This is a genomic window from Paenibacillus sp. Y859, from assembly GCF_056786405.1.
This window is the reverse complement of the sequence record NZ_JBXCIZ010000017.1, coordinates 1-57,671: the sequence shown is the minus strand read 5'-3', so window position 1 is coordinate 57,671 and position 57,671 is coordinate 1. Positions and strand designations below refer to the sequence as shown.

General features: G+C 42.7%; 58 protein-coding genes and 1 riboswitch (1 of these 59 running past the window's edge). Of the genes, 57 read left to right on the top strand and 1 reads right to left on the bottom strand.

Translation table 11 applies throughout. The features are described from left to right. The 8 genes from tmk to rsmI form a co-directional block, all read left to right on the top strand. Window positions 1-218 carry the final stretch of a dTMP kinase gene (gene tmk / locus AC1TO8_RS21870; protein WP_482057722.1) on the top strand. Its footprint begins 451 nt before the window's first position, so only the last 218 of its 669 coding nucleotides appear in the window; its start codon lies beyond the left edge, outside the window; it ends in the stop codon at window positions 216-218. A gap of 76 nt (window positions 219-294) precedes the next feature. Next, window positions 295-624 (top strand): cyclic-di-AMP receptor, encoded by a 330-nt coding sequence (locus AC1TO8_RS21865; RefSeq protein WP_438348331.1) that lies wholly within the window; start codon window positions 295-297, stop codon window positions 622-624. A gap of 78 nt (window positions 625-702) precedes the next feature. Beyond that, window positions 703-1,146 (top strand): YaaR family protein, encoded by a 444-nt coding sequence (locus tag AC1TO8_RS21860; protein ID WP_482057721.1) that lies wholly within the window; start codon window positions 703-705, stop codon window positions 1,144-1,146. A 57-nt stretch (window positions 1,147-1,203) separates the two neighbouring features. Continuing rightward, on the top strand, window positions 1,204-2,175 hold the full coding sequence (gene holB, locus AC1TO8_RS21855; RefSeq protein ID WP_482057720.1) for a DNA polymerase III subunit delta': 972 nt from the start codon (window positions 1,204-1,206) through the stop codon (window positions 2,173-2,175). Window positions 2,176-2,225: 50 nt separating this feature from the next. Beyond that, window positions 2,226-3,026 carry a PSP1 domain-containing protein gene (locus tag AC1TO8_RS21850; protein ID WP_482057719.1) on the top strand — a complete coding sequence of 267 codons (801 nt, stop codon included), beginning with the start codon at window positions 2,226-2,228 and terminating at the stop codon, window positions 3,024-3,026. Between the two features lie 31 nt (window positions 3,027-3,057). After that, window positions 3,058-3,414: a DNA replication initiation control protein YabA gene (gene yabA, locus AC1TO8_RS21845; protein WP_482057718.1), complete on the top strand. Its 357-nt coding sequence runs from the start codon at window positions 3,058-3,060 to the stop codon at window positions 3,412-3,414. Window positions 3,415-3,580: 166 nt separating this feature from the next. Continuing rightward, window positions 3,581-4,342 (top strand): tRNA1(Val) (adenine(37)-N6)-methyltransferase, encoded by a 762-nt coding sequence (locus AC1TO8_RS21840; RefSeq protein WP_482057717.1) that lies wholly within the window; start codon window positions 3,581-3,583, stop codon window positions 4,340-4,342. Beyond that, complete coding sequence (gene rsmI / locus AC1TO8_RS21835; protein ID WP_482057716.1) at window positions 4,339-5,223, top strand: 16S rRNA (cytidine(1402)-2'-O)-methyltransferase; 885 nt, start codon at window positions 4,339-4,341, stop codon at window positions 5,221-5,223. Before AC1TO8_RS21840 ends, rsmI begins: the two co-directional genes overlap by 4 nt. A gap of 280 nt (window positions 5,224-5,503) precedes the next feature. Here the strand turns inward: rsmI and AC1TO8_RS21830 are convergent, their stop codons facing one another. Further along, window positions 5,504-5,758, bottom strand: coding sequence for an AbrB/MazE/SpoVT family DNA-binding domain-containing protein (locus AC1TO8_RS21830; protein ID WP_438348324.1), 255 nt, complete (start codon window positions 5,756-5,758; stop codon window positions 5,504-5,506). Between the two features lie 288 nt (window positions 5,759-6,046). Between AC1TO8_RS21830 and AC1TO8_RS21825 the strand changes: the two genes are divergently transcribed. The 49 genes from AC1TO8_RS21825 to lysS all read left to right on the top strand — a co-directional run bounded on the left by AC1TO8_RS21825 (window position 6,047) and on the right by lysS (window position 57,399). Then, complete coding sequence (locus AC1TO8_RS21825; RefSeq protein ID WP_482057715.1) at window positions 6,047-7,333, top strand: HD domain-containing protein; 1,287 nt, start codon at window positions 6,047-6,049, stop codon at window positions 7,331-7,333. Between the two features lie 168 nt (window positions 7,334-7,501). Next, complete coding sequence (locus tag AC1TO8_RS21820; RefSeq protein ID WP_482057714.1) at window positions 7,502-8,272, top strand: TatD family hydrolase; 771 nt, start codon at window positions 7,502-7,504, stop codon at window positions 8,270-8,272. Between the two features lie 201 nt (window positions 8,273-8,473). Further along, window positions 8,474-8,686: riboswitch (cyclic di-AMP (ydaO/yuaA leader) on the top strand. Between the two features lie 269 nt (window positions 8,687-8,955). After that, window positions 8,956-10,113 (top strand): ubiquitin-like domain-containing protein, encoded by a 1,158-nt coding sequence (locus AC1TO8_RS21815; RefSeq protein ID WP_482057713.1) that lies wholly within the window; start codon window positions 8,956-8,958, stop codon window positions 10,111-10,113. A gap of 122 nt (window positions 10,114-10,235) precedes the next feature. Next, window positions 10,236-10,793 (top strand): ribonuclease M5, encoded by a 558-nt coding sequence (gene rnmV, locus AC1TO8_RS21810; protein ID WP_482057712.1) that lies wholly within the window; start codon window positions 10,236-10,238, stop codon window positions 10,791-10,793. Then, on the top strand, window positions 10,786-11,670 hold the full coding sequence (gene rsmA, locus AC1TO8_RS21805) for a 16S rRNA (adenine(1518)-N(6)/adenine(1519)-N(6))-dimethyltransferase RsmA (protein ID WP_482057711.1): 885 nt from the start codon (window positions 10,786-10,788) through the stop codon (window positions 11,668-11,670). The genes rnmV and rsmA overlap by 8 nt, the downstream gene beginning before the upstream one ends. 101 nt (window positions 11,671-11,771) lie before the next feature. Then, complete coding sequence (yabG, locus tag AC1TO8_RS21800; RefSeq protein ID WP_482057710.1) at window positions 11,772-12,668, top strand: sporulation peptidase YabG; 897 nt, start codon at window positions 11,772-11,774, stop codon at window positions 12,666-12,668. Window positions 12,669-12,857: 189 nt separating this feature from the next. Further along, window positions 12,858-13,133, top strand: coding sequence for a biofilm formation stimulator Veg (gene veg / locus AC1TO8_RS21795; protein WP_438348317.1), 276 nt, complete (start codon window positions 12,858-12,860; stop codon window positions 13,131-13,133). Between the two features lie 189 nt (window positions 13,134-13,322). Continuing rightward, the gene (locus AC1TO8_RS21790; RefSeq protein WP_482057709.1) at window positions 13,323-13,505 is read left to right on the top strand and encodes a protein sspF; all 183 of its coding nucleotides are present in this window, start codon (window positions 13,323-13,325) and stop codon (window positions 13,503-13,505) included. Between the two features lie 361 nt (window positions 13,506-13,866). Next, on the top strand, window positions 13,867-14,721 hold the full coding sequence (ispE, locus tag AC1TO8_RS21785) for a 4-(cytidine 5'-diphospho)-2-C-methyl-D-erythritol kinase (RefSeq protein ID WP_482057735.1): 855 nt from the start codon (window positions 13,867-13,869) through the stop codon (window positions 14,719-14,721). Window positions 14,722-14,799: 78 nt separating this feature from the next. After that, a complete protein-coding gene (purR, locus tag AC1TO8_RS21780; protein WP_482057708.1) occupies window positions 14,800-15,627 on the top strand; it encodes a pur operon repressor in 828 nt (275 codons plus the stop codon). 208 nt (window positions 15,628-15,835) lie between these two features. Further along, window positions 15,836-16,129 (top strand): septation regulator SpoVG, encoded by a 294-nt coding sequence (gene spoVG / locus AC1TO8_RS21775; RefSeq protein WP_482057707.1) that lies wholly within the window; start codon window positions 15,836-15,838, stop codon window positions 16,127-16,129. Window positions 16,130-16,240: 111 nt separating this feature from the next. Next, entirely contained in the window at window positions 16,241-17,635 is a 1,395-nt protein-coding gene (gene glmU / locus AC1TO8_RS21770; protein WP_482057706.1) for a bifunctional UDP-N-acetylglucosamine diphosphorylase/glucosamine-1-phosphate N-acetyltransferase GlmU, read from the top strand. Between the two features lie 42 nt (window positions 17,636-17,677). Beyond that, on the top strand, window positions 17,678-18,631 hold the full coding sequence (locus tag AC1TO8_RS21765) for a ribose-phosphate diphosphokinase (RefSeq protein WP_482057705.1): 954 nt from the start codon (window positions 17,678-17,680) through the stop codon (window positions 18,629-18,631). A 108-nt stretch (window positions 18,632-18,739) separates the two neighbouring features. Then, complete coding sequence (pth, locus tag AC1TO8_RS21760; RefSeq protein WP_482057704.1) at window positions 18,740-19,300, top strand: aminoacyl-tRNA hydrolase; 561 nt, start codon at window positions 18,740-18,742, stop codon at window positions 19,298-19,300. 78 nt (window positions 19,301-19,378) lie between these two features. Then, window positions 19,379-19,609, top strand: a complete 231-nt coding sequence (locus AC1TO8_RS21755) for an anti-sigma-F factor Fin (protein ID WP_482057703.1) — start codon at window positions 19,379-19,381, stop codon at window positions 19,607-19,609. A gap of 180 nt (window positions 19,610-19,789) precedes the next feature. Next, entirely contained in the window at window positions 19,790-23,314 is a 3,525-nt protein-coding gene (gene mfd, locus AC1TO8_RS21750) for a transcription-repair coupling factor (RefSeq protein WP_482057702.1), read from the top strand. Continuing rightward, window positions 23,301-24,377 (top strand): peptidylprolyl isomerase, encoded by a 1,077-nt coding sequence (locus AC1TO8_RS21745; RefSeq protein ID WP_482057701.1) that lies wholly within the window; start codon window positions 23,301-23,303, stop codon window positions 24,375-24,377. Before mfd ends, AC1TO8_RS21745 begins: the two co-directional genes overlap by 14 nt. Before the next feature lie 177 nt (window positions 24,378-24,554). After that, a complete protein-coding gene (spoVT, locus tag AC1TO8_RS21740; protein WP_482057700.1) occupies window positions 24,555-25,097 on the top strand; it encodes a stage V sporulation protein T in 543 nt (180 codons plus the stop codon). Window positions 25,098-25,419: 322 nt separating this feature from the next. Beyond that, entirely contained in the window at window positions 25,420-27,096 is a 1,677-nt protein-coding gene (locus AC1TO8_RS21735; protein WP_482057699.1) for a putative polysaccharide biosynthesis protein, read from the top strand. Window positions 27,097-27,333: 237 nt separating this feature from the next. Next, window positions 27,334-28,848, top strand: coding sequence for a bifunctional methyltransferase/pyrophosphohydrolase YabN (gene yabN / locus AC1TO8_RS21730; RefSeq protein WP_482057698.1), 1,515 nt, complete (start codon window positions 27,334-27,336; stop codon window positions 28,846-28,848). Between the two features lie 100 nt (window positions 28,849-28,948). Beyond that, entirely contained in the window at window positions 28,949-29,221 is a 273-nt protein-coding gene (locus AC1TO8_RS21725) for an HU family DNA-binding protein (protein WP_438348304.1), read from the top strand. A 2-nt stretch (window positions 29,222-29,223) separates the two neighbouring features. After that, entirely contained in the window at window positions 29,224-29,505 is a 282-nt protein-coding gene (locus AC1TO8_RS21720; RefSeq protein ID WP_482057697.1) for an RNA-binding S4 domain-containing protein, read from the top strand. Window positions 29,506-30,419: 914 nt separating this feature from the next. Continuing rightward, window positions 30,420-30,704, top strand: coding sequence for a sporulation protein YabP (gene yabP, locus AC1TO8_RS21715; RefSeq protein WP_482057696.1), 285 nt, complete (start codon window positions 30,420-30,422; stop codon window positions 30,702-30,704). After that, complete coding sequence (gene yabQ / locus AC1TO8_RS21710) at window positions 30,701-31,270, top strand: spore cortex biosynthesis protein YabQ (protein ID WP_482057695.1); 570 nt, start codon at window positions 30,701-30,703, stop codon at window positions 31,268-31,270. Before yabP ends, yabQ begins: the two co-directional genes overlap by 4 nt. Before the next feature lie 13 nt (window positions 31,271-31,283). After that, window positions 31,284-31,619 carry an FtsB family cell division protein gene (locus tag AC1TO8_RS21705; RefSeq protein WP_482057694.1) on the top strand — a complete coding sequence of 112 codons (336 nt, stop codon included), beginning with the start codon at window positions 31,284-31,286 and terminating at the stop codon, window positions 31,617-31,619. 123 nt (window positions 31,620-31,742) lie between these two features. Further along, window positions 31,743-32,279 carry a S1 domain-containing RNA-binding protein gene (locus AC1TO8_RS21700; RefSeq protein WP_482057693.1) on the top strand — a complete coding sequence of 179 codons (537 nt, stop codon included), beginning with the start codon at window positions 31,743-31,745 and terminating at the stop codon, window positions 32,277-32,279. Between the two features lie 419 nt (window positions 32,280-32,698). Next, window positions 32,699-35,128: a stage II sporulation protein E gene (spoIIE, locus tag AC1TO8_RS21695; RefSeq protein ID WP_482057734.1), complete on the top strand. Its 2,430-nt coding sequence runs from the start codon at window positions 32,699-32,701 to the stop codon at window positions 35,126-35,128. A gap of 95 nt (window positions 35,129-35,223) precedes the next feature. Next, window positions 35,224-35,964: a vWA domain-containing protein gene (locus tag AC1TO8_RS21690; protein WP_482057692.1), complete on the top strand. Its 741-nt coding sequence runs from the start codon at window positions 35,224-35,226 to the stop codon at window positions 35,962-35,964. Continuing rightward, window positions 35,948-36,895: a serine/threonine protein kinase gene (locus tag AC1TO8_RS21685; protein ID WP_482057691.1), complete on the top strand. Its 948-nt coding sequence runs from the start codon at window positions 35,948-35,950 to the stop codon at window positions 36,893-36,895. The genes AC1TO8_RS21690 and AC1TO8_RS21685 overlap by 17 nt, the downstream gene beginning before the upstream one ends. A 146-nt stretch (window positions 36,896-37,041) precedes the next feature. After that, window positions 37,042-38,481, top strand: coding sequence for a tRNA lysidine(34) synthetase TilS (gene tilS / locus AC1TO8_RS21680; protein WP_482057690.1), 1,440 nt, complete (start codon window positions 37,042-37,044; stop codon window positions 38,479-38,481). Between the two features lie 44 nt (window positions 38,482-38,525). Continuing rightward, a complete protein-coding gene (gene hpt / locus AC1TO8_RS21675; RefSeq protein WP_482057689.1) occupies window positions 38,526-39,065 on the top strand; it encodes a hypoxanthine phosphoribosyltransferase in 540 nt (179 codons plus the stop codon). 104 nt (window positions 39,066-39,169) lie between these two features. After that, a complete protein-coding gene (ftsH, locus tag AC1TO8_RS21670; protein WP_482057688.1) occupies window positions 39,170-41,239 on the top strand; it encodes an ATP-dependent zinc metalloprotease FtsH in 2,070 nt (689 codons plus the stop codon). A gap of 293 nt (window positions 41,240-41,532) precedes the next feature. Next, window positions 41,533-42,471 carry a quinolinate synthase NadA gene (nadA, locus tag AC1TO8_RS21665; RefSeq protein ID WP_482057733.1) on the top strand — a complete coding sequence of 313 codons (939 nt, stop codon included), beginning with the start codon at window positions 41,533-41,535 and terminating at the stop codon, window positions 42,469-42,471. A 39-nt stretch (window positions 42,472-42,510) separates the two neighbouring features. Further along, window positions 42,511-44,127: an L-aspartate oxidase gene (nadB, locus tag AC1TO8_RS21660; protein ID WP_482057732.1), complete on the top strand. Its 1,617-nt coding sequence runs from the start codon at window positions 42,511-42,513 to the stop codon at window positions 44,125-44,127. Further along, window positions 44,117-44,992: a carboxylating nicotinate-nucleotide diphosphorylase gene (nadC, locus tag AC1TO8_RS21655; RefSeq protein ID WP_482057687.1), complete on the top strand. Its 876-nt coding sequence runs from the start codon at window positions 44,117-44,119 to the stop codon at window positions 44,990-44,992. The genes nadB and nadC overlap by 11 nt, the downstream gene beginning before the upstream one ends. Further along, window positions 44,989-45,756 carry a type III pantothenate kinase gene (locus AC1TO8_RS21650; protein WP_482057686.1) on the top strand — a complete coding sequence of 256 codons (768 nt, stop codon included), beginning with the start codon at window positions 44,989-44,991 and terminating at the stop codon, window positions 45,754-45,756. Before nadC ends, AC1TO8_RS21650 begins: the two co-directional genes overlap by 4 nt. A 44-nt stretch (window positions 45,757-45,800) precedes the next feature. Then, entirely contained in the window at window positions 45,801-46,685 is an 885-nt protein-coding gene (gene hslO / locus AC1TO8_RS21645; protein WP_482057685.1) for an Hsp33 family molecular chaperone HslO, read from the top strand. Window positions 46,686-46,695: 10 nt separating this feature from the next. Then, on the top strand, window positions 46,696-47,616 hold the full coding sequence (locus tag AC1TO8_RS21640; RefSeq protein WP_482057684.1) for a peptidylprolyl isomerase: 921 nt from the start codon (window positions 46,696-46,698) through the stop codon (window positions 47,614-47,616). A gap of 180 nt (window positions 47,617-47,796) precedes the next feature. After that, a complete protein-coding gene (cysK, locus tag AC1TO8_RS21635) occupies window positions 47,797-48,735 on the top strand; it encodes a cysteine synthase A (RefSeq protein WP_482057683.1) in 939 nt (312 codons plus the stop codon). A 211-nt stretch (window positions 48,736-48,946) separates the two neighbouring features. Further along, entirely contained in the window at window positions 48,947-50,572 is a 1,626-nt protein-coding gene (locus AC1TO8_RS21630) for an anthranilate synthase component I family protein (protein WP_482057731.1), read from the top strand. Then, window positions 50,553-51,134, top strand: coding sequence for an aminodeoxychorismate/anthranilate synthase component II (pabA, locus tag AC1TO8_RS21625; protein ID WP_482057682.1), 582 nt, complete (start codon window positions 50,553-50,555; stop codon window positions 51,132-51,134). The genes AC1TO8_RS21630 and pabA overlap by 20 nt, the downstream gene beginning before the upstream one ends. Next, window positions 51,131-52,018 (top strand): aminotransferase class IV, encoded by an 888-nt coding sequence (locus AC1TO8_RS21620; protein ID WP_482057681.1) that lies wholly within the window; start codon window positions 51,131-51,133, stop codon window positions 52,016-52,018. Before pabA ends, AC1TO8_RS21620 begins: the two co-directional genes overlap by 4 nt. Next, window positions 52,015-52,881, top strand: coding sequence for a dihydropteroate synthase (gene folP, locus AC1TO8_RS21615; protein WP_482057680.1), 867 nt, complete (start codon window positions 52,015-52,017; stop codon window positions 52,879-52,881). Before AC1TO8_RS21620 ends, folP begins: the two co-directional genes overlap by 4 nt. A 19-nt stretch (window positions 52,882-52,900) precedes the next feature. Beyond that, window positions 52,901-53,263 (top strand): dihydroneopterin aldolase, encoded by a 363-nt coding sequence (gene folB / locus AC1TO8_RS21610; RefSeq protein WP_482057679.1) that lies wholly within the window; start codon window positions 52,901-52,903, stop codon window positions 53,261-53,263. A 9-nt stretch (window positions 53,264-53,272) separates the two neighbouring features. Further along, window positions 53,273-53,821, top strand: coding sequence for a 2-amino-4-hydroxy-6-hydroxymethyldihydropteridine diphosphokinase (folK, locus tag AC1TO8_RS21605; RefSeq protein WP_482057678.1), 549 nt, complete (start codon window positions 53,273-53,275; stop codon window positions 53,819-53,821). Beyond that, the gene (locus AC1TO8_RS21600; protein ID WP_482057677.1) at window positions 53,773-53,982 is read left to right on the top strand and encodes a helix-turn-helix domain-containing protein; all 210 of its coding nucleotides are present in this window, start codon (window positions 53,773-53,775) and stop codon (window positions 53,980-53,982) included. Before folK ends, AC1TO8_RS21600 begins: the two co-directional genes overlap by 49 nt. A 49-nt stretch (window positions 53,983-54,031) precedes the next feature. After that, the gene (gene dusB / locus AC1TO8_RS21595; RefSeq protein WP_482057676.1) at window positions 54,032-55,054 is read left to right on the top strand and encodes a tRNA dihydrouridine synthase DusB; all 1,023 of its coding nucleotides are present in this window, start codon (window positions 54,032-54,034) and stop codon (window positions 55,052-55,054) included. 191 nt (window positions 55,055-55,245) lie between these two features. Beyond that, window positions 55,246-55,722, top strand: coding sequence for a transcription elongation factor GreA (gene greA / locus AC1TO8_RS21590; RefSeq protein WP_482057675.1), 477 nt, complete (start codon window positions 55,246-55,248; stop codon window positions 55,720-55,722). A gap of 165 nt (window positions 55,723-55,887) precedes the next feature. Next, window positions 55,888-57,399: a lysine--tRNA ligase gene (gene lysS / locus AC1TO8_RS21585; RefSeq protein ID WP_482057674.1), complete on the top strand. Its 1,512-nt coding sequence runs from the start codon at window positions 55,888-55,890 to the stop codon at window positions 57,397-57,399. Window positions 57,400-57,671 lie beyond the last annotated feature (272 nt).

The following is a 57,671-nucleotide window of genomic DNA, read 5'->3' as shown; positions in this document are numbered from 1 at the left end:
GCAAGGAGCGGGAAGTGAACCGATTGGATCTAGAGAAGATGGAGTTTCATTATAAGGTACGAGAGGGCTATCACATTATTGCTAAGCAGAATCCCCACCGTATCATAACTATTGATGCGAAGCAGACACCAACGCAGGTTGTAAATGAACTGATTTATGAAATGGAAAAGGGTATTTTAAAGGAATTTACGGGTTCTTTGTCAAATAATATAGATTAAGAGATGAAAGAATAGGTTACTCCGCAAATCTTCAGTTTATGAGAAGAACTCTATTTATAATGAGGAGGAAATCAAGATGAAATTAATCATTGCGATCGTACAGGATAAAGACAGCAATAGACTGTCAGGAGAACTAGTTAAGGCTAACTTTCGTGCAACAAAACTAGCGAGTACAGGTGGATTCTTACGTGCAGGAAATACGACATTTATGATTGGAGTCGATGACGGACAAATCGATGCTGTCATGAGTGTCATTAATAAGAGCTGTAAGGTTCGTGAACAACTTGTCACTCCAGTGACTCCAATGAGTGGAACGACAGATTCGTATTTACCTCTTCCAGTAGAAGTTCAAGTGGGCGGGGCGACCGTGTTTGTGATGCCAGTAGACCGTTTTGAACATTTCTAAATAGAGGAAGTTGTGTATTTCACACAGAATACGTACCGTCAAGGGTAACGGGATCTATCATGAAGGCAGGCGATTCCATTGAAAGTAAATCCAGGTTTTAGGCCCTTTAAAAGCGAGGTGCCTATCACAGATGGGAACACAAAGATTGTTCAACAGAAGTCTTTCTCTGATGTTATTCAACAACAGGGCCAACATGCGTCACAGGAGGAACTTAGTCGACGGTTTAGAGAAATTCAGATGCAAGGAGATCGTCTAGCAAGATCGATGACGATCCGCGAGCTGAAGATATATCGATTGATGGTTAAGCGATTTTTAGAAGATACGGTTCGTCGCGGTGTCACCATGAAGGAAACAAGAGGTTGGGATCGACGTGGACGCGGGAAACGTTACAAATTAATAGATGAGTTGGATTCAGCTTTATTAGCGATGGCTGATGAATTGTTAGAGAGTGAAGAGGGTAAAATAGCTCTTCTGCAACAAATGGGAGAAATTCGTGGAATGCTGATCAATTTAAGTCTATGACTAAGGATAAGAGTATAGTGTGAAGACTATACTTCAGGAAAAGAGGATTTATGATTTATGTCTTTTAATGATATTGTAGGACAAGATGCGGCGCTACAAATGCTTCAGAATGGACTGCGTCGAGATGCTGTGAGTCATGCGTACCTGTTTACTGGACCAGCGGGATGTGGTCAGATGACAACGGCACGTGCCTTTGCCCAGACGATATTCTGTACGGAAAGTAAAGATAACGCCTGTGGAATTTGTCTGGAATGTCGTAAAGTTGAACATGGTAATCATCCAGATTTACACCTCATCATTCCTGATGGCGCATCTATCAAAATTGACCAGATCCGTGGATTACAGCGGGTCTTTTCCTATCGTTCGGAATCGAGAAATCCGAAAGTATATATTATTGACCAGGCCGATACGATGACCAATCAGGCGGCCAACAGCTTACTTAAGTTTCTAGAAGAACCACCTATTCCTGCTGTAGCCATTCTGATATCAGAGAATGTACAAGCATTGCTTCCAACCATTCAATCGAGGTCTCAGCGGGTTCCCTTTAGACCTGTAAGCCCGACAATGATGCTTGAGGTGCTTGTTCATGAAGGATATCCTTCATCATTAGTTCGTTGTGCAGTCCATTTATCTTCTGGCTTGGAAGGATGTAGGGAGCTCTTAGAGCAGAATTGGTTTGCAGAAATTAGAAACGTAGTGTTACAATTAGGAAAGGAGTCAATGAGTAGAGGAAGTACGTCTCTTATTACGGCGGGAACGAAACTCTTCAAATCAGGACTCTCAGAACATCTAGATATTCTTTTCAACTTGTTTCATTTGTGGTTCAAAGATATGCTGCATGTGCAATATGATAGGCATGAAAGTATCGTATTTATAGATCAGATAGAATTTTTGTCAACACATGCATCTTCACGAAGTCATGCGCAATGGGTCTCTTATATGGATCTGGCAGCGGAAGGGAAGAAGAAGCTGCGCTATAATGTGAATGGACAACTCTGTCTGGAACAATTCTTGATTGGTCTAGGTTGATGATCGTGGACCTCAGGATTATTATCTAGTAAGGGTAGGGGGGTTAGTCTTTGTACAGCGTAGTGGGTGTCCGGTTTAAAAAGGCCGGCAAAATCTATTATTTCGATCCATTGGACTTTCCTATTACAAAGGACCATCACGTGATCGTTGAGACAGCGCGAGGGATTGAGTACGGAAAGGTTGTTATTGGAAAGAAAGAGGTGGGCGAATCTGATGTGGTACTGCCACTGAAGAAAGTCATTCGTATCGCCAGTGATTCTGATGCAAGTATTGTTGAAGAGAATCAACAGGCAGCAAAGGATGCGTTTGCAACCTGTTTAAATAAAGTTCGGGAACATGAACTCAAGATGAAGCTTGTGGATGTAGAATTTACTTTTGATAGAAACAAAATTATATTTTATTTCACTGCTGAAGGAAGAGTGGATTTCCGGGAACTTGTTAAGGACTTGGCAAGTATCTTCAGAACTAGAATTGAGCTAAGACAAATTGGTGTTCGAGATGAAGCCAAAATGTTAGGGGGAATTGGTCCATGTGGACGAATTCTATGCTGTTCATCTTGGCTCGGTGATTTCGAACCCGTATCTATTAAGATGGCGAAGGATCAGCGATTATCGTTGAACCCAAGCAAAATTTCAGGGTTGTGTGGAAGACTCATGTGTTGCCTTAAGTTTGAGCATGATAACTATGAAAGCGTAAGAGAAGAATTACCTTCCATAGGTAAGATAGTTGTTACCTCATTAGGAGATGGTAAAGTAGTGGGGATTAATGCTGGCAGCCGAAGTGTTCACGTACAATTGTTCGAGATTGGCAAAGTTAAGGAACTTCCAATAGATGACGTTGTCATCAAGTAGACCATAATAGGTTACTGTTCGGGGTGGAAATATGGAGAAAAAGAATGTATTTCAGCGCATACAGGATATGGAAGGACAAGTGGATCATCTGCACAATGACTTAGGTGATTTGAAATCACTTGTTAAAGAGCTATTAGAAGAGAATAATCGACTAGCTTTAGAGAATGAGCGGCTTCGTATTATACTGAAACGAGAAGCTCAACTGAAGGAAGAAGGAGACATGTCTCCTATACCGCATCAGCATGTCGTACCAGAAGATGTGGTGGGAGAGGGATATGATAACCTTGCAAGATTATATCATGAAGGCTTCCATATTTGTAATGTCTATTATGGGCATTTGCGAACGGAAGGTGACTGTCTGTTCTGTCTTTCCTTTTTGAACAAATAACAATGTTGCGCCGTAGGGAATTTGCCTACGGTTTTTTTTGAAATATAGGAAAGTATAAGTTTTCATTGCTTTTATTTCCTATATTTTTGGACAAACGGGCCTTCCTCGCATAAGCGAAGAACGGCGAAGCCGTTTATTTTCAAATAACGATGTAAGGACTGGGTGTATGAGTATAAATAATGTTATCCTGCAAGAATCAGAAAGAGTTGATGATTTATTAACGCATAATTTACAGATTATTCAGAGCGATGAAGTATTCAGTTTCTCTATGGATGCCGTTTTATTAGCTCGATTTGCAAGTGTTCCTCCCAGAGGGCGAATACTAGACTTATGTACAGGAAATGGCGTTATTCCTATACTGTTAACGACTCGAAGCAAGGCTTCAATAGAAGGTATTGAAATACAACCCAGACTTGCCGATATGGCGCGTCGTAGCGTCCAACTGAACGGACTAGAAGACTCCATTGTGATTCGCGAAGGTGATTTACGTGATCTTTATAAAGAGACTGGACATGGTATCTATGATGCGATTACCGTCAATCCGCCTTATATGCCATTGAATGGTAGTGATATTAAGGTTAATTCACATCAAGCCATAGCACGTCACGAGATCCATTGTACATTAGAGGATGTATTGCAGGCATGTTCAAGGCTAGTACGTCCAGGTGGAAAGATTAGCATGGTTCATAAACCTCAACGCTTAGGTGACCTAATGAGCCTTATGCGGCAGTATCGTCTTGAACCGAAGCGAATTCGATTCGTTCATCCCCGTGTTAATGTAGAGGCTAACATGGTATTAATTGAAGCATTACGAGATGGAAAGCCAGAGGTGCGAATTCTACCTCCACTTATCGTGTATAACGAGCAGAATGAATATTGTCCTGAACTATTGGAAATTTACTATGGATCAAAAGAAGGTGAAGTATGAGTATAACGAAACAAAGTAGCTTTCAAGGAGAAACGTCACGTAGTAGCGGAGTGTTGTATCTTGTAGGAACACCCATTGGGAATTTAGAGGACATGACTTTTCGTGCAGTAAGAGTATTAAAGGAATGTGATATTATTGCAGCAGAAGATACACGTCAGACACGTAAATTATTGACTCACTTTGAAATCTTACCTCAGCTTTTATTTAGTTATCACGAACATAATAAGGCCGCAAGTGGGCCAGAATTAATTCGGTATATAATAGAAGGAAAAAATTTAGCATTGGTCAGTGATGCTGGTCTACCAGCCATTTCTGATCCTGGTTCAGAGCTTGTACAGTTAGCTATTGCTGAGGGAATTCCAGTAGTCCCCATTCCAGGTGCGAATGCTGCTTTATCAGCATTAATTGTGTCAGGTCTTCCAACAGAGCGGTTTACCTTTGCTGGGTTTCTACCTCGAGAGCGTAAGGATGTTCAGGTAGTACTATCTTCTGTGCAGTACGCACAAGGAACGTTATTGTTCTACGAGTCACCACATCGGGTTATCAAGACGTTAGGATTCCTGCTAGAATTTCTAGGTGATCGCCGGATTGTGCTTGCACGTGAATTGACGAAAAGATATGAAGAAATGGTACGCGGCAGTATAGAGGAATGTCTAACATGGCTGGGTGAACACCCACCAATTGGAGAATATGTGTTAGTTGTGGAAGGGGCAAGTCAGGAAGAAGAGCAGAAGCGGAAGGATGCTTGGTGGCAGGAGTTGTCTTTGGAAGAGCATGTGACACGCTATGAGCGGGATGGAGAATCCCGGAAAGATGCGATGAAGAGAACTGCTACAGATCGCGGCGTATCGAAACGAGATATTTATAATGCCTTGTTATAATACGAGCTCAAAAAGTAAGCTCTTCAGCACCGAGAAGATTCGATGTCGAATAAGCCTCCTGCTATAACTTCGTGATCAAAAGATGACTTTTTGAACTACCTCTTGTAGAATAACTTGTTCAAGAATATAAGGAAGAACTGTCAGGTCATGAGCGACAGTCCTTCCTTATATAAAAAAGATGCCTCCCACAAGCTTTGAGACAAAGCTTAGGAAGACATTAAGGAGATATAATAAAGGTTTGAATTAACAATTTAATTATTCCTAGTATAACCTATTTTTCTTAGTTTGTCACAGGTGTTGGAATATCTGAGACACATTCATTACAAACTATTTTCCCTTTAAAGTAAATAACGTTGTCGGCGTTGCCACAGAAGATGCATGCCGGCTCATATTTCTTCAGAATAATTCGTTCACCATCAACGTAGATCTCTAGAGCGTCCTTCTCACCAATGCCTAATGTACGGCGTAATTCAATTGGAATGACAACCCGTCCCAGTTCATCGACTTTTCTTACAATTCCAGTAGATTTCATCATATTAAGTCTTGCCCCTCTCGAACGTGTGTTTAACAATGTCATGATTCGACATAGTTCCTACTTTTATGATATTAATAGTACCAAGCATTACCAGTTTAGTCAACATAAGATTAGAACTAAATTTCACAAATGATTAGAGAAATGTTGTCGTGTATGATGTTACATAACTTAATTATAAAAAATGAGTCTTAAATTAAATGGGTAGTTGACGCTAAAACATACGACTTTATTCGACATTAAACGACATTATTTAAGTATAAGTAGTATACCAAAGGAGTGGAAAACGATATGATGCAACCTTTAAATGAAGAAAAGGTATTTAAAGATCCAGTTCACAATTATATACATGTGCAGGATACAACCATTTGGAGATTGATCAATACAGCCGAGTTTCAGCGTTTACGTCGTATACGTCAATTAGGAACATCTTATCTAACGTTTCATGGAGCTGAACATAGCCGCTTCTCACATTCGCTAGGCGTATATGAAATTACAAGACAAATTATTTCATTATTTGAAAGAAATAATTATTCTGATTGGCCGAAGGAAGAGAAATTAGTCACACTTTGTGCTGCGCTACTTCATGATGTTGGGCATGGACCATTCTCCCATTCTATAGAAGAAGCATTTCATATGAATCACGAAGAATGGACAGTTCGGATTATTATGGGAGATACGCATATACATGATATCTTAAGTCAGGTTGAGCATGGATTTGCAGAAAAGGTTGCCTCTGTTATTGCAAAAACCTATCATAAACCTATCGTTGTCAATCTCGTATCCAGTGCACTTGATGCGGATCGCATGGATTATTTGTTACGTGACGCATACTATACTGGGGTAAATTACGGTACAATCGATGTCGATCGAATTATACGAATGTTAAGACCTCATCATGGGCGAATCGTTGTGAAAGAATCAGGAATGCATGCTGTTGAAGATTATCTTATGGCTAGATATCAAATGTATTGGCAAGTGTATTTCCATCCTGTGACACGTAGCTCAGAAATCATTCTGAGACTTATTTTTCTACGTGCTAAGGAGCTATACATTAGTGGATATTATTTTGAATTTATGATGAAGCCATTGGTTAGTTTATTTAAGGATGAAGTGAGTGTTGAGGAGTATTTAAAATTAGATGAGGCTCTTATCCAGACTGCATTTATGCAGTGGACCTCGGAAAAGGATCCCATACTTAGCGAGCTCTGTAGCCGCTTCATGCATCGCAGACTGTATAAATATGTAGAGTTGGAACCACTTGATAGAGATATGATTCATGAGATTCGCCAGCAGTTCTATCAAAGTGGACTGAATCCCCAATATGATCTAATTATTGATTCTCCAAGCGATCTTCCTTATGATGTATTTCACTCGGGTGATGAAGCTAGTCAGAAGCAAATTATATTACTAGATCGACAAGAAAAGCTAATGGAAATATCTGAAGTGTCGGATATTGTACGTTCCATAAGTGGTCTCCAACGCGGTAAGTTCCGCTTATATTACCCTGAACAGAAGATAGAGGCTGCATTATCGTCGTTTTCCCCTTCGGTTGCTCGTATTTTCAAAGATTATTGATGTTTTAAGTCAAAATCAGTACGTGTAGAAATAATTAAAAATGCAGAATATAGCGAAGTGGGACGGAATGGTCCTGTAGAAGCGTAAGCGTTCGCCTGCAAATGATACTTCGCGCCTAGCGAAGCCGCTTCCACTTGGAAATTGCAATTATAAAAGGAGATTATATATATGATGTTGTTCGACACACATACTCATCTAGACGCACCACAATTCGACGAAGATCGTGAAGAGGTTATTGCGCGTGCAGTTGAAGATGGTGTAGGGAAAATGGTTAATATTGGTTTTAATCGAGATACGATCCCTACAACGATGGAATTGGCTGAGAAATATGACTTTATTTATGCGGCAGTAGGTTGGCATCCAGTAGATGCGATCACGATGGAAGAGGGGGATTTGGAATGGATTGCATCCCTTTGTAAACATGAGAAAGTGGTAGCCATCGGTGAGATCGGATTGGACTATCATTGGGATACATCGCCTAAGGATATACAACAGCGGGTACTTCGCCAGCAAATTGGACTAGCCCGTGAATTAAAGATGCCGATTGTCATTCATAATCGCGATGCACATGAAGATATTGTTAGAATTCTACGCGAGGAAAAGGCAAGTGAAGTTGGGGGCATCATGCACTCCTACTCTGGTAGTTGGGAAACAGCTAAAGTATGCCTTGATATGGGATTTCATTTGTCATTTGGTGGTCCGATTACGTTCAAAAATGCCAAACAACCAAAAGAGGTGTTGGCGAAGGTACCAATGGACCGATTATTGATTGAAACAGACTCCCCTTATCTGACTCCACATCCATTTAGAGGGAAGAGGAATGAGTCCGCACATGTGAGACTAGTAGCTGAGGCCGCTGCCCAGATTAAAGGTGTTGAAATCGAGGAAATTGCCCAAATAACCACTAAAAATGCCCTGTATTTATTTGGTATTTCGTGAAAGAGTGAGCAAACTAGCTGAAATAGTGAGATCGGACGACTTAATCATGCCTTATTATCGTGTAAAGAGCGAATATTACAAAAATTTAACCATTTATTCAGAAATTTGTGGTTGATTGATGCTTTACAACATGCATCGAAACGCGATATCATCTTTTCAGTGATGTAAGCTGATCGTAATTGGACAGCTTATTATTTTCTTGAACCAGTCTCGCTAAATCTCCAGATGATCGGAGAACGGGGGAACCAATATGACCAATCCAGATTGTACTTGGTAAAGGTCATATATGACTTCTTTTATTGGGTCTTTGGGGTGAATTCAAGGGCAATCGCCATGAGCGGTTGACCTAAGATCGGGCATCTCTCTTTTGCCCAAACCCGACAGCTAACCCCGTAGGCGCTATGAAGAGAGGCAAACTCGTGCATGGATTTCCGTTATTTAGAAAATATCGGGCCGCCGCGAAGGAGTTCCTCTAACTCTTTCTTTAGGCTTCTTTTTTTTGAATAAAGACAATTTTGTCATCATACTCTTATTTATTAGGGGGTGACAATCATGACGAGCAGACCGGTACATGATGCAGGATAGATATTATTTTAGTATCCTGTACAAATTTTATTATAGTCGCGTCAATTACACATATGGTTTATTTTTCAGACGGCGAGGCTATGAAGGAGGATCGGAAAGTGGGCATTTTTAAAGAACAAACCCATGATTCATCATCATCCAGCATGACTTACGCAACACGTTGGAAGCATGAAAGTTTAAGTAAGATCTCAGTTGCGGCTATTGCTTTAATAGCGATTAGCCTGACCGTTCTATTGTTTGCCAGCATTCAAGAACGTAAACAAGTGTATTTAGTGATTGATGGACATGTAAGTGCTATAGAAACCCATCATGCTATGTTACAAGAAATGCTGAATGAACAAGCCATTATTCTCAGACCGGAAGATCAGGTGTCCGTATCGTTGAACAGCCCGCTTAAAGACGGCGATAAAGTTCATATTCAACGTGCTGTCGAGATTAATGTAACTGCTGATGGTCAGTCGGCTACTCGGTTCACTACACAAGGGACTGTAAAGGATGCTGTTAAGCAACTAGGCATTACTCTAGATGCACACGACAAAGTATTTCCTGATTTGAATACAAAGATCACAGATAAGTTGGACATCAAGGTTGTCCGGATAAACAAACAGATTGTTGAGCGTGTAGAAGAGATCCCTTTTCGAGTCATCAAGACTTCCGATCCAACGATTGTGAAAGGAAACGTCAAGGTGGTACAGAACGGACAGTCTGGGGCAATAGTCCAACAGATCGAGAAAATATATCAAGATGGGCAATTCGTAACGATGAGCCTGGTTGGCAAAGAAGTGAAGAGCCAAGTGCAGGATAAAATTGTTGCTGTAGGTACGAAGGTAGAGCCGCCGAAGCAAATCATTTTAGCATCTACGACAGCTACTAGTAACAAAGCAAAGGCTACGAATGTGAATAAAGAGAATAATCGAGCTAGCAAGGCTGGCGTTGATTTTAGTTATAAAAAGGTGCTTAAGAATGTAACTATGACTGCGTACTCTTCAGAAGAGCCAGGTATAGGAACTCGAACCGCATCAGGCACACGTGTAACGGAAGGTCGTACGATTGCGGTGGATACCAGTGTCATCCCTATGGGATGGTGGGTATATATCGAAGGTATTGGCTTCCGCCGTGCAGAAGATACAGGTGGTGCAATCAAAGGCAACAAGATCGATGTGTATTATGATTCAGTGAAGAATGCTCGTAATTTCGGTCGTAAGAAGGGTGGAACAATATATGTGATCGGGCCCGTTAAGCCTGAACTAAACTAAACTGTTTTACAACAGCTTTCTATTCCTATACTATTAAGGTCATAATGGAAGCCATACTAAAGAAGAGGATGAATCCTCTTCTTTTTGCTGTTGTGATACAGGCTCTGAAGGGAAGAATCGTTATGATCAAAGAAATCATTGTCGTGGAAGGTCGCGATGATACGACAGCAATTAAGAGGGCCGTAGAGGCGGATACGATCGAGACGGGTGGTTCTGCTATTAATGCACGTACGATCCAACGGATCGCATTAGCACAAGAGCGTAGAGGGGTTATTATATTCACTGACCCTGATCATGCAGGCGAAAGGATTCGTAAGATCATTTCTAACAAGGTGCCGGGATGTAAGCATGCGTTCATTCCTGAAGTAGATGCAACACGTAAAGGTGATATCGGGGTGGAGAATGCATCACCTGAAGCGATCCGCCACGCATTAGCTCGAGTACATACCTCTTATGAGGGTTCGCAGAGTATGATTGACATGGAGGATCTTATACAAGCAGGGCTAATGGTTCATCCTGATGCATCTGCCCGCAGAATGGAAATGGGTAATATACTAGGAATTGGGTATTGTAATGGGAAGCAGTTTCTGAAGCGTCTCGCTATATTTCAAATTACGCGTGATGAATTCGTTAGTGCCCTCGCCCAAATTGAAGAGGGAGGTCAAGGATCAAATGAATGACATCGATAGCATTGCAACACCCAAGCGAACGAAGGATATTATAAGACGGCATGGTTTCTCTTTTAAAAAGAGTCTAGGTCAGAACTTTCTAATTGATCAGAATATACTGGATAAAATTGTTGATGCAGCAGAGTTGGATGAAACGAAAGGGGCACTGGAGATTGGCCCAGGGATTGGGGCGCTCACAGAAAGGCTCGCACAGAATGCAGGTACAGTGACTGCGGTGGAAATTGATAAACGTCTTATTCCGATATTGAAAGAAGTGTTGGAGCCCTATCCGCATGTTCATGTTGAACAAGCAGATGTGCTTGATGTTGATTTAAAGGCGTTATTTGAGTCGAATTTCAAAGATGTATCGAAGGTTAGTGTGGTCGCTAATCTGCCTTACTATGTGACAACGCCTATTCTGATGAAGTTACTGGAAGAGAAGCTTCCGTTAGAGCATATTGTGGTCATGATCCAGAAGGAAGTAGCAGCGCGCATGGCCGCATCCCCAGGAAGTAAGGACTACGGTAGTCTTAGTATTGCTGTTCAATACTATAGTGTGCCTGAGCTGGTCTGTATTGTACCTAATACCGTATTTATACCCCAGCCGAATGTAGATTCTGCCGTTATCCGACTCACGGTCCGAGAACAACCACCAGTGGATGCACATGATGAAGTGCATTTCTTCGATGTGGTACGCTCTTCATTTACTCAACGACGTAAGACGATCTCTAACAACCTCAAGAGTCGCTTCGCGCTTCCTGAAGGACGTGAGCGGATCGATGCATTGTTAGTGCAAGCAGGTATTGAACCATCACGGCGTGGAGAGACACTTAGTCTGCAGGAATTTGCTACTCTTAGCAATATGCTTCTAGAAGCCGGCATTATGTGAGATATGGACTTTCAAAAGGAAGTTCGAGAGGGTTAATTATGCAAAAAAGATGAACCAATAGAGATCATCGCCCATATCATGGGGGTAGGGGTGATGTTCTGATGAATTTAGGCGACTTGGTTGTCCGCCGATCGTATGGTGGCGATATTGCGTTTCGTATCGAAGAATTACAACAAGACCACGCCATCCTGAAAGGTACGGAATTTAGACTATTGGCGGATTCCCCACTTAAGGATTTGGTGAAAGCAACATCAGTATTTGTAAGTGAAAAGGTCCAGGAAGCCGAGGAGAGAGCCAATGAGTCCTTATCTTCTTTTTCGCGTCAGCGAAAGGAGCAGTCATTACGTCATCAAGTTCAAATAAGTGGGGGTAGGGAACAATCGAAGGAAGCTTCCTACTTCGAAGTCCCTGGTAAAGTGCTTCATTTAGATGGAGATCCTAATTATTTGCAAAAGAGTCTTCGTGTCTATGAGCAACTACGTGTACCAGCGGAGGGCTATTATGTCAGGGAGTCAGGCATGGCTGAAGCCTTGTATCGATTGTTGCCACAAGTACAACCTGATATCGTAGTGATTACAGGTCATGATGGTGTGTTAAAGCACGGGTTAAATCGAGATCTCTACAGCTTGAGCAGCTACAAAAACTCACAAAATTTCGTATCCGCTATTCTAGCAGCGAGAAAGTACGATCGTCATTTGGATACTTTAACGATTGTTGCGGGTGCCTGCCAATCCCATTTCGAGGCATTGCTTCAGTCTGGAGCTAACTTTGCTAGTTCACCAGGTCGAATTCTTATTCATGCGCTTGATCCAGTATACGTAGCTGTCAAGGCGTCATTCACATCGATTAGAGAAACCATCAACATGAACGATGTATTAAGTAATACGATTAGCGGTAGTCAGGGTGTAGGTGGAATTGAGTCTCGTGGAAGCTATAGGATGGGCCTACCACGTCTTCATGATCTATCTACACTAAAAGTAACGCCATCTGCGATGTAATTTTATTAACCTTGAATCTGTTTCTTAGATTCGGGTTTCTACTTGTTTGATGCAATTTAGAAGGCGACAATACAGTTCCAAAAAAAAATCGTTGACAACATAAAAATACTATTGATATAATTATTGTTTTGATTTGACAACCTGCCAATTGTTCGTTATAATGGACAAGGAAAGAGGTGGTCGTTAGACATGGCTAAAAATGCACTGTTAGAGATCAAGCACAGTCTCGATGCTCATGTAGGTCAAAAAATTATGTTACGTGCCAATGGTGGACGCCGGAAGACTATTGAGCGAACTGGTGTTTTGGAAGAAACGTACCCTTCTGTATTTATTGTAAAGCTGGATCAAGAACAAGAAACTTTTAAACGTGTTTCATACAGTTATGCGGATATTCTTACTTCTTCAGTAGAAGTAACGATTTGCGAAGATAACATTGAAACTTTGCTTGAGTATATTAAAGTGTAAATAAATGTGTAACACCAACGACAGTCCTCCTAGTGAGGGCTGTTTTGGTTTTAAGGGAATTCGAAATTAAAGAAAGCTATGCTAAATTGTGGTCTGTTTACTCCGTTTAATGGATGGTGAATGAGAAGGGGTTCACTGAGTTATACTATCAGGGTCATTCATCCCCATTGCAGAGAAGGAGGACTATTAATGAGCCGTAGGAAGCGTAGTGTGATGTCAGAGGATCTCAAGAATGAGCTTGCTAAGGATTTAGGTTTCTATGATACCGTCCAGAAAGATGGATGGGGCGGAATTAGGGCGAAAGATGCAGGGAACATGGTTAAGCGAGCAATTGAGCTTGCAGAGAAGGCCGCAGCTAGAAATCCCGATTAATGTTAGAGGCAAGTAAATACGGCGATGCCGTCCTTTTTCAAAAGACTTATGCTTGTTTGTAGTTTAAGAAGGAGATCAGCCCTATGGGGTTGGTCTTTTTTTTCATTACCCTCATTGCATGATACTCTCGCTGTAGCAATGGAGATTTAAGATAGCAAGTGCGAGTAGCTGCAAAAAATGTAGTTGTTTCATGTAGAAAGATGAGGGTCTTTTTCTCGTAATAGCGGCTATACAGTTCGCGTTAACTACTTTGTCTCATCTTGGAAGGTATGATCATCATAAACTTATATGACTTGATTGAGACAGTTTGTTATAATGTGTGAAGTTATTACGAGCGAAAACTTAAGGGTGGGTGAGCGCCATAAAAACCTATGAGAAAGCACCAGCAAAAATTAACTTAATGCTGGATGTATTACATAAGCGTCCTGACGGTTATCATGAGGTAGAAATGGTAATGACGATGGTCGATCTGGCAGATCGTTTAGAGATGGTTGAATTACCTAGGGACACAATCATTATTTCGAGTCAGGTGGGGTATATCCCACTTGATGAGAAGAATCTGGCCTTCCAAGCTGCTCGACTAATCAAAGATCGGTATGATGTTAAGAAGGGCGTTCATATTCATTTGGACAAGAAAATACCAGTGGCGGCAGGACTAGCTGGGGGTAGCAGTGATGCAGCAGCCACGCTTAGGGGCTTGAATCGCCTCTGGGAGCTTCATATTCCAATTCAGGAGCTACAACAGTTGGGAGCGGAACTTGGCTCTGACGTCCCTTTCTGTGTCACTGGTGGGACGGCGCTTGCTACAGGTAGAGGAGAAGTGTTACGCCCTATTCCTAATCCTCCACAATGTTGGGTTATATTAGCCAAACCGCCTATTAACGTATCGACACAGGAAGTATATACTCGGTTGAACAGTAATCAGATATCGAGGCATCCGTCAGCATCTGGTATGATTGCTGCCATCCAATCGGGGAGCTTCCACGAGGTTTGTGGTCAACTTGGCAATGTGCTAGAAGATGTTACACTTAAGTTACATCCTGAAGTCCAACAATTGAAAGAAGCTATGATGAGGTTGGGTGCTGATGGAACTCTAATGTCTGGCAGTGGTCCAACGGTGTTTGGGCTAGTTTCGAAAGAGTCGAAAGTACCTAGAATTTACAATGGGCTACGAGGATTCTGTCGTGAGGTATATGCTGTTCGTTTATTAACCTAACCTTCACAACTCTTGTGCAAAGACGTATGAAAATGGTATATTCTATATATAATATCCGGATTTAGCGAGGAGTATTTCGTGAAAAAATTAAAACGAAGCGCACGACTAGTAGAAATGACACAATATCTGTTAAACAGACCACATATATTGATTCCTCTCACCACGTTTGCAGATCGTTATGGAGCTGCCAAATCCTCTATTAGTGAAGATTTGGGCATTATTAAAGAGGTGTTTGAGGATGAAGGGATAGGAGACCTTCTAACCTTCGCAGGAGCAACGGGCGGAGTGAGGTTTATTCCTAAGATGACGAAAGAGCAAGCGCTGATGTATGCACATAATTTATGCGCTCAGCTAGAGCAGCGAGATCGGATTTTACCAGGTGGATATTTATATATGTCCGATTTACTGGGAGAGCCATCGCTCATGAACGAAGCGGGCAAAATTTTTGCAACAGCATTTGCAGATAAAGAGATCGATTGTGTCATGACGGTAGAAACGAAGGGTATTCCTTTGGCCTACGCTACAGGAGCACAGCTTAACCTGCCTGTTGTACTCGTTCGCCGGGATCATCAAGTGACGGAAGGATCAGCAGTAAGTATTAATTACGTATCTGGCTCACACAAGAGTATTCATACGATGTCCTTATCTCGCCGTGCTTTAAAGGATAAATCAAAAGTACTTATTGTGGATGACTTTATGAAGGCTGGTGGCACCATTCAAGGGATGGTCGATTTGTTAGCTGAGTTTGATGCAGAGGTAGCTGGTGTTGGTGTATTGGTAGAATCCGAGGCTGTGGAGACGGAAGAACGATTACTACATGATTATGTGTCCATTGCTAAATTAACAGCTATGGATTTCAAAAGTAAACAAATTTTAGTTAAACCAGGTAATTATTTTGAATCATAAATCTCTTCCGAGAGTTGAGAAATTTGTCGAAACAAAGGGTCAAATCTAGGTAGTCTTAGAGTGAAAAATGAAAAAGACTGTCGAAATATATATATTTTTTTGAAATTCCTGTTTTTAGGATATTTTTTCAATAAAAATAAAGGATTTTCGTTTGCTGTGTGGAATTATACACCAAGTCTCTGTATGGAAAAAGGTGGTGAACACACACATGCAAATTACGGATGTCAGACTTCGCCGGGTAAACTCCGAAGGAAGAATGAAAGCAATCGCATCCATTACCATTGATAACGAATTTGTTGTTCATGACATTCGGGTTATTGATGGAAATAACGGAATGTTTGTTGCAATGCCGAGCAAACGTACTCCCGATGGGGAATTCCGCGACATTGCGCACCCAATCTCTTCTGGTACTCGGGAGAAGATTCAGTCTGCTGTATTGGCTGAATACGAACGTGCCGCGATTGAAGAGGAACAAGAGGACGCGATTGAAGAAGGTGCTTAAGTTTTACTATTGGGGTTTGAAGAAAAGAGAGCCATAACTATGGCTCTCTTTTCTTTTTACCTAGAATGAGATATATTCAGTAGTGAGTTTAAAAGCAGGAGGTTAAGACCCTTGAAAAGAATGGCTATAATTCTTGCTGCAGGTCAGGGCAAAAGGATGAAATCCAAATTATACAAAGTACTTCATCCTGTGTGTGGGAAACCAATGGTAGGACATGTACTGGATACGGTAAAGCAGGTCAACAGTGAGCGAGTGATTGTGATCGTTGGCCATGGTGCCAAAGCCGTGCAAGCCTTTCTTGGGGACGCTGCAGAATATGTGCTTCAAGAGCAACAGTTAGGAACAGGGCATGCAGTTAAGCAGGTTGCACCTCTACTAAGTCATGAGACAGGCTCTACGATAGTGATTTGCGGAGATACACCCTTAGTTACACCGGAGACGCTAGAAGGACTTATGCAGTTGCATGAGAGCAACCAAGCAGCAGCGACGGTATTGACTGCCCAAATGGATAACCCTAAGGGGTATGGACGTGTTATTCGTGGAGAAGATAGTAACGTACTACGGATTGTGGAGCAAAAGGATTGTTCGCCACAAGAAGATGCGGTACAGGAAATTAATACAGGTACGTATTGTTTTGACAATGCTAAATTGTTCGCAGCACTTGAGAAGGTGACGAATCAGAATACACAGCAGGAATATTATTTAACAGATGTGATTGGTATTCTGGTGAACGCTAACGAAACGGTTCTCGGATATATCACAGATGATGCTTCGGAATCTATTGGTGTAAATGATCGACTAGCGCTTTCTGAAGCAGAAGGATTTATGAGAGAAAGAATTGCAAAGCGTCATATGTTGAATGGTGTAACTATTATTGATCCATCTTCGACGATCATTGGCGCAGATGTAACCATTGGTTCGGACACCATTTTGTTTCCAGGAACGATCATTAAAGGATATACTGTTATAGGTGAGGATTGCGTCATTGGTCCAAACAGTGATATTGATTCTTCGGTGATTGCTAATAGCGTAATCGTTAAGCATTCCGTTCTCGATCATGCTGAGGTAGGTATGCGAACATCGGTGGGCCCTTTTGCGTATTTGCGACCAGGATCTAAGCTCGGTGAGGACGTTAAGATTGGCGATTTTGTCGAGGTGAAGAACTCTGTCATTAGTAATGGATCCAAAGTATCTCATTTAAGTTATATTGGAGATGCTACGATTGGGAAGAATGTCAATGTTGGCTGTGGTGCGATCACAGTGAATTACGATGGGTACAATAAGTTTATGACAGAGATTGAAGATGACGCTTTTATAGGTAGTAATGTCAATCTAATTGCACCAGTTAAAATTGGTAAGGGGGCTTTTATCGTGGCAGGTTCAACGATAACAGATTCCGTTGGTGAGAATGATATGGCGATTGCGAGACAACGGCAGGTAAATAAACCTGGATATGCAGAGAAAATTCGTAATCAGGCTAAAGATAAGAAGAATAAAGATGAATAGTAGACAAGAATTCAATGAATCCGCACGGAGGGTTTTTATTTTATGACTTATTGTGATTCCAAACTCAAAATATTTACTTGTAACTCTAATCCCAAGCTTGCTAATCAAATTGCGGATTATATCGGCATTCCTATGGGGGATTCCCATACGACAAGTTTCAGTGATGGCGAAATTCAAGTCAAATTGAATGAAAGTGTTCGGGGCTGTCACGTCTATATTGTGCAGTCTACTTGTGGTCCGGTGAACGACAACCTGATGGAACTATTGGTCATGGTTGACGCTTTGAAGCGCGCTTCTGCGAAGAGCATTAATGTGGTTATTCCTTATTACGGATATGCCCGGCAAGACCGTAAGGCTCGTTCTCGTGATCCTATTACTGCCAAATTGGTAGCTAATCTGATTGAGAAGGCTGGGGCTCATCGTGTCATTACGATGGATTTGCATGCTATGCAGATCCAAGGATTCTTCGATATTCCTGTAGATCATATGTTGGGGGTTCCGATTATAGCCCAATACTTCCGATCATTACAGATTGAGAATCCAGTTGTGGTCTCACCAGATCACGGCGGCGTTGTTCGTGCAAGAAAATTGGCTGATTTCCTCAATGCACCGCTTGCTATTATTGATAAGCGTCGTCCTGAGCCTAACGTCAGTGAAGTCATGAATATTATTGGTCATATTGAAGGTAAAACAGCGATATTGATTGACGATATTATTGATACGGCAGGTACGATTGTACTTGGTGCTAACGCACTGATGAAGGGTGGAGTAAAGGAAGTCTATGCATGCTGCACACACCCTGTATTATCAGGACCAGCCATGGAACGACTTGAGAACTCTCCACTGAAAGAAGTTATCGTAACAGATACGATTCCGATTAAACACTCGAACCTAAGTAACAAAATCAGAGTACTGTCAGTAGCTCCTCTGATGGGTGAGGCTATCATTCGTGTCCATGAAGAATTGTCGATTAGTAAACTGTTTGAGATTGAGTAGTAAAGTAGAACATAAGCACAGGGTTATATCTCCTTACGTAAGGAGATATAACCCTTATCGTGCATTGTGTTGTAGTATCAATAAAGTCTGATGGAGGATATATACCCAATGAAATGGATTGTAGGACTTGGGAATCCAGGTTCCACTTATGACAAGACACGACATAACGTAGGATTTATGGCGCTAGACGCCTTAGCCGCGAGACATGGTATTACTTTTGGACCGAGTAAATGTAAAGCACGAATAGGTGAGGGGCATATTAACGGATCAAAGGTCACCCTCATCAAACCGTTAACCTACATGAATCTTTCAGGGGAATCTGTCCATGCATTTATGAGTTATTATAAAGCAACATTGGAAGATCTCGTGGTTGTTTATGACGATTTAGATACGACAGTAGGCAGAATTCGGTTACGATATCAAGGTAGTGCCGGAGGACATAATGGGATTAAGTCGATTATCCAGCACACAGGAACACAAACATTTAACCGAATTCGAATGGGGATATCCCGTCCGGATCCAGGGTTTGCGGTCGTAGATTATGTACTGTCTTCCTTTGCTAAGAAAGAGAAGGAATATGTGCTCCAGATGATTGATCATAGCTGTGATGCTATGGAGTACAGCCTTAATCATTCTTTTGAACAGACGATGGCTAAGTATAATGGTTAGAATGATGAATGCTGGAGAGGCTAAATAGAATTAATTCAGGGCATAATGAAGGTATAAATAACCTTCAGGAGGAATAAAATGGCTATAAAGTACATCTGTCGACACTGTCAAACCTTACTTGGAACCATTGACTCAACGACGGTAACTGAGTCGCAGCTTGGGCTCCATTCCTTGACCCCCGCAGAACGCCAAGATATAATAGCGTATGATTTAAGCGGCGACATGACGGTTACAGTCACTTGTGAATATTGCAATGATGCGCTGACAAGCCATCCCGAATTAAGTTTATTAAGTAGTCCACTTCAGTGAAGTTTTTGTAAAGTTAAGTAAATGAAATACAGCCTAAGACTTACGTTTACCGTCTTGACGGCGAATTGATCGTCGTTACAGGGCCTTGGCAGTTTGCTGAGGCTTCTTTTGACGGTAAGAAAAGGGAAGTAACGCTACACAATCTAGAGATAAAAAGTAAGTATAAGAGAGGTGCCACCTTTGCTACAAGCACTTATAGAATCCTTTTCTAAGGACCCTGATTTAAAATCTATTGTTTCTGGAATTTCGGTAGGTATGAAGGAACAGCTCGTCTCTGGATTATCTGGATCAGCAAGACAGGTTATGATGGCCTCACTATATACTGAGGTTAAACGCCCCATGTTAATTGTGACTCACAATATGTTCTCTGCACAGAAAATGGCTGACGATTTACAGGAAGCGCTTTCGCCTGATCAAGTATTACTCTATTCAGCACATGAGTTAGTTGCAGCTGAGACGGCAGTATCCAGTCCCGAGACGCTGGCACAACGTATTGATGTATTGATGAAATGCGCACAAGGGTTCACGGGAATTGTTGTAGCCCCTTTTGCGGGTGTAAGAAGGCTTCTACCTGCCCCAGAAGTGATGGCTAATGCTCAGATAGCAATCCAGTGTGGAGGTTCCGTGCAACTGGATTCTTTTCTTATGCGCATGATTGAGATGGGATATGAGCGGGTTGAACGTGTAGAGAACAAAGGTGAGATGAGTATTCGTGGTGGTATTATGGACTTCTATCCCATGACCTCACCACTGGCTTACCGTGTAGAATTATTCGATGATGAGGTTGATTCTATCCGTACGTTTGATCCAATGGATCAGCGTTCTATTGATAAAGTTAACAAGGTTGTGATAACACCATGCAAGGAGATCATTGCAGATTATAGACGGCTAGAGCAAGCGGCTGATGCATTAGATGTTCTATTGGTACAACAGCTAGATAAAATGGCAGATCGTCAGGCTAAGCTGCGCCTCCAAGAAGAGATGAGGCGTGAGATCGATATGTTGCGTGAGCATGTGTATTTCCCTGAAATATATAAGCACATATCTTTACTGTATCCAGAGAAGTGCCATTTATTTGATTATCTTCCAGATGATACAATTCTAGTTCTTGATGAACCTACTAGATTGCTAGAAACCGCTAAGCAGCTAGAACGGGATGAGTCTGAATGGAATTTACACTTGATGCAGCATGGTAAAATGCTACCACAATTAGCATTATCTATTGAAAATGAGGAAGTCATTTATAAACGTCGATTCCAGACGTTATTTCTCTCCATATTTCTACGGCAAGTACCGCACACACAGCCTCAGAACATACTGAATATTACCAGTCGTGGAATGCAGGACTTCCACGGTCAAATGAATGTACTCAAATCTGAAATGGAGCGTTGGCAGAAGACGGGTGTTCGTGTCATGATGCTAGCCAGCAATGAAGAGCGTATGGAGCGCATGCGTCGCGTGCTACTTGATTATGGTATCGATGAGCCAACGATGCTTCAGGGGAACCTACAGACGGGGTTTGAATTGCCTTCGATCCAATTAGCTGTCATTACAGAGGGCGAGATGTTCTCCCAGAAACAACGTAAAGTCCGTAAATTAAGTAAGAGCCTTGATAACGCTGAGCGCATCAAAAGCTATACAGAGCTCAAGGTCGGCGATTATGTTGTGCATCAGAATCATGGAATAGGTAAATATATGGGGATTGGCACCTTGGATATTAACGGTATTCACAAGGATTATTTGCATATCCTTTATGCCGGGGGAGATAAGCTGTCCGTTCCGATTGAGCAAGTTGATCTTATTCAGAAATATGTAGGCTCAGAAGACAAAGAACCGAAGATTTATAAGCTAGGCGGTAATGACTGGATACGTGTCAAGAATAAGGTTCGTTCTACGGTACAGGATATTGCGGATGATTTGATTAAATTATATGCAGAGCGTCAATCTACGCAGGGTTATGCTTTTGAAAAGGATACACAGGAACAGCAAGAATTTGAAGAAATGTTCCCGTACGATGAGACTCGAGATCAAGTGAGAGCGATTGAAGAGATCAAGGAAGACATGGAACAGGCTCGACCTATGGATCGATTGCTCTGTGGTGATGTGGGTTATGGTAAGACAGAAGTGGCTATCCGCGCAGCTTTCAAATCTGCCATTGAGGGTAAGCAGGTTGCTGTATTAGTCCCAACGACAATTCTAGCTCAGCAGCATTTCGAGACATTTAAGGAGAGATTCTCTGGATATCCTCTTAATATTCAAGTGCTGAGTCGTTTTCGCTCCCGCAAGGAACAGAACGAAGCGATCAAGGGAATTCGGCAGGGGACTGTGGATATCATTATCGGTACACATCGATTGTTGTCACAGGATCTCATATTTAAGGACTTGGGGCTTGTTATTGTAGACGAGGAGCAACGATTTGGCGTCACGCATAAGGAGAAGCTGAAGAAGCTCAAGACGAATGTGGACGTATTGACATTGACTGCTACACCCATTCCACGAACACTCCATATGTCCATGCTCGGCGTTCGGGATTTATCCGTTATTGAGACACCGCCTGAGAATCGCTTCCCCGTACAGACCTATGTCGTAGAGCACAGCCATACGCTAGTTCGCGAAGCAATAGAGCGTGAGCTTGCTCGTGGTGGACAGGTGTATTATTTATACAATCGAGTGCAGGGGATACAAGAGATGGCAAGTCAGATCACAGCGCTTGTACCTGAGGCTAGAGTAGGTGTAGGACACGGCCAAATGAATGAGTCCGAGCTTGAGAAGACGATTCTTGATTTCTTGGATGGTGAATATGACGTATTGGTTAGTACAAGTATCATTGAGACCGGTGTAGATATACCTAATGTGAATACGCTAATTGTACATGATGCTGATAAAATGGGGCTATCCCAGCTCTATCAGCTACGGGGGCGTGTGGGTCGTTCTAATCGTATCGCCTATGCCTATTTCACGTACCAGCGCGATAAGGTATTAACAGAAGTTGCCGAGAAGCGCCTGCAGTCCATTAAAGAATTCACGGAGCTTGGATCAGGATTTAAGATCGCTATGCGGGACTTGTCTATTCGCGGTGCAGGTAATTTGCTTGGAGCGGAACAACATGGGTTTATTGCTTCGGTCGGTTTCGATCTATATTCGCAAATGCTTGCAGAAGAAATCCAGAAACGAAAAGTAACGATGTTAGGGGAGGAAGCTGCACCAGAGAAGGTGTGGAATACACTTATTGATATCGGCATAGATGCTTATTTGCCAGCTGATTATATTTACGATAGTATCCAAAAAATTGAAATCTATAAAAAGGTGGCAGCTACAGCTTCATTTGATGAGGTCTCAGAGCTTGAAGATGAGCTGATGGATCGATTCGGTGAATTGCCTGAAGCTGTCCTAAATTTGCTTACAGTTGCCAGAATGAAATTATACGGTAAAATGCTGGGGATCGAATCGATCGTGAAGCGTGGTGATGACATCACACTTAAATTTTATGCCGGACAAGAGAAGGCAGTGAATCGATCTGAGCTTGTGCGAATTGGAAATTCATTTGAAAGACGTGTACAATTTGAACAAGAGTCTGTTATGACCATCCGGGTGAAGGGTAAAGGACTTGGAGAAAAGCAGCTAATGGAACTTCTGGAACAATTCCTTGAAGCTATCCAAGAGCCGTTTAAATTAAAGGGGGAGCCTCAAAATGTTGTTAAATAAAAAGTCATGGAAGTTAGTGTCCATTACGCTGGTAGCGGTATTGGCACTATCTTTGTTATCTGCATGCGGTAAGGATAATAAAGATGTTGTAGCTACTTATAAGGGCGGGGAAATTACATTAGCAGAATATAATATTGGTATGAACGTCCTTACCTTCTTGTCACCGGAGTATGCTCAACTTGTAGAACTGGAAGATTTCAAGACGTATCTTGTGAATCAACAAGTGGCTTTTGAATATTTGAGTGCGAAGGCAAGTGAAGAAGCGAAGACGAAGGGCGGGCAAACCGCTACGGATCAGCTGACACAGATGAAAGCCAGTGTTGGGGATGAAATTTTTACACAGATGTTGGAAGAGAAAAAGTTAACGGAAGCCGATTTGAAGGGCTATCTTGAGCAAGTGATGATCTCTATGGAGGATATGACTCTCAAGGTAAAGGACGAAGATGTAAAGGCACAATATGACTTGACGAAACAAGATTATACAATGGCTTCGGTAAGACATGTCCTGATCTCAACGACTGATGCTGAGGGCAAGGAACGTTCTAAGGAAGAAGCTTTAAAAATTGCTAAAGAAGTAAAGTCCAAATTGGATAACGGAGCCGACTTCGCAACGATTGCGAAGGAATACTCCGATGATCCAGGCTCTGTAGATAGCGGTGGTTTGTATGAGGATACTGCTGCAGGTAGATGGGTGGAAGAATTCAAGGAGGCTGCGTTGACCCTTCCGTTGAATACAATTAGTGAGCCTATCGAGACGATGCACGGGTATCACGTGATGAAGGTGGAATCGCGTACCGAGACGACATTTGACGAGCTAACACAAGAGCAGAAGGATTCTATTAAGAACCTGCTTGGATCCAATAAAATTGATGAGTTCATGACGAAGGATTTACCAGGTCTAATTAAGAAAGTGAAATTGCCGGAAACACCTAAGGCTGCGCCAGTAGAAGAAGAAACAACAACACCTGAAAATGGACAAGACTCCACGGAAACAGAAGTACCGACAACGCCTGATGCTAGTACAGATAAAGAGGATGTACCCGTAACGGAAACAGGCAAATAATTTCATGAAATAGCTAAGATGGAATTGCAATGATATGACAATATAATAATGTATGAATAAGGAAAAGGAAATGGTTGAATACTATGGTCAGATATCACATTGATTCATGGGATTCACCTTTTCCCCTTTGGAACAGTAGTTGAAAAATCTTCTTATGAAAGTGGGGCAACATGTGAAATGAAAGCTACTGGAATTGTACGTCGTATTGATGACCTAGGCAGAGTTGTTATTCCAAAAGAAATTAGACGCACACTGCGAATCCGTGAAGGAGATCCGCTTGAAATTTTTGTTGACCGTGATGGTGAAGTGATATTAAAGAAATATTCACCCATTAGTGAGCTTGGCAATTTTGCAAAAGAGTACGCAGAGTCATTGTTTGAAGGAACGGGTCATATAACGGTTATTTCTGATCGAGATACGTTTATTACTGTATCTGGAGGATCTAAGAAGGAGTATCTAGATAAACAAATTGGGGTACTTATTGAGAATTGTATGGATAATCGCAAGACATTACTGGAAACGAATCAAGGCGACTATGAAGTCTGTAAGGACCACCAAGAGACACTTTCATCCTTTGTCGTTGCACCGATTATATCGAGTGGTGATCCAATCGGGTCCGTTATCTTTATGAATAAAGATGAATCCGTGAAGATGGGACAGATGGAAGTTAAGATGGCTGAGACAGCAGCTTCGTTCTTAGGCAAACAAATGGAACAATAGAATATCTAAACCATCCAATTCCCGTTATCCTTCGTTCCGATTCATGGAACAAGAGACGGGAGTTTTTGCGTATCGCTACTTTCAGCTATAATAGAGGTAGTTCAAGAATTCATCTTTTGATCACGAAGTGTATCAAGGAGTCTGTTCGACATCGAATATTGAATTCAGCCGGTCCTTCCGGTGCTCACGTAGGTATTACCTACGCTCCGCTCCTCAGTACCTAGCTTCAATCAATCTTCTCGGTGCTGAAAAGCTGAATTTTTGAACTCGCATTAATAGAGGTAGTTGTCTCCAAATAAGGACATAAAGTAGGGAAGAATCGATGAGGAAAACCAATACAGCTTCTAGAATCTTGCACGGAGCATTTATTCTGACGATAGCGAGCATTCTCTCGAAGTTAATTGGCACGTTACAGAAGGTTCCTTTGCAGAATATAGGCGGGGATGCAGTGTTTGGGATTTACAACACCATTTACCCCTTCTATTCCCTAATGATTACCATCGCTATGGCGGGAATCCCAATCGCTATTTCTAAATTCGTAGCAGAGAATGAAGCCGCTGGAAACGCCGGAGAAAGCAGGAGAGTGCTTCGTCTATCTTCATTGCTGATTGGTTCGCTCGGCATTGCACTTGGAATCTGTACCTATATCGGTGCTCCAATAATTGCGCGTCTTATTGACAACTCTCATGTGGTTCTTGCTATCAGGTATGCTTCATTAGCCTTTTTGTTTGTTCCCATGATGTCATTGTTACGCGGATTCTTTCAAGGGCATCAGAATATGGTGCCTACGGCTATTTCACAGATTGTAGAACAGAGTGTACGTGTGAGTGTGATGATTCTGCTGCTATTGTATATGACCGCAAGACAAGCAGGGCCAGAGACGATTGCAGCAGGGGCATTACTTGGTTCGGCTGCAGGCGGGGCTGCAGGGTTTCTAGTCATGTTGGTATATTGGCGAAGGTATGTTACAAGGGTAGGGGCGCTGGATGCGACGGCGGGAACACAGATAAAGGGGGCAGCTAGGGCAGCTCAAACGATAGAAAGAACAACATCCGTGGAGAGCTCTTGGCGCCTCCTGAAGAGAATATTGGTGTTTGCCATCCCTATTTGTCTAGCTTCCTTGGCCATTCCATTAATGAGCTTAGTCGATACATTTACGTTACCCCGCTTACTCAAATCAGATGGGTTTAGTGAGACAGGAGCGATGATTCAGTTCGGGGTCTATAATCGCGGCATTCCACTTGTTCAACTGGTGACCATGCTTGCGACGTCGCTCTCTGTATTATTCATTCCAGCACTAGCTGAAGCAAGAATCCAAGGAGATAGCATGCTTGTAAAGAGTCAGGTTCGTCTATCCCTTCGTTGGTTCTGGCTTATTGGACTTGCCGCGTCGGTAGGGCTATGCGTACTGGCCACACCGATCAACATAATGTTGTATCAGGATGCTACAGGCACGGATACGATGCGCTGGATCGCCTTTACGGCGGCGTTCAGTACAGTGAGCTTGATCTCTGCAGCGCTCCTGCAAGGCATCGGTGTGGTGAAGGCGCCTGCGGTGCATCTGCTCGTCGGCGCTGTAGCGAAGATACTGCTCAATCTGCTATTGGTGCCGCAGTTGGGCATCACTGGTGCCGCTATCGCTGGCGTAGCGGCACACGGCCTAGCTGCAGCGCTCAATGTTGCGCTGCTTGTCCGGAGCACTGGCTTGTCTGTTCGCGCCGGCGCTGTACTGGCCAAGCCGGCGCTTGTGCTTGCCGGCTTGGCCAGCGCCGCAGGCAGCGCCCAATGGGCGGCTGGTGTAACGCTAGCAGCACTTGGTCTCCATTCGGGGCGGCTAGTCGCTACGATTGAAGGTGTTAGCGGGGTCGTCGCAGGTGCGACCATGTTCGTGGTGCTCATCGCGCTTACGAAGTTGATCAGCGAAGAAGAGCTTCGTATGCTACCGAAGATTGGCCATAGACTGGCAGATCTACTCAAACAACTACACATCATGCGTTAGGGAATGGATAATAGAGGTAGTTCAAAAAGTCATCTTTTGATCACGAAGTATAGCAGGGGGCGTATTCGACATCGAATATTGAATTCAGCCGGTCCTTCCGGTGCTCACGTAGGTACTGCCTACGCTCCGCTCCTCACTCCCTATCTTCATTCAATCTTCTCGGTGCTGAAAAACTGACTTTTTGAACTCGCACTAATAGAACAATAGGCATTATATTATGATAGCGGGGGATGAGTGATGAGTTCCATATTGACAGTTGTAGGTTTAGGATCAGGAAACTCCGATAGGCTCACAGTAGGGATTATGAAAATATTACAGAACGCTTCAAGTGTATATGTGAGGACCAAAGAGCACCCTGTTATTTCAACGCTTGAAGAATGGAATGTGTCGCTTCAATCTTTTGATGAAGTGTATGAAACTTATGATTCCTTTCCTGAGGTGTATGATACGATTGCTAATCGATTGATCGGCAAGGCTCTTGAAGGTGAAGCGGGGACAGAAATTGTGTATGCCGTTCCAGGTCATCCTATGGTGGCAGAGTCCACAGTACAACTGTTACGTGAACGTTGCCCCGAGCATGGTATTACATTACAAGTGTTAGGTGGAGAGAGTTTCTTGGATGAAGCCTTTACAAGACTTGGGTTCGATCCGATTGAAGGCTTTCAGCTATTAGATGCTGTGGGACTCAGTAGTATACTTATACAGCCACAGCTCCATACTTTAATTGGACAGGTCTATGACAGCTTTACGGCTTCGGAGGTGAAGCTAAGTCTTATGGAGGTCTATCCAGATGATTACATAGTTACTGTGGGTCATGCTTTGGGTGTAGAAGGACAGGAAAGCATTTTACATGTGCCATTATATGAATTGGATCGTGTAGAGGGATTCGGTAATCTTTCTCTAGTATATGTGCCTAAAAGTGATGAGGATCAGCTTCGACAACGTACATTTGAGCGACTGCATGAAATTGTCGGTATTCTCCGAAGCCCAGAGGGATGCCCTTGGGATCAGGAGCAAACACATGACTCGATACGTAAGAACCTTATTGAAGAGACCTATGAAGTGCTAGAGACCATTGATGAGGATGATCCAGAGCATATGCAAGAGGAGTTAGGCGATCTACTGTTGCAAATTCTCCTGCATTCACAAATGGAGGAGGAGAATGGAACATTTAACGTGTATGATGTTATTCAGGGCATTAATGATAAGTTAATATTCAGACACCCACATGTATTTGGAGATGTTGTTGCACGAGATGCCGAATCTGCTCTGAATAACTGGGAGAAGATGAAAGCGGAGGAGAAGCTGCGCAAAGGATTGAAATCGGAGAAGGTATCTGTACTGGACGGAATACCACGCGATTTACCAGCCTTGATGAAGGCGTACAAGCTACAGAAAAAGGCAGCAAAAGTAGGATTCGATTGGGATCACATTGATGGTGTATTTGCTAAAATTGAAGAAGAGTTAATCGAGTTACGTGAAGCTATTGAGCAGGGACAAAGTCGGGAAGAGCAAGTGTTAGAGCTTGGTGATTTACTATTTGCTGTTTCGAATGCAGCTCGGTTTATTCATACAGATCCTGAAGAAGCGTTATCGAAGACGAATCAGAAATTCACGCAACGATTTCATTTTATTGAGGCCTATTTACAAGAACAAGGAAGATCTATCGAAGATAGTACACTTATAGAAATGGAAGAACTATGGAGTATAGCAAAGACACAAATCGTCAATAAATATCAAAATCTGAACTAAAAATATAAAAAACTACAGCGTTAAAGAAGGATTATGAACCTTAATCAAGAATACCCATATAGTGCAATTGGTTTAAGATATCTTTAGGAGGTAATGAATAATGAACAAGACTGACCTTATTAACAACATTTCTGACAAAAGCGGTTTGACTAAGAAAGATGTGGAATCCGTATTAAACAGCTTTTTAAGTGAGGTTACGGATGCGTTAGCAGGTGGAGATAAAGTACAGTTGATCGGGTTCGGAACATTTGAAACTCGCAAACGTGCAGGACGTACTGGACGTAATCCACAAACAGGTGTTGCGATTGAAATAGCGGAATCTACTGTTCCAGCATTCAAAGCAGGTAATAAACTTAAAGAAGCCGTAAAATAAGTATGAGAATTGATAAATTCCTGAAAGTTTCAAGGTTAATCAAACGGCGTACGGTAGCAAAGGATATTTCGGAACAAGGTCGAGTCCTCATCAATGGTCGGGAGTCTAAACCTAGCAGCGCGGTAAAAGTGGGCGATGAGATCACTGTCCAATTTGGCCAAAAGCTGGTCACGGTTCGAGTTGAAAGGCTTGCCGAAAGTACTCGTAAAGAAGAGGCTGCAAGCCTCTACACCTTGATTAAGGAAGAGCCAATTGCTAGAGATAACACTCTAGACTGGCAATAGATATACAAGTGATGATGGAGCGCCCTCTTCTTTGTGAAGAGGGCGCTCTTTTCTAACATATAGGCTATGTTAATTTGTTACTTAGATAGAAAGGTATATAAAAATACAAAGTCGAATAAGAAAAGTATGTTAGTTGATCTTTTTACATTTAGTTCGTATATCAAATACGTCGTTACGATTAATGAAAAGGGAGATGTGTAGATGTTCTTTATGTTTATCTGTCTTATTTTTGTTAATATCTCGACAATTACGTATAGTAAAGTCGGGATTTCAAATCCATATTCTAAAGGTTTCGTTCTGACTATTGTTTTATCCGTTGTAGCTGTCGTCTGCCTTGCCCAAAACTATACCCAGAGCCTCATCCCAGAAGCAAATGATGGAATTGGAGTTTCAAATAAAGTAGCGTAGTGGATACTTGGCAAAGACGGCTGGTCTCAGGGAAAGTTTCGAAGTTTGTTTGAGAATTCGATTTATTTGACTCTCATTTTAATTTTTGCATACCCAGTAGTTCTTACACTTGAGTCGAAATTAAAAAAGAAATTATTAGGGGGAGCAGAGTAATGGAGAGAAACTATATAAACTTTCTAACGGAAATGGAAGACCCTATTCTTCCCAAAACGTCACTTTTGAAATTCTAACGGAAGTGGTGGACCTTATTTGGTACTTTTCTCTGGATTTAGGCCGTTTATTCGTATATAGAGGCCTGTGGTTCCGTTAAAATTTCATATTGGTGTTTTCTCATGAAATAAGGTCGCTATGTTCCGTTAGAAATCTGATACCGCGATAGCTTACCACTTCCATCGCATGATACCCACGCTAGTAACCTTTTCATGATCCTAAAATACTTGCCCCTTCCGAAGTTCTAATGCGATAGCGCCCGCCATAAGCTATCTGTATAAGGAGGGGTACATGCTATGATTGAACAAGGTAAAGCTAAGAGCCATGATCTCCAAATGCAGAACCGTAGGCAGATTCATATGACAGGCGTTCAGAATGTGGAGAGTTTCGACAGTGAGCAGTTTATATTGCAGACCGAGCTGGGTCACTTGACGATTAAGGGTCAGAATTTACATATCAAGAATTTAAGTCTGGAGAATGGCTTGCTCTCTATCGATGGGCTAGTGCATTCCCTTGTGTACGTGGAACCCGGGTCTCAGCATAGTAAAAATAAAGGAATGCTAGGCAAGTTATTTAGATGAATCCCTATGCTCAGTGGATAACATTGCTCTGGATGTTATTCTCAGGGGCTATGATGGGACTGGTCTATGACAGCTACCGGGTGTTGTCCAACCAGTTCCGCTTTCCCAAATGGACAATCCATCTAATGGATCTGATATATTGGTGTGGGATGGCAGTCTTTGTTTTTCGAATGCTCTATATTAGTAACCAGGGAGAGCTACGATTTTATGCATTTCTAGGATTGTTTTTAGGGATTTGGAGCTATTTTTTAATCTTAAGTGTTACAACACAACGATTTGTGGTAATGTTAATAAAGGTAATTCAATTTGTATTGTATACACTGCAGCGATTACTCATAGTCCTCATATGGATACCCATCAGAACGATATATCGTGTAGTCGTAACAATATTGCGTGTGATAGGGACATTATTGATGTTCATTCTGGGCATTCTATTACGATGTTTATATCCATTCTGGAAACTGCTGAAATGGGCGACTTTACCGGTGATATCTAGGCTAAGTAATCAAACCTGGATGAAGAAAGTAAAGAAGGTATGCGTTGAGTTGTGGAATCGTTGGTCATAAGGAGGGTTCATTCATGGGCAGATATGCCTCGCAAACATCAAGAAGTCAACAGTCAACTAAATATGCAGGCGGGCGCAGACGTTTGACCATATGGGTGTGCTTTATGATTTTCTTTCTGGGCTGGGTAGGCTATACTCTTATGAATCAGAGATCACAGATAGCTGATATTAATATGGAGTTGGTGAAGAAGGAACGTACTCAGGCCGAATCAGACCAGTCTGTATTACAATTAGAATATGAAGTTAATCGATTACAGGACCCTGAATATATCGGGCAACTGGCGCGTAAGGATTATGGTCTATATAGACCTGAAGAAACCCCGATTCGTCCGGATGTATCAAGCCCGTAATATAAGCGATAATGTAGGTCATTACTATATTGACCTTACTTTGCGCATTATGTATAATCAAATCACCACAGCCAAGATTTATAAATTTTGCTGTATATTTTTAAGGGAGGATCATTTTATTCTATGGCAATCGAAGTAGGCACTAAGTTAGAGGGAAAAGTGACAGGCATAACGCATTTTGGAGCATTTGTGGATCTGTCAGGAGGTGTCACAGGTCTCGTTCATATCTCAGAAATCGCTGATAATTACGTTAAAGACGTCAACGATCATTTGAAGATACATGATGTTGTGACCGTAAAGGTAATCAATGTCGACAAGGACGGTAAGATCGGACTATCCATCAAACAAACTGTTGACAAGCCAGTTGAATCTAGACCAGCAAGAAGTCCAAGACCTGAACGCAGCGGTAGTACTGGCGGTGGCAGAGAAGGCGGCGGTGGTGGAGAACGATTTAGCGGTGGCGGCGGCAGAGAAGGTGGCGGTGGTTTCAATCGCGGCGGTGATCGCGATCGTGGCGGGCGTTCATTTAAGCCTCCAGTTAACAAAGCTACATTCGAGGATAAAGTGTCGCGCTTCCTAAAGGATAGTGAAGAACGGGCATCGTCTATTAAGAAGAACACGGAATCCAAGCGTGGTGGACGTGGCGCTAAGCGCGTGTAATTGTAAATAATATAAGATAACCGTAGTAGGCGAAAGCCTCTACGGTTTTTTTGTCGCATAGAATAAATTAGCGACATCTTCCAACTGATTTCCAGTAATCTCATGTTCAATCGCTAGTTGGAAATGGCGGATTTCCCACTATTCGTAATCAATTGAGAATGATTATGGCAGATTTAAAGCGCTATACGTTAGGGGATTGGGGCCTATATGCGACATTCTGCGGGCAAGGCTTTTTTGTCGGAAATTTCTCAAAGGCCTGTCCGCTGTTCTGACAAACTTTCTCGTGAAGACCACTCTATAATGATACCAACAAACTTTATAAGGGTGGTGTCACAATTTTGGATAAGAGAAATATAGTAGATTTTCCTGGTGTTCAGGTGGCTGAAAGGTCACAGTCAGCTTATCAGGCCGAACCTTGGTTGACACGAATAACACAAGGGCGTGTTATTCGACGACTGGGTTATTTTTTGGCAACAAAGAAGTGGATGCTATTGCTGACACTCATGGGGTTCTTACTGGGCAAGGCCATGATATTGGATGAACTCTCCCCTTTTGCATTAGCATTCTTTGCTGTCATAGTCTTTATGAGGAGAGATTACCTCCCGATCGTTACGGTTGCGATCATTGCGGGCAGTTTATTCGCGCCATTTCCGGTAACGTTGTTAATTGTAGCTGAGATGTTCATCTTTTATCTCATTCATAAGGGTCTTGAATCTTTTGAACATGCAGAATTATCGTATGCGCCGCTGATGGTATTTATATGCACTTTCTGCGTTAATGTATTCTATCTTCTTTTAGGCCCATCACTTACATGGTATACATTGCTTATGATGACATTGGATGCAGTACTGAGCTTCGTGCTCACGATGGTTTTTATTCAAGCCATTCCGGTATTTACTTATCGCAATAAAAACTATCATCTGAAAAATGAGGAAGTTCTCTGTCTAATCATTTTATTAGCATCTGTTATGACGGGGGCAGTAGGTTGGAATATCTATTCATTATCGATTGAGCATATTCTTTCTCGTTATTTGATTCTGTTATTTGCTTTCGTGGGTGGAGCATCGTTAGGAGCTTCCGTTGGTGTCATTACAGGGCTTATTCTCAGTTTAGCTAATATTGCAGCCATCTATCAGATGAGTCTGCTCGCATTCTCCGGTATGCTCGCGGGGATGTTACGCGAAGGGCATCGAGCTATGGTAGCTATTGGGATGCTCTTAGGTTCATCTATTCTTTCGATTTATTTCATAGGGCCAGAGACTGTGATGACTTCTACTTGGGAGACATGTGCGGCCATTATCCTCTTTATGATGACACCTAAGGCCATTATTGGCATGATTTCTAAATATGTACCTGGAACCCAGGATCATACGAAGTCTCAGCATGAATATGCAAAGCGAGTACGTGATTTGACAGCAGATCGAGTTACGCAATTCTCTCAGGTGTTCAGACAGTTATCTCAAAGCTTTGGTCAAATTTCAGGTGCATCGGATGTTAGTAAGCGTACAGAAGAAATGGATCACTTCATGAGTGCTGTCTCAGAGGGAACATGTGCGGGATGCTTTAAGAACCAACACTGCTGGGATACGAAGTTCTATCAGACGTATAAATATATGACGGATATGATGAGTGCAATAGAGGATCAACCGGATCTTTCTCCTGATAAGTTGCCATCCGAGTGGAATCGAGTATGTCATAAGACAGGTGATGTTCTTGAAGTCATGAAGAAACAGTATCAGCTCTATCAACATGATATGCAGTGGAAACGCCAAATATACGATAGTAGGCATCTGGTAGCAGAACAATTATCTGGTGTATCTCAGGTCATGGACGATCTAGCCCAGGAGATCAAACGGGAAGGACAGGCTATGTATAAGCAGGAAGAAGAAATCAGGGCAGCACTGGAGAAGATGGGGTTATCGATACATGGGATCGATATTATCAACCTTGACTCAGGACATGTGGAGATAGAGATTGTTCACGCCTATATGAGAGGGTATGACGAGTGTCGCAAGATCATTGCTCCGCTTCTCTCCAATATTCTAGATGAACATATTGCTGTGGTGCAGGAGACAGCCTCTACTACTCGCGATGGACTAGCGACAGTTGTATTCGGCTCAGCCAAAGCATTCGAAATAACGACCGGAGTTGCAGGCGCAGCCAAAGGTGGGGATGTGTTCTCAGGGGACAGCTTCAGCACAGTGGAGATGGGTAATGGTACTTTTGCAGTCGCTTTAAGTGATGGTATGGGTAATGGAGAACGTGCGCGCCAAGAGAGTAGCTCGGCCCTTAATATATTGGAACAGCTTCTGCAATCGGGAATGGATGAGAAGTTGGCAATCAAATCTGTTAATTCTATATTACTACTTCGATCACCCGATGAAATATATGCCACGGTTGATATGGCATTGATTGATCAATTCACAGCGGAGACGACATTTATGAAGATTGGTTCGACTCCAAGTTTTATTAAAAGAGGCCAAGAGGTTATTCTCGTCTCCTCTAGTAATCTCCCGATCGGCATCATTCAGGAAATTGAAGTAGATTTAGTTACGATACAACTTCAAGCTGGAGATATTGTCATTATGATGACAGACGGTCTATATGATGCTCCGGGTCATGCGGTGAATAAGGAGATCTGGATGAAGAGAATTATTCAAGAGATCGAGAGTAATGATCCCCAATATATTGCAGAATGCTTGTTAGAGAAAGTGATTCGTTATCAGCAGAATCAAATTATGGATGACATGACCGTCGTTGTAGGCAAAGTAGAACGCTATCAGCCAAAGTGGGCAACACTTCATATTCCAGGATTGGAACGGCTAGAACGACCGCGCACAGTAAGTTAGCTTGTAGTATGGCATCACTTTTAAACTTTGGTTTGAAATCTCTCATTGTTGGAAATGATAGAGAGAAGGATATAGCCATAGGAGGGTGATCGATTATGAAGCAAATTTTGCTTATTACAGATGGATGTTCGAATATGGGGGTAAGTCCTGTTGTAGCGGCAGCACATGCTCTGGAGGATGGGATTACTGTAAATGTTGTAGGAGTTATAGATTATGGAACCATTGGAGAACTTGGCAGTCTGGAGATTTCTGAGATTGCCAAAGCGGGCGGAGGGATTAGTCGTATTGTTGGAACTCAGAAATTAGCTCAGACGATGCAAATGATGACTCGTAAGACGGTGGTACAAACGATTCAACAAGCAGTGAATAAAGAATTGAGGCATATTTTAGGGGATTCAACGATTGAAGACTTACCTCCACAGCGACGTTCACAGGTTGTTGAAGTCGTAGATGAACTGACAGAGACTACGTCACTTCAAGTGGCTTTGCTTATTGATGCTAGTGCCAGTATGAAGCCTAAGCTGTTCGCTGTCGAAGAAGCGATCCGAGATTTGATGTTGAGTTTACAAGCTAGGGAAGGAATTAGTGAGTTAGCTGTATTTCATTATCCGGGAAGGAACAGTGAAGAGGATGCTATTATAAATGTGAATTGGACAACAGACCTTGCTAAGTTACAATCTTTGTTCAATCGAATTCAAATGAAGGGCGCTACACCTACGGGGCCTGCGATCATGAAGGTGATTGATTTCTTTCAATATGGTACACTAGACAGACATCAAACATGGCGGGAAAATTCCGATGAGGGAGAAGGGATACTCGGTGGCAAAGTCGTCTAATGCCGACTACTCACCCGGTACGGTCATCGCGGGGAAATGGCGGAGTAGCCGCTTTGTAATCCAGCGAGTACTCGGAAGTGGCGCGAATGGAACTGTGTATTTGGTTCAGAAGGTAGGTCAACGGGAGTATTATGCGCTAAAGATGGGCAATGATACACTGGAGCTACAATCAGAAGTGAATGTTCTGACTTCATTGCAGGCGGAGCGGAAGCAAAAGGATAAAAAAGATGGTGTTGTACATCGTCCCTATTTACTAGAAGTGGATGATTATTCAGTACAGAAACGCGATATACCTTTTTATGTGATGCGATATGTAGAGGGAAGCCCCCTACATTGGTTTATACGAAGGCGTGGGAAAGAGTGGCTAGGAATAGTTGGTCTGAGGCTCTTAGCAAAGCTTCATGATTTACACCAATTAGGATTTGTGTTCGGAGACCTGAAACCTGAGAATGTGATGGTATCGGAGTATGGAGAAGTTGAGCTCATTGATTATGGTGGTGTAAGTTCCATAGGTCGTAGCGTGAAGCAATTTACGGAATGGTATGATCGGGGATACTGGAATGCTGGTACTCGAACTAGCGACGAAGGCTATGATCTATTTTCCTTTGCGGTTCTATGTATTCATTTACTTCATGAGGACGCATTGAAGGCAACATCATCTCAGCATCTTCCACAGACTCGTAGCATGTCGGATCTATTGTCGCTTGTGCAGCGTAGTCATAGGCTTAAGCCTTATGCGGCATGGTTGACGAAGGCTATTTGTGGCGAATTTGAAGGGTCCGATCAAGCGTGGAAATATTGGAGGCAACAGATATATAAACCTATATCCCTTAGTAGCCCCATAACTAAGACACCACGCTGGTTAAGGGTCGCATTTGCCTTGTCCATCTTGTTGTTATGTGGCGTCGTCTATGTGGCGGTATGGTTATAAAACTATAAATGAAAGTTCAAAAAATCAGCTTTTCAGCACCAAGAAGATCGGCTGAATTCAATATTCGATGTCGAGTACGCTTCTTGGTATACTTCGTGATCAAAAGATGATTTTTTGAACAACCTCTAGAAAAGGAGCAACTGGACATGAGTATGCACATATTAGTAGAACATGTGCTTCAGACTGCGAAAGAACAGAGTCTATGGATCCCTGATGATACGATAGTAGTCGCAGTCTCCGGTGGTCCGGATTCTGTGGCTCTTTTGCATGTTATGCACGAAATATCAAGGAAGCACATCCCCCTAAAGCTCATATGTGCACATGTTCACCATGGTTTCCGGATGGAATCAGACGATGAAGCTGTGATGGTGCAGGAAACGGCAGAAGGGCTCGGTATTCCATTTGTGATGGAGGCCGTGGATGTCCCTGCCTATATGAAAGAGAGTGGTAAGGGAACCCAAGAAGCCGCGAGGGAAAAGCGATATGAGTTTCTAATGAAAATAGCTTTCAAATATGGTGCAAGTTCTATCGCTCTAGCACATCACGCAGATGATCAGGCAGAAACGGTGCTACTCCATCTACTGCGGGGAAGTGGTCCTTCTGGTCTTGTTGGTATGAAGTTTAAAAGAAACATAAAAAATATGGAACTTATTCGTCCGCTTTTACGTATATACAAAACAGATCTGGTCGATGTCTGTGAAAGTGAAAATTTCCAATATGCCGTTGATCACAGTAATCTGCAAACCAAGTACAGACGAAATGCCATCCGTTTGGATATACTACCCTATTTGGGGCAATATAATGGGCAGATTATACAGTCATTGAATCAGTTAGCAAGTATGATGACTGCAGAGGATGAATACATGGAGCTAGCTGCCAGGAAAGTGTTCCGCGAATCCGTACAGACAAGTGACGGAAGGTTCACCTTTGAGGTGCCTTCCTTTTTGAAATTACATGTCGCTTTACAACGGAGGATGATTAAACTAATATTAAATTACATGTCAGCGGACTCTGAACTTATTGATTATAACAAGATCGAGTCCCTTCGCGAAGCGATCATGAGTAACCTTCCCACGACTTGGAGTCGAGATATAGGTGGAGGGTTTGTGTGCATACGCGAATATGATATTATTACATTTCAGCCTAAGTCACATATGCAACGATTAAGCTATACATATGAATTAAGTACAGCTGTTCCAGAACATATGGTGAGTGAGATTGGAAAAGTCTTGAGAATGTCGGTAGAGCCGAGAAATGGGATGCCGTGGTCAAGAAAAGAACTAGGTGAGCATGAAGCCATGTTCGATGCAGATCAAATCGTATTGCCCTTGACTTTGCGCTGCAGGTTAGATGGAGATACCATGAGAGTGATGGGATTAAACGGTAGTAAAAAGGTGAAGGATATTCTTATTGATGATAAGATACCTCCGTCTATACGATCTCAAATTCCTATAATTCTTGATGGCAATAACGACATCATTTGGATGCCAGGCATACGACGTTCCATCCATGCACCTATTAATCAAGAGACCATTTCTGTTCTTCATTTATGCCTGGAAGATACAAAATTATTGGAATTGGGTTGATTAGGAAGAGTGTGGGCTTAAAGTTAAACTAGGGGGTTCAGTCAGTGCAGAATGATATACTAGAAGTACTCATCAGTGAAGAAGACATTAAGGAGAAAGTTGTAGAACTTGGAGCCAAACTTAGTGTCGAATATGCAGGACGTAATCCTTTAGTGATTTGCGTTTTGAAAGGCGCCTTTATTTTTATGGCAGATGTGGTTAAACAAATAACCGTACCTTTAGAAATAGACTTCATGGCAGTGTCCAGCTATGGTGCATCCACCCAATCTTCAGGAGTAGTCAAAATCATTAAGGATTTAGACGTTTCAGTAGAGGGTCGGGATGTACTGATCGTAGAAGATATTATCGACAGCGGACTTACACTCAGTTACTTAATTGAGTTGTTAAATAATCGGAAAGCCAAATCAACGTGTGTCGTTACACTATTTGACAAACCCGTTGGTCGTACGGTAAATTTACAAGCAGATTATACTGGATTTATACTGCCTGACGCCTTTGTCGTTGGCTATGGGTTAGATTATTCAGAGAAATACCGGAACTTGCCCTACGTTGGGATACTGAAACCGGAGATTTATAATCAGTAATGCAGTAATCCCAAGGCAATCGTCCTTGTGTAACTGTTCCTCTATTTGAGATCGACTGATTGGCTATGGTAAAATAACTTAAGTGTCTTGAGAGGAGGTTCGGGATGAATCGGTTCATCCGTAATTCTGGTTTTTATTTGATTCTATTTTTAGTCGTGGTGGGCATCGTTCAATTTCTCAGTAATAGCCAGGAGGCCGCTGACGCCCCTAAATATAACGAGTTACGTCAGCAGATTAAACAAAATAATATTGAGGAAATGAAGGCTCAGTTTGATGGTTATGCCTATCTTGTGACTGGTAAATATAAGAAGTCTGTAAATGGTAAGTCTGAATCTTTCACGACTTATATTCCGACGAGTGAGTTTGCATTGGCGGAAATTGTTCAATCCAGTGAGGAGAATGGCTTTAGTCTTCAAATGGAACCGATGAAGGGTCAGAGTGTTTGGCTGACATTACTTTCATCGTTTATTCCTTTAATTCTTATGTTCGTCCTGTTCTTCTTTATCTTCAATCAATCTCAGGGCGGTGGCGGCGGCAAAGTCATGAACTTTGGCAAGAGCAAAGCCCGCTTATATAACGAAGAGAAGAAGAAGGTCTCATTTGAAGACGTTGCAGGTGCTGATGAAGAGAAGCAAGAGCTCGTTGAGATTGTTGACTTCTTGAAGGATCCTCGTAAATTCGCAGCCGTTGGCGCGCGTATTCCTAAAGGGGTGCTGTTAGTAGGTCCTCCAGGTACAGGTAAAACATTGTTAGCCCGTGCAGTTGCAGGGGAAGCCGGAGTACCGTTCTTTAGTATCTCAGGCTCTGACTTTGTAGAAATGTTCGTAGGGGTAGGGGCTTCACGTGTTCGTGATTTGTTCGAGAATGCGAAGAAGAATGCTCCATGTATTATTTTTATTGATGAGATTGATGCTGTAGGTCGTCAACGTGGCGCAGGACTTGGTGGCGGACATGATGAACGTGAACAGACACTCAACCAATTGCTTGTAGAAATGGACGGATTTGGTGGTAACGAAGGTATTATTATGATTGCTGCAACAAATCGTGCTGACATATTAGACCCTGCATTGTTACGTCCAGGACGTTTTGACCGTCAAATTACGGTTGATCGACCAGATGTGAAGGGGCGCGAGGCTGTATTGAAAGTACATGCACGCAATAAGCCATTTACTGACGATGTTAGATTGGGTGTTATTGCTAAGCGTACGACCGGATTTAGCGGTGCAGATTTGGAGAATTTACTTAACGAGGCTGCATTGATTGCAGCACGTCGTAATCGTCGAGATATTTCCATGAGTGAAGTGGATGAAGCGATTGACCGTGTTATGGTAGGTACGGAGAAGCGTAGCCGTGTCATTAGTGATCGCGAGAAACGAATCGTAGCTTACCATGAAGCGGGTCATACCATTGCAGGTTATTTCTTGGAACATGCCGACATGGTGCATAAGGTTACAATTATCCCACGTGGACGTGCAGGTGGATATGTGATCATGCTACCCAAAGAAGAGCGTATGCTTATGACGAAGAATGAGTTGCTGGATAGAGTTACCGGACTCCTTGCTGGACGCGTAGCGGAAGAAATCTTTATCGGGGAAATCGGTACAGGTGCCTATAGTGACTTCCAACAAGCCACAGGTATTGTACGTAGCATGATCATGGAATACGGTATGAGTGAGAAGCTAGGACCTATGCAGTTCGGTTCTTCCCAAGGGCAAGTGTTCCTGGGTCGAGATATTGGACATGAGCAGAATTATAGTGACTCCATTGCCTATGAAATTGATCAGGAAATGCAGAATTTCACCAACTATTGTTACGAACGTTGTAAAGATCTACTGATCAAGCACTCGAAAGAAATGCATCTTATTGCTAACACTCTATTGGAAAGAGAAACATTGGAGTTTGATCAGATTAAGCAACTGATTGATGAAGGTTTCCTTCCAGAGGATAAGACACCTGAGGTAATACCGACTGAAGTTCCAACGGAGCAAGAAGGTACACCAACACCAACTGTTGAAACAGTGGGTGATGTTACGGTTCGTATTGTTCCTAAACGTGATGAGGATGATGTTGCTCCTTTGGGAGACATTCCAAACATACCAGCGACACCAAATACGTCTGAGGAAGATCCTAGCGATTCAGGTAATGAGGGCGGGACCCCTCCTGACAAGAAATAAGGAGTAGGTCTCGTGTATTGATACATTTTTCAAGAGGCCCATATTACACATTCGTGTAATATGGGCCTCTTTTGTTAAAAAATAAGGGATTGTAAGTTTTGAATCCATTATATTTATCATTGTGTGGTATGGCGAATTGATTGACAGAGCGATGAACGTTGTGTAGATTAGTTGATAAACAACGATGGCTTCTTGCGCTGGTTAGGTATACCATCATAGACAAGTGAATATCGTTCATTAGTCAACGATGGTGATCATATACAATGCAATTAGATATAGAGGGGGAAACGATAGTGGAGGCTCTCGCATTAGAGCGTAAGGCAGAACAGAATAGGGAGTTACGCGAAAGGCTTATGCAACTGAAGAAGGAACGTAATGCCATTATTTTAGCTCATTATTATCAACGTGATGAAATACAAGAGGTGGCTGACTTTAGAGGAGACTCATTTCTTCTTGCTCAAAAAGCAGCACAAACGGATGCAGAAGTTATCGTGTTCTGTGGTGTTCATTTCATGGGGGAAAGCGCAAAAATTCTCGCACCGAATAAGACCGTATTAATACCTGATGAACGAGCAGGTTGCCCGATGGCTGACATGGTCAATGTAGAGGGTCTTCGTAAACTGAAGGCACAGCATCCAAACGCAAAGGTAGTTACCTATATTAACTCTTCTGCTGAGATCAAGGCGGAGACCGATATTTGTTGTACCTCAGCGAATGCCGTCAGAGTTATTCAATCTGTGGATTCGGATGAAATCATTTGGGTGCCTGATAAGAACTTGGGTCATTATGTGCAACAACATACAGACAAGAAGATGATTATTTGGGAAGGATATTGTAATACGCATGATATGTTAACGGTCAAAGATGTGTATGAAATGAAGGCTAAGTATCCAGATGCTCCATTTGTTGTTCATCCAGAATGTCGTCCTGAAGTGGTTGAATTGGGAGATTTCGTCGGAAGTACAACAGCTATTCTAGAATACTGTAGAAAATCAGACGTGAAACAATTTATCGTGGGTACTGAGGACGGCACGGGATACCAACTTCGGTTGGATAGTCCTGATAAGACTTTTCACTTCGCGACTAAGTTCCTAGTATGTCCTAACATGAAGGTCAATAATCTTAAAAAGCTTGTGAAATGTTTAGAGACGATGAAACCACAAATATACGTACCCCCAGCCGTTGCAGATAAGGCTAGAATTTCCCTAGAGCGCATGTTACAAGTTAAGTAGCATGCGTTACTCTTTCTCTTAAGACAGGTGAGGAATGTTATGATTCCACGGTATTTAGTAGATTTCGATTTAGAGACACTACCCACAATAAAAACAGATGTAATTGTGATTGGATCCGGTATTGCGGGATTGTTCACAGCCATCAAGGTAGCTAAGGATCGACAAGTGTTAATGATCACGAAGAGTGCTTTACAGGAAAGTAATACGCGCTATGCACAGGGTGGAATTGCCGCTGTTATTTCAGAGGATGATTCACCAGCCTACCATCGACAGGATACTCTGCTCGCTGGGGCTGGTCTTTGTTCTTCTAGCGCGGTTGATATTCTTGTAAATGAGGGTCCTCATGGTGTTCAAGAACTTATCCGATTAGGGACGACTTTTGATGAGGATAATGGGGAATTAGCACTCACCCAAGAAGGTGCGCATAGCCATAGACGTATTTTGCATGCTAATGGAGACGCAACGGGGTTTGAGATTGTTAGAGCATTATCTGAACAAGCCATAAAGAAAGATAATATTGAGATTTGGGATAATCACTTTGTTCTAGATCTCATTACGGATGAAGGCGTATGTGTTGGAGTGCTAGTACAGGGGCCAGGAGGGGAACGTATCTTTGTTCAAGGGGATGCGACGATTCTATGCTCTGGAGGGATGGGGCAATTATATCGATATACGACCAACCCTGAGGTAGCGACAGCAGATGGAATTGCTATGGCCTATCGGGCTGGAGCTAACATTCGTGATATGGAGTTCCTTCAATTCCATCCAACGGCGCTTTGTTACCCTGGTGCTCCTAGGTTTCTTATATCAGAAGCGGTACGTGGGGAAGGTGCGATTCTACGGAATATTAAAGGTGAGCGGTTTATGCATAAATATCATGAGATGCTTGAGCTCGCCCCACGTGATATCGTAGCTCGCGCGATCGTTAGCGAAATGGAAGAAACGACATCGACCTTTATATATTTAGATATTACGCATGAGACACCGGAATTGATCAAGCACCGATTCCCAACCATCGTTGAGACTTGTATTCAATACGGTCTGGATATGACGAGTGATTGGATACCCGTTGCTCCAGCAGCCCATTATATGATGGGTGGAGTTCAGACGGATCTAAATGGTGAAAGTAATATATCTCGGTTGTTTGCATGTGGTGAATCATCTTCTACGGGTGTACATGGAGCGAATCGTTTGGCAAGTAACTCATTGTCAGAGGCGCTAGTGTTTGGACGTAGGATTGTGAATCGTATACGGGAACTGCCACCGCTGAATTGGTGTCCGGGCTCACTCGTGGTAGACTATAATAGGGTGGAAGTTCCTATGCAGGCGATTGTAGAGCGGCGATTGAAGCTACAAAAGGTTATGGTCCGAAATGCAGGTCTCCGTCGGAATGAAGAACTGTTGACGAAGGGAATTGAAGAATTGAGTCGACAGATGCCTATTTTTCAATCGGCATTATTTAAGAAAGAAGAATTCGAATTTGCAAACATGCTGACATGTTCGTTGCTTATTACCAGGGCTGCCTTGGCACGTAAAGAGAGTCGTGGCGCGCATTATCGGTCAGATTACCCAGAACGAGATGATCGGGTATGGCGTAAGCATCTATTACAGCAGCGTGACCATGAGATAGTGGAGGAGCTCAGCGATGATGTTTAATGGATATAATGAGGATTTAGTTAAATCGATACGTCAATGGTTGCGGGAAGATGTAGGTTCAGGCGATATTACCTCTCTTTCAACAATAGCTGTAGGAAGTGAGTCTAAAGGCGTTATTCATGCCAAAGCGGATGGTATTATAGCCGGGATTCCTTTAACTGAACTTGTATTCGAAGTTGTAGACCCATCCCTTTCTTTTGTGTCCTATGTAACGGAAGGGGAACGGATAAATAGAGGAACGATACTTGCAGAAGTAGAGGGAAGCACACATAGCATTCTAACAGGTGAACGCCTTGCCCTTAATTTACTGCAACGTTTATCTGGTGTAGCTACCAAGACGCAAGCTTTCGTTGATGCACTTCAAGGATTGCCTACTCGACTTGTTGATACACGTAAGACGACTCCTGGACATCGCATGTTAGAGAAGTATGCTGTACGGGTAGGTGGTGGAGCCAATCACCGATTCGGTCTCTATGATGCTGTCATGATTAAGGACAACCACATCAAGGGTGCAGGTAGTATTGCGCAAGCGGTAAGTCGCGCGCGCGCTCATATTCCACATACGATGACCATTGAAGTGGAGACAGAGAATCTTGAGCAAGTGCATGAGGCGATTTCGGCTGGAGCTGATATTATTATGCTTGATAATATGAGTCACAGTCTCATGAAGGAGGCTGTAAAAGTCATCCGTTCTAAGGCGTCTCATGTCAAAATAGAGGCATCTGGCAACGTATCCCTAGATACGATTCAAGGGATTGCTGCGTGTGGCGTAGATATTATCTCGGTAGGGCAATTGACATATTCCTTTGACAATTTAGACATTAGTCTTGACCTCAACGCTAAGAAGGAGGCTCAGGATTTATGATTCTTGTACTAGACATAGGGAACACTAACATCGTGCTAGGGATCTACAAGGATCGTGAACTGGCTCATCATTTTCGGCTGAGTACAACTCGCCAATCGACAGTCGATGAGTTCGGTGTATTGATCTATAATCTGTTTCGCATGTCCGATATATCTATAAAGGATATTGAAGGTGTCATTATTTCGTCTGTCGTTCCACCACTCGTCAACGTCTTTGAAGAGATGTGTCAGAAATTCATTCATATCACTCCATTGGTAGTGGGACCAGGCATCAAGACTGGCTTGAATTTGCGCTATGAGAACCCAAGAGAAGTGGGTGCTGATCGCATCGTTAATGCCGTTGCTGCTGTGAGTAAATATAAGGGGCCGCTAGTTGTTGTTGACTTCGGAACAGCGACTACATTTGATTGCATTGATCATGAAGGTAATTATCTTGGAGGTGCCATCGTCCCTGGCATAGGTATTGCAACAGAAGCGCTCTACCAACGGGCATCCAAATTACCGCGAATTGAGTTGGAGAAGCCTAAAAAAGTTATTGGTCGTAACACAATACATGCTATGCAGTCGGGTATTATTTTTGGATATGCCGGACAAGTGGATGGTATTATTGAACGTATAAAGGTTGAGATGGAAGCACCAACACTGAAAGTCATTGCTACAGGCGGAATGGCGGAGTTGATTGCAAGTGAGACGACGACCATCAATGAAGTCGAAGCGATGCTTACACTTGAAGGATTACGTTTAATTTATGAGAGAAACCAATAATAATAAAATAGGATCATAATAGAGACAAAGGAGGCTGTGAGGACATGGATAACAGAAAAGACCGCTTAATCCGAGGGACAGCCATGAATGGTCATGTGCGTGCCTTCGTGGTGCGGACCACAAAGCTCGTAGAGGATCTTCGTCAAAGACATGATACGTGGCCTATAGCTACGGCTGCTATGGGGAGAACATTGAGTGCTACCGCCATGATGGGTGCGATGCTTAAAGGTAAAGAAAAGATCAACGTTCAAATTAAAGGCGACGGACCGATTGGTCAAATCTATGCAGAAGCAAATGCCATAGGGGATATCCGCGGATATGTGACACACCCACATGTTCATCTGCCAAGTAATAGTCTAGGTAAGTTAGATGTTGCAGGTGCTGTTGGACGAACTGGTTTTGTTCATGTGATCAAGGATCAGGGTTTAAAAGACTTCTATACAGGTAGTTCGCCGATTGTTTCAGGTGAGATTGCTGAAGATATCACTTATTATTTCGCGATATCAGAACAGACGCCTTCGGCTGTCGGCTTAGGTGTATTGGTAGGAACGGATAATGCTGTTATGGAAGCAGGAGGATTCATTATTCAGCTTATGCCCGGTCTAAGTGATGATGAGATTACTGCTATTGAGCAGGCAGTTAGCGCATTCCCTCCGATCACCTCTCTTATGGATCAAGGTATGGATTTGGAAGAAATGCTTCATCGGTTGTTGCCTGATGCAGAAATATTGGAGGAAATGGATCTCCGCTTCCAATGTCAATGCTCGAAAGAACGCGTGGAAAGTACGCTGATAAGTCTAGGACAAAGTGAACTTGAACAACTTATCGAAGAAGATGGTCAAGCTGAGGTAGTATGTCATTTCTGCAATGAGGCATTCTCTTTTGATAAAGTAGAGCTTCAACAAATTATGGAACAATCCGTGAAGTAGCGATAACCATATGATGAGGATCAAAAGAAAAGAAAGGGTGCTATTGGCAGTCAATGTGATTTTGGTGATAGGCGTCCTATTCATGGGATGCTTGATTTTGTTTCGCGGACTTAAGCCCCTTATCCCCTCAACCGAAGGGACTAGAAATGTAGTAGCCTCTTTCAAAGAGGAGTCGATCACTGAAAGTGAATGGGTGAAAGAACTTAAGCGGGTGCATGGGCAAGAAGTACTACTTCATATGTTGAACCGTAAGGCTGTATATGAGGAAGCTAAGGAGTTGGGGATTCATATCTCCAATGATGAAGTGACAAGAAGATTGAAGCGGGATATGAAAGGTTACGACTCCGAGGAAGCTTATTATCATGAGATGGAGACGCAATTGGGTCTTACACCTCAAGATGTTGAGACAGAGATGAACTACAGATTAACATTAGAGCAAATTGCGATATCAGATATTGTTATTACTGATGAGCAGATTGATCGTTATATTGTAGAGAATGAGGATCAATTCGAGGTTCGTAAACAGTTTCAACTTTCCATTATTAAAGTAACCAGGCGAATGAAGGCTGAAGATCTATTGAATCAACTCGATGAGGGTGCAGATTTCGCACAGATGGCGAAGGAACACTCAATAGACCTAAGCAGTCGTGATAAAGGTGGAAGAATCGGTGCAGTGGAATGGAATGATCCATTCTTGCCTCAGGAAATGATGAGTGCAGCAGATTCACTACAGATTGGGGATATCGCAGGTCCTTTTAAATGGGATGATGAATATGTCATTATTCAATTAATAGATATTATTGTGGAAGAGCAAGAAGACATGCGTTTGATCCGTGAATCTATCCGCAAGCAGCTTGCTCTGAATGAAGCAATACCTCTAATCCTGTTAGAAGACAGTCTTAGGGAGAAGCATGAGGCTAGGATACTTTAATGTACGGTTTATGATGACTGTCAGTAAAGTATCTTTTTTTTATATACTGTGTTGACAAGGGACTAAAAGGTTTGATAATATGATGATACGAAATACCTACTGATCTAGTCGGATTAAATAAAGAACGTGTATTAGTAACGCTTTATATTCATTAACCATTATCCTAGGGAGGGCTTATCCATGGCAAAAGTCGTCAACAATGTAACTGAATTAATTGGTGGAACACCGCTTGTTCGTTTGAACCGTTTAGTATCTGAAGATAGTGCAGAGATCTATCTTAAACTGGAGTACCAGAACCCAGGTGCAAGTGTTAAAGACCGTATTGCAATAAGCATTGTGGAAGAAGCGGAGAAAGATGGTAGTCTTAAACCAGGTGGAACCATTGTAGAAGCAACGAGTGGTAACACTGGAATTGGATTGGCTATGGTTGCAGCTGCCAAAGGATATAAGTCAATTATCGTTATGCCTGAGACAATGAGCATAGAGCGTCGTAATCTATTGCGTGCCTATGGTGCAGAGCTTATTCTAACTCCGGGATCAGAAGGAATGAATGGAGCCGTTACGAAAGCTGAAGCTATCGTGAAGGAGAACCCTGGATATTTCATGGCAGAGCAATTTAAGAACCTAGCGAATGTGAAAATTCACCGTGAAACGACGGGTCCAGAAATTGTGGAAGCGATTGAGTCCATCGGGGGCACGCTAGATGCATTTATTGCTGGAATCGGAACAGGTGGCACAATTACAGGTGCCGGTGAAGTACTGAAGAAACAATATCCAGATATTAAGATCTATGCTGTAGAACCTGCGGCATCACCAATCTTAGCAGGTGGTAAACCAGGACCACATAAGATCCAAGGACTTGGAGCGAACTTCATCCCTGAAATTTTGAACCAAGATATATATGATGAGATCATTCACATTGAGAATGAAGAGGCTTTTGAAGTTGCGCGTCGTGTAGCAACAGAAGAAGGTATCTTGTCAGGGATTTCATCAGGTGCTGCTGTATCTGCTGCACTTAAAGTAGCTAAACAATTAGGAAAAGGCAAACGCATTGTCGTTATCATTCCTAGTAATGGTGAACGTTACCTCAGTACACCATTATATAATTTCGAAGGCTAATACCATTTAATTATCATATATAGCGTATTATCGTCATATAGAATCGGCTATGCCCCTATTGTGCTAGTACTGGCAATAGGGGTTTTCTATTGTTAATATGATGAGATAAGAAAGTCATGCTATAAAATAACTTTTAGGAGTAGATAAGGTGACTGAGAATGTAATAACTCCACTTGAGCAGTGGGAGCAATGGTCAACTGAAGGGTGGAGCATGCTGCCTTATCTTGTGCGGATGGAATCTGGTAATTTACCCTCAACGTGGACAAGCGCATGGGAGTCTGCATCACCGTATGGTGTCGTGCTAGAGAGTGGTAAGGGTGGACGCTATACATATCTAGGGCTTAATCCCGTATCTATCATCTCGGGTAAGGGGGACGAAGCGAGCATCATCCATCTTCATACTGGTGAGAACGAGAATGTGTTGGGAGATCCACTTCAGCTTATAGAGCAATGGATGGCACCCTATCATTCTCCTCAGATGACGGATGAGGGTTGTCCGCCTTTCATAGGAGGTTGTGTAGGCTTTCTAGGGTATGATGTTGCCCGTTCATTAGAGAGACTTCCCTCATGGGCAGAAGATGAGCCAGCATTTCCTGATTATATGTGGATGAGGATGGAAGAAATATGGATTTATGATCATGTGGATCAGACAGTGTACTGTGCAGTTCATTTACCACTAAGTAAGTGTGAAGAGGAAGAACGATCTAGCTCAGAGCAGGAAATGTCTAAATTGAGCGGATCTAACGATAGGAAGAGCGTTGCGGTGAAGGCCTTGTATAAGGAAGCGAAGGAAAGAGCTGCACGAATGATGGGATGTTGGGTTTCCTTTAGTGGAGCAATCTCGGAGGGAGCTACCCATGGAGAGGTAGAACGGAACCTACGTTTGCAACAATTGGAGAAGTTCGAGAAGCAGGAAGAGATGCAATCTATAAGTATGTCTGCTCAGAAACTATGGCCAGATATGACAGCAGGGTTCTCGCAAGAGTCATTTGAGAGCGCCGTGCTACGTATTCAGGAATATATTCGGCAAGGAGATGTGTTCCAAGTCAATCTCTCTCTTCGGCAGGAGATGGAATTACACTCTTCTCCTGAGCAGATATATGAATGGCTTCGCTTATTGAATCCCTCACCGTATATGGGGTTGCTTCGATCGCCGGGATTTTCCCTTGTTAGTGGTTCTCCTGAATTGCTAGTGAAGCTGGATGGGGACAAGGTGAGCGCACGTCCGATTGCTGGAACGAGGCGAAGAGGAAATACGGCGGATGAAGATAAGGCTATGGCCGCGGAGCTAATCTCCAATGAGAAGGAACGTGCTGAGCATATTATGTTAGTCGATCTAGAACGCAATGATATCGGGCGTATAGCATCATACGGTTCGGTTCATGTTCCTGAACTTATGACAATCGAGTATTATTCCCATGTGATGCATCTCGTTTCCCAAGTAGAGGGAAGGCTGGCGTCTGAGAAAGGGGCATACGAGGTGATTGCTGCCCTCTTTCCAGGAGGCACCATTACAGGTGCGCCTAAAATTCGTACGATGGAAATTATCGAAGAACTTGAGCCTGTCCGTCGTGGTCCATACACGGGGTCTATGGGGTGGATTGACTATAGTGGTAATATGGAATTAAATATTATTATACGAACTTTGGTCGTACAAGACGGCAAAGGATACATTCAAGCTGGAGCGGGCATCGTGGTAGACTCGGATCCTTATCGTGAATATCGTGAGTGTCATAACAAAGCCAAGGCGATGATGAAGGCCGTGTTATGTAGTGAAGAGGAAACAGCTGTAAGCAATGCACAAGGGGGAAATAATCATGATATTAGTACTCGATAACTATGACTCTTTCACGTATAACTTGGTTCAATATTTAGGTGAATTAGGTGAGGAAGTCAAGGTATTCCGCAATGATGAGATCGATATCGCAGGCATTCAAGAGCTTGCTCCAGACCATATCTTGATCTCTCCAGGACCATGTACACCGAATGAGGCAGGAATCAGCTTGGGAACGATTGAACATTTCAAAGGAATAATTCCGATTTTTGGCGTGTGTTTAGGTCATCAAGCGATAGGTCAAGCTTTTGGCGGGAAGGTCGTGCGGGCAGAGCGTCTAATGCATGGCAAGACATCACCCATTCACCATCATGGCACCTCGGTATTTGCAGGATTACCATCACCTTTCATAGCTACAAGATATCATTCACTGCTTGTGGAGCGTGAGAGCTTGCCTGATTGCCTGGAGATTACTGCGGAGACGGCAGAGGGAGAGATTATGGGGCTGCGGCATAAGGAATTTCAAATCGAAGGTGTACAATTTCATCCTGAATCCATTATTACCGACCATGGACTTCAGATGCTACGTAACTTTCTACAACAGTCTGCAGTAAAGAACGGATGAGCTTTATAGGAATGAATTTCGGCATTGTTGAGGACAGGGATGCACGAGTATCTGTGATGGATCATGGATTCCTGTATGGAATGGGGCTATTTGAGACATTTCGTACTTACGGTGGCGTACCCTTTTTATTAGATCGGCATTTAAAAAGAATTTCCGAGGGATGTCGGTATCTTGGCATTCCTTATGAAATGAATTTAGAAGCGACCGCCGAATGGATTAATGATGTGATGGAAGCTAATGAATTACATGAAGCCTATATTCGCTATACTATTAGTGCAGGTGAGGATATACTGGGCTTGCCTGCGGGAGACTACCGTAACCCGAATCATATTGTTACGGTGAAAGAGCTTCCTAAGACCCCAATAGAACTTTACATTCGTGGAAAAGGACTGCAAAGGCTCCATACCCGTCGGAATACACCGGAAGGTCCAGTTCGCCTTAAATCACTGCATTATATGAATAATATAATAGCGAAGCGGGAGCTTATGACCTACAAAGCAGCAGCTCGCTATCAAGCAGAAGGGCTCATGTTGAATGGACAGGATGTTGTGGCTGAGGGGATCGTTAGCAACTTATTTTTTATGCGAGAGGGATCTCTTTATACCCCTCATCTGGATACCGGCATACTGCCAGGAATTACTAGAGAACTCGTGTTAGAACTTGCTTCGGAACAAGGCTTATATTGTGAGGAAGGTTGGTATTCGTGGTCAGATCTAACGAATGCTGATGAGATTTGGATGACTAGCTCCATCCAAGAACTGGTGCCTGTGACGACACTTTTGCTGGAGGATGGCTCCTCCACTACGATTAGTAACGGTACAGCCGGCCCGATCACAACGAAGCTTCTAAAATTATACCGTGAGAAAGCAGGAATCCATCTATGAAGACTACGATCTATGAACGAACTTATACCTGCGGTGAAACAGAACTAAAGCTGGGTCAATCTACACTTGTGATGGGTATTTTAAATGTTACGCCGGATTCATTCTCTGACGGTGGTCATTATACGGATACAGAACTTGCTGTTCAGCATGCGTTACAAATGATGGAAGATGGGGCAGATCTGATTGATATTGGTGGGGAGTCCACTCGACCTGGTTCTGCTCAAGTTGGGGTGCAAGAGGAACTGGCAAGGGTTATCCCTGTTATAGAAGCGATTCATCGAGTAGCTCCGCACATCCCCCTATCGGTTGATACGTATAAAGCGGAAGTTGCTCGCCAAGCGATTCAAGCAGGGGCTCATATCATTAATGATATTTGGAGAGGAATAGGGGATCCTGAGATGTTATCGACGGTAGCAGAACTGGCCGTTCCTATTATTCTGATGCATAACCGTCATAATCGGAATTACACGAACTTGATCGCGGATGTCATTCAAGATTTGAAGGAGAGTATTTCCTTAGCTCTTGAAGCAGGTGTACACAAGGACAATATTATGATCGATCCTGGCATTGGTTTTGCTAAAGACTATTCTGAGAATATGCGTGTTATGATGGGGCTCGACGCCTTAGCTGAGCTAGGATATCCAGTACTACTGGCTACATCTCGCAAGAAGTTCATTCGTACCGCTCTAGACTTACCTGTCGATGATATTATTGAGGGCACAGCGGCAACGGTCGCCTTCGGCATCGCACAAGGTTGTCAGATCGTGAGGGTACATGATGTATCATCTATAAAGCGTACTGTCCAAATGTGCGACGCCATGCTATATGGATCACCGGAGTCAATGATAGTACATACACAATAATAAAGGGGCGATAGAATAGATGGATAAAATGGTTATGCACCGTATGGAGTATTACGGATATCACGGTGTCTTTGCAGAAGAGAGAAAGCTTGGACAGCGTTATTACATCGACTTAGAGATGGAGCTAGATCTCCGTGAAGCGGGAGAACAGGATGATTTAACGAAAACTGTTAATTATGCTGAAGTTCATGAAACAGTGAAAAATATCGTTGAGAATAAATCTTTCCAATTAATCGAAGCTTTAGGAGAAGTTATTGCATCCTCGTTATTGGACACTTATACTAGTATCTATGCATTGACGGTCAAAGTGACCAAACCGCATCCTCCGTTTGATATTCACTTTCAAGGTGTAACGGTGGAGCTGTTCAGAACAAGAAAGTGAGAATCCAACATGAAGTCACATTTCACCTCTGAGCCATCAGAGGCTTATATTGCTTTAGGGGCGAATCTAGGAGATAGAGAAGGAACCTTAATGGAAGCTGTAGAGCGCCTTCACTTGCATGACCAGATTAACGTCCTTCGTTGTTCACATCTATATGAAACGGAGCCTGTAGGTTATGTAGATCAGCCTTATTTTTTGAATATGGCCGTGGCAGTAGAGACCGATCTAGATCCTCATGGCCTTCTAAAAGTTATGCAAGATATCGAACGTGAACTGGGTCGTGTCCGTCATATTCATTGGGGACCACGGACAGTAGATTTGGACCTGCTATGGATGGAGGGGTTGGTTGAAGATACACCAGACCTCATTCTACCTCATCCTCGGATGGAAGAGCGTGCCTTCGTACTCATTCCGTTGAATGATATCGCACATTCTAAGGAAGCCACTGGTCTACACACCGTTATTAAGACAGCACTTGAGAGACTGGATGGAAAGGAAGGGATACAGCTGTGGAGAAGTCACAATTGGCAGCCCGGATCCGCGCTTTTAGAAAGTTAAAAGGATACACCCAACAAGAACTAGCCTCTAAGATGAGTATATCCCTTGTTGTTTTGGGTGAAATTGAGCGTGGTCATCGCCGTGTGGAAGATCAAATTTTAAATAAAATTGCAGATTCCTTGGAGATTACGACCGAGGAACTGACGAATATTACTTCTTGAAGAAGTAAATCAAGAAGTAATACTATAAGAACACTGAGGTGATTATCACATGCTAAAGATCGGCGATATTGAAATGAAGAACCAAGTCGTGCTTGCTCCTATGGCGGGTGTATGTAACCCTGCCTTTCGCTTGATCGCCAAGGAATTTGGCACTGGATTGGTCTGCGCGGAGATGGTCAGTGGGAAGGCTATCGTTCATGGTAACAAACGGACACAAGAAATGCTGTTTGTTGATGAACGGGAGAAGCCGCTCAGTCTACAAATATTTGGAGGAGATCGCGAATCGCTTGTTGAAGCTGCCAAAGTGGTAGACCGGGAAACGAATGCTGATATTATTGATATTAATATGGGGTGTCCAGCTCCTAAAGTGACCAAAATTGATGCAGGAGCTCGTTGGCTTCTAGATTCAAATAAAATATATGAAATGGTAGCCGCTGTTGTGGATGCCGTAGGGAAACCTGTAACTGTGAAGATGCGTACGGGTTGGGACAGTGATCATATATATGCTGTAGAGAACGCTCAAGCCGTAGAACGTGCAGGCGGCAAAGCAGTCAGTATCCATGGTAGAACGAGAGAACAACTGTACACGGGGCATGCCGACTGGGACATTATTAAACAAGTGAAACAAGCCGTATCTATCCCTGTTATTGGTAATGGAGATGTTGTTACGCCTGAAGATGCTCGCCGAATGTTGGAGTTGACGGGTTGTGATGGCGTTATGATTGGTCGAGGAGCGCTTGGTAACCCATGGATGCTATATCGTACGATTCAGTATTTGCAGAATGGGGAGCTTGTTGCAGATCCATCGGCTGATGAGAAAATCAGAATAGCTATTCTTCACATGGACCGATTGATAGCTTTGAGAGGTGAACATATAGCCGTTCGAGAAATGCGCAAACATTTATCTTGGTATTTGAAGGGATTAAAAGGTTCAGCTCGAATTAAAGATGAGATCATGGAAGAAACTAGACGAGACGAAATGGTGAAAATACTGGAAGATTTTGTCGCATCACTAAATCAACAAGATGAGAATAGTGCGGGTTTATCAGCGGTAGCATCATCGATTCAATAATAATTGCTTCTAAACCGATGAAACTGCATTGACTTTTTGAAATGGTTACCATATACTTTTGCAGTATAAATTCGACTCAAGCTTTAATCATGGCAGCAGAGGATGTTCTGCGTCCTCAGATTATGCATATAGTAAAACTTATAAGTATAAGGAACATTTTATATTATTTAATTGACAGGAGAATCGGTTTAATGAGCGATAAAGAAGTTATTCTTACACAGGAAGGTCTTAAGAGGTTAGAGGATGAGCTAGAACAACTGAAATCTGTGAAACGTCGAGAGATTGCTGAACGGATAAAAGTTGCCATTGGTTATGGTGATATTAGTGAGAACTCGGAATACGAGGATGCTAAGAATGAACAGGCCTTTATTGAGGGAAGAGTGATTACTCTCGAGAAAATGCTCCGCAACGCACGCATCATTAACAGTGATGACATTAACACGGATGTTGTAGGTGTTGGTGCTAAGGTTATCGTGAAGGACCTCGAGTATGGAGACACGTTAGAGTATTTAATCGTTGGTACTGCTGAGTCTGATCCACTTAACAACAAAATATCAAACGAAAGTCCAGTCGGTAAAGCCATTCTTGGTAAACAAAAGGGTGCCGTTGTTGATGTGACGGTTCCAGCAGGTGTTGTTCAATACGAGATCATCGATATCAGGAAATAGGCTATACAAGTAGAAACGGCTTAGCCGTCCTTTTTCAAAGACGGCACCCGTTTCAGCGGAAATATAAGGATTGTTTAAAAGGGCTTCCTATTATGGGGAGCTTTTTTTAGAAATATAGGAAAAATGAAGGTAACTAGTGAGCGAAGATGAAGGAGATGAAGTTGCATGTCAGAGGAAATAGTGAATCAGGAGAACGATCTTAGTGAAATGCTACAGATTCGTCATAACAAATTGGACGAGCTTCGTGGAATGGGATTAGATCCATTTGGTAAGAAGTACAACAGAACGCATCATGCTGGCGAATTAGTGGCGAAATATGATCCATTCACGAATGAAGAGCTAGAAGAGAAGGCGGTAGCTGTTAGTGTGGCGGGCCGCATTATGGCTAAACGTGGTATGGGTAAAGCTATTTTCGCCCAAATCCAAGATCTAAGTGGTAAAATCCAAATATATGTGCGTCAAGACTCGATCCCTGAAGTGAAGTTCGAAGCTTTCCGGTTGTTTGATCTTGGAGACATTATTGGTGTTACTGGTCAGATGTTTAAAACAAAGACGGGTGAGACGACAATTAAGGTGGATGATGTAGAGATACTGTCCAAGTCTTTATATCCACTGCCTGATAAATATCATGGTCTAAAAGATGTGGAGCTTCGTTATCGTCAGCGCTATGTTGACTTGATGATGAACCCCGATGTACAGCAAACATTCATTGCGCGCTCTCGCATCATTCAATCCATGCGTCGTTATTTGGATTCACTCGGATATTTGGAAGTGGAAACACCAACATTGCATACTATTGCAGGTGGTGCGGCTGCGAAGCCTTTTATAACACATCATAATGCGCTTGATTTGGATATGTATATGCGTATTGCGATCGAGCTTCATTTGAAGCGTCTTATCGTTGGTGGATTTGAAAAGGTATATGAAATCGGACGTGTATACCGTAACGAGGGTGTCTCTACACGCCATAACCCAGAATTTACGATGATTGAGCTTTACGAGGCCTATGCCGATTATCAAGATATTATGAATCTAACCGAAAGTATGGTTGCTCATATAGCGCAGGAAGTATTGGGAACGACGGTCATTGACTATCAAGGTCAAGAAGTAGATCTAACACCAGCTTGGCGTCGAATTTCTATGGTAGATGCTGTTAAGGAAGTGAAGGGTGTAGATTTCAGTGTTCACATGACGGATGAAGAAGCACGTAATCTGGCCAAAGAACATAAGGTGCCTGTTGAGGCGCATAGCAAGTTCGGACATATTCTAAATGCGTTCTTTGAAGAGTTTGTTGAAGAGACCTTGATTCAGCCAACGTTTATTACGGGTCATCCTGTGGAGATATCACCATTGGCTAAACGTAATGAAGAAGATCCAAGGTTTACGGATCGTTTCGAATTATTCGTTGTCGGAAGAGAGCATGCGAATGCATTCACGGAATTGAATGATCCGATTGATCAACGTCAACGTTTTGAATCTCAATTGTTGGAACGTGAGCAAGGAAACGATGAAGCGCATGAGATGGATGATGACTTCATTCGTGCACTAGAGTATGGTATGCCTCCAACAGGTGGTCTTGGGATTGGAGTTGATCGTCTTGTGATGCTTCTGACTAACTCAGCTTCTATCCGTGACGTTCTCTTATTCCCTCATATGCGTCCTTTGAAAGAGCAGTAAGATATAGTTATAGAACACCGACTTTGCTTTCCTAATGGAAGGCGGGTCGGTGTTCTTTATCTATAGTAGGAGGAGGGCGGAATTGAAGATGTTTGACCGGGAAAATACCTAGTTTAAAATAATTTGAAAAAAGACTTGCATTCATGTTCTTCGCGTGATATATTATTAGTCCGGCCAATTAAACAACGTTTAATTGAATCGGCAAGCAAATTATCGGATGAAACAAAAACGAAAATAAAGCTTGCATAAACGAACCGGACATGTTATGATAA

Bases quoted from the DNA above. Each gene is read 5' to 3' on its own strand.
- AC1TO8_RS21820 (WP_482057714.1), top strand. From the start codon at position 7,502: ATGATGTTGTTCGACACACATACTCATCTAGACGCACCACAATTCGAC.
- AC1TO8_RS21830 (WP_438348324.1), bottom strand. From the start codon at position 5,758: ATGATGAAATCTACTGGAATTGTAAGAAAAGTCGATGAACTGGGACGG.
- AC1TO8_RS21630 (WP_482057731.1), top strand. From the start codon at position 48,947: ATGCTGCCTTATCTTGTGCGGATGGAATCTGGTAATTTACCCTCAACG.
- AC1TO8_RS21725 (WP_438348304.1), top strand. From the start codon at position 28,949: ATGAACAAGACTGACCTTATTAACAACATTTCTGACAAAAGCGGTTTG.
- hslO (WP_482057685.1), top strand. From the start codon at position 45,801: ATGGATAACAGAAAAGACCGCTTAATCCGAGGGACAGCCATGAATGGT.
- folP (WP_482057680.1), top strand. From the start codon at position 52,015: ATGAAGACTACGATCTATGAACGAACTTATACCTGCGGTGAAACAGAA.
- lysS (WP_482057674.1), top strand. From the start codon at position 55,888: ATGTCAGAGGAAATAGTGAATCAGGAGAACGATCTTAGTGAAATGCTA.
- folB (WP_482057679.1), top strand. From the start codon at position 52,901: ATGGATAAAATGGTTATGCACCGTATGGAGTATTACGGATATCACGGT.
- yabG (WP_482057710.1), top strand. From the start codon at position 11,772: ATGAATTTAGGCGACTTGGTTGTCCGCCGATCGTATGGTGGCGATATT.
- nadB (WP_482057732.1), top strand. From the start codon at position 42,511: ATGATTCCACGGTATTTAGTAGATTTCGATTTAGAGACACTACCCACA.
- ftsH (WP_482057688.1), top strand. From the start codon at position 39,170: ATGAATCGGTTCATCCGTAATTCTGGTTTTTATTTGATTCTATTTTTA.
- yabQ (WP_482057695.1), top strand. From the start codon at position 30,701: ATGAATCCCTATGCTCAGTGGATAACATTGCTCTGGATGTTATTCTCA.
- rnmV (WP_482057712.1), top strand. From the start codon at position 10,236: ATGATCAAAGAAATCATTGTCGTGGAAGGTCGCGATGATACGACAGCA.
- AC1TO8_RS21745 (WP_482057701.1), top strand. From the start codon at position 23,301: ATGTTGTTAAATAAAAAGTCATGGAAGTTAGTGTCCATTACGCTGGTA.
- AC1TO8_RS21825 (WP_482057715.1), top strand. From the start codon at position 6,047: ATGATGCAACCTTTAAATGAAGAAAAGGTATTTAAAGATCCAGTTCAC.
- AC1TO8_RS21620 (WP_482057681.1), top strand. From the start codon at position 51,131: ATGAGCTTTATAGGAATGAATTTCGGCATTGTTGAGGACAGGGATGCA.
- holB (WP_482057720.1), top strand. From the start codon at position 1,204: ATGTCTTTTAATGATATTGTAGGACAAGATGCGGCGCTACAAATGCTT.
- spoVG (WP_482057707.1), top strand. From the start codon at position 15,836: ATGCAAATTACGGATGTCAGACTTCGCCGGGTAAACTCCGAAGGAAGA.
- cysK (WP_482057683.1), top strand. From the start codon at position 47,797: ATGGCAAAAGTCGTCAACAATGTAACTGAATTAATTGGTGGAACACCG.
- AC1TO8_RS21840 (WP_482057717.1), top strand. From the start codon at position 3,581: ATGAGTATAAATAATGTTATCCTGCAAGAATCAGAAAGAGTTGATGAT.
- nadC (WP_482057687.1), top strand. From the start codon at position 44,117: ATGATGTTTAATGGATATAATGAGGATTTAGTTAAATCGATACGTCAA.
- AC1TO8_RS21735 (WP_482057699.1), top strand. From the start codon at position 25,420: ATGAGGAAAACCAATACAGCTTCTAGAATCTTGCACGGAGCATTTATT.
- AC1TO8_RS21705 (WP_482057694.1), top strand. From the start codon at position 31,284: ATGGGCAGATATGCCTCGCAAACATCAAGAAGTCAACAGTCAACTAAA.
- AC1TO8_RS21765 (WP_482057705.1), top strand. From the start codon at position 17,678: ATGACTTATTGTGATTCCAAACTCAAAATATTTACTTGTAACTCTAAT.
- AC1TO8_RS21640 (WP_482057684.1), top strand. From the start codon at position 46,696: ATGATGAGGATCAAAAGAAAAGAAAGGGTGCTATTGGCAGTCAATGTG.
- dusB (WP_482057676.1), top strand. From the start codon at position 54,032: ATGCTAAAGATCGGCGATATTGAAATGAAGAACCAAGTCGTGCTTGCT.
- rsmI (WP_482057716.1), top strand. From the start codon at position 4,339: ATGAGTATAACGAAACAAAGTAGCTTTCAAGGAGAAACGTCACGTAGT.
- AC1TO8_RS21865 (WP_438348331.1), top strand. From the start codon at position 295: ATGAAATTAATCATTGCGATCGTACAGGATAAAGACAGCAATAGACTG.
- AC1TO8_RS21700 (WP_482057693.1), top strand. From the start codon at position 31,743: ATGGCAATCGAAGTAGGCACTAAGTTAGAGGGAAAAGTGACAGGCATA.
- rsmA (WP_482057711.1), top strand. From the start codon at position 10,786: ATGAATGACATCGATAGCATTGCAACACCCAAGCGAACGAAGGATATT.
- yabA (WP_482057718.1), top strand. From the start codon at position 3,058: ATGGAGAAAAAGAATGTATTTCAGCGCATACAGGATATGGAAGGACAA.
- pth (WP_482057704.1), top strand. From the start codon at position 18,740: ATGAAATGGATTGTAGGACTTGGGAATCCAGGTTCCACTTATGACAAG.
- yabP (WP_482057696.1), top strand. From the start codon at position 30,420: ATGATTGAACAAGGTAAAGCTAAGAGCCATGATCTCCAAATGCAGAAC.
- tilS (WP_482057690.1), top strand. From the start codon at position 37,042: ATGAGTATGCACATATTAGTAGAACATGTGCTTCAGACTGCGAAAGAA.
- spoVT (WP_482057700.1), top strand. From the start codon at position 24,555: ATGAAAGCTACTGGAATTGTACGTCGTATTGATGACCTAGGCAGAGTT.
- yabN (WP_482057698.1), top strand. From the start codon at position 27,334: ATGAGTTCCATATTGACAGTTGTAGGTTTAGGATCAGGAAACTCCGAT.
- AC1TO8_RS21690 (WP_482057692.1), top strand. From the start codon at position 35,224: ATGAAGCAAATTTTGCTTATTACAGATGGATGTTCGAATATGGGGGTA.
- pabA (WP_482057682.1), top strand. From the start codon at position 50,553: ATGATATTAGTACTCGATAACTATGACTCTTTCACGTATAACTTGGTT.
- AC1TO8_RS21790 (WP_482057709.1), top strand. From the start codon at position 13,323: ATGAGCCGTAGGAAGCGTAGTGTGATGTCAGAGGATCTCAAGAATGAG.
- AC1TO8_RS21755 (WP_482057703.1), top strand. From the start codon at position 19,379: ATGGCTATAAAGTACATCTGTCGACACTGTCAAACCTTACTTGGAACC.
- veg (WP_438348317.1), top strand. From the start codon at position 12,858: ATGGCTAAAAATGCACTGTTAGAGATCAAGCACAGTCTCGATGCTCAT.
- AC1TO8_RS21650 (WP_482057686.1), top strand. From the start codon at position 44,989: ATGATTCTTGTACTAGACATAGGGAACACTAACATCGTGCTAGGGATC.
- greA (WP_482057675.1), top strand. From the start codon at position 55,246: ATGAGCGATAAAGAAGTTATTCTTACACAGGAAGGTCTTAAGAGGTTA.
- AC1TO8_RS21720 (WP_482057697.1), top strand. From the start codon at position 29,224: ATGAGAATTGATAAATTCCTGAAAGTTTCAAGGTTAATCAAACGGCGT.
- folK (WP_482057678.1), top strand. From the start codon at position 53,273: ATGAAGTCACATTTCACCTCTGAGCCATCAGAGGCTTATATTGCTTTA.